General features: G+C 62.1%; 66 protein-coding genes and 1 tRNA gene (2 of these 67 running past the window's edge). 36 read left to right on the top strand and 31 right to left on the bottom strand.

Annotated features, from left to right (window positions below):
- On the bottom strand, positions 1–61 hold the start of the coding sequence (locus M0654_RS11260) for a phage tail tape measure protein (RefSeq protein ID WP_248683174.1). The gene continues 2147 nt to the left of window position 1, outside the view; the window shows 61 of its 2208 coding nt (coding positions 1–61); the start codon lies at positions 59–61; its stop codon lies off the left edge, out of view.
- On the opposite strand from M0654_RS11260, the gene M0654_RS11255 reads away from it, so the two are divergent.
- Positions 45–311, top strand: a complete 267-nt coding sequence (locus M0654_RS11255; RefSeq protein WP_248683173.1) for a hypothetical protein — start codon at positions 45–47, stop codon at positions 309–311. The two genes, M0654_RS11260 and M0654_RS11255, sit on opposite strands and share 17 nt — an antisense overlap.
- A 43-nt stretch (positions 312–354) precedes the next feature.
- Here M0654_RS11255 and M0654_RS11250 read toward each other — a convergent pair whose 3' ends face one another.
- The 10 genes from M0654_RS11250 to M0654_RS11205 form a co-directional block, all read right to left on the bottom strand.
- Entirely contained in the window at positions 355–645 is a 291-nt protein-coding gene (locus M0654_RS11250) for a hypothetical protein (RefSeq protein ID WP_248683172.1), read from the bottom strand.
- On the bottom strand, positions 642–1130 hold the full coding sequence (locus M0654_RS11245) for a phage tail tube protein (protein ID WP_248683171.1): 489 nt from the start codon (positions 1128–1130) through the stop codon (positions 642–644). Before M0654_RS11245 ends, M0654_RS11250 begins: the two co-directional genes overlap by 4 nt.
- Entirely contained in the window at positions 1127–1405 is a 279-nt protein-coding gene (locus M0654_RS11240; protein ID WP_248683170.1) for a hypothetical protein, read from the bottom strand. Before M0654_RS11240 ends, M0654_RS11245 begins: the two co-directional genes overlap by 4 nt.
- 94 nt (positions 1406–1499) lie before the next feature.
- Positions 1500–1748: a hypothetical protein gene (locus M0654_RS11235; RefSeq protein WP_248683169.1), complete on the bottom strand. Its 249-nt coding sequence runs from the start codon at positions 1746–1748 to the stop codon at positions 1500–1502.
- A gap of 2 nt (positions 1749–1750) precedes the next feature.
- Positions 1751–2197 carry an HK97-gp10 family putative phage morphogenesis protein gene (locus tag M0654_RS11230; protein ID WP_248683168.1) on the bottom strand — a complete coding sequence of 149 codons (447 nt, stop codon included), beginning with the start codon at positions 2195–2197 and terminating at the stop codon, positions 1751–1753.
- Positions 2197–2544, bottom strand: coding sequence for a head-tail adaptor protein (locus M0654_RS11225; RefSeq protein WP_248683167.1), 348 nt, complete (start codon positions 2542–2544; stop codon positions 2197–2199). Before M0654_RS11225 ends, M0654_RS11230 begins: the two co-directional genes overlap by 1 nt.
- Positions 2544–3113, bottom strand: a complete 570-nt coding sequence (locus tag M0654_RS11220; RefSeq protein ID WP_248683166.1) for a head-tail connector protein — start codon at positions 3111–3113, stop codon at positions 2544–2546. The genes M0654_RS11225 and M0654_RS11220 overlap by 1 nt, the downstream gene beginning before the upstream one ends.
- Positions 3114–3115: 2 nt before the next feature.
- Positions 3116–3304, bottom strand: a complete 189-nt coding sequence (locus tag M0654_RS11215) for a hypothetical protein (protein WP_248683165.1) — start codon at positions 3302–3304, stop codon at positions 3116–3118.
- A gap of 65 nt (positions 3305–3369) precedes the next feature.
- Positions 3370–4581, bottom strand: coding sequence for a phage major capsid protein (locus M0654_RS11210; protein WP_248683164.1), 1212 nt, complete (start codon positions 4579–4581; stop codon positions 3370–3372).
- Between the two features lie 34 nt (positions 4582–4615).
- The gene (locus M0654_RS11205; protein ID WP_248683163.1) at positions 4616–5794 is read right to left on the bottom strand and encodes an SAM-dependent methyltransferase; all 1179 of its coding nucleotides are present in this window, start codon (positions 5792–5794) and stop codon (positions 4616–4618) included.
- A 47-nt stretch (positions 5795–5841) separates the two neighbouring features.
- On the opposite strand from M0654_RS11205, the gene M0654_RS11200 reads away from it, so the two are divergent.
- From M0654_RS11200 to M0654_RS11185, 4 genes are read left to right on the top strand one after another with little or no spacing between them, the layout of a single operon-like run.
- On the top strand, positions 5842–6447 hold the full coding sequence (locus tag M0654_RS11200; protein WP_248683162.1) for a hypothetical protein: 606 nt from the start codon (positions 5842–5844) through the stop codon (positions 6445–6447).
- Positions 6444–7391 (top strand): hypothetical protein, encoded by a 948-nt coding sequence (locus M0654_RS11195; protein WP_248683161.1) that lies wholly within the window; start codon positions 6444–6446, stop codon positions 7389–7391. Before M0654_RS11200 ends, M0654_RS11195 begins: the two co-directional genes overlap by 4 nt.
- Positions 7388–7813: a hypothetical protein gene (locus M0654_RS11190; protein ID WP_248683160.1), complete on the top strand. Its 426-nt coding sequence runs from the start codon at positions 7388–7390 to the stop codon at positions 7811–7813. The genes M0654_RS11195 and M0654_RS11190 overlap by 4 nt, the downstream gene beginning before the upstream one ends.
- Positions 7810–8670, top strand: coding sequence for a hypothetical protein (locus M0654_RS11185; protein WP_248683159.1), 861 nt, complete (start codon positions 7810–7812; stop codon positions 8668–8670). Before M0654_RS11190 ends, M0654_RS11185 begins: the two co-directional genes overlap by 4 nt.
- Positions 8671–8731: 61 nt before the next feature.
- On the opposite strand, the gene M0654_RS11180 is transcribed toward M0654_RS11185, so the two are convergent.
- The gene (locus M0654_RS11180) at positions 8732–9265 is read right to left on the bottom strand and encodes a hypothetical protein (protein ID WP_248683158.1); all 534 of its coding nucleotides are present in this window, start codon (positions 9263–9265) and stop codon (positions 8732–8734) included.
- Positions 9266–9282: 17 nt separating this feature from the next.
- Here M0654_RS11180 and M0654_RS11175 point away from each other — a divergent pair, with 17 nt between their 5' ends.
- Positions 9283–9909, top strand: coding sequence for a tyrosine-type recombinase/integrase (locus M0654_RS11175; protein ID WP_248683157.1), 627 nt, complete (start codon positions 9283–9285; stop codon positions 9907–9909).
- A gap of 118 nt (positions 9910–10027) precedes the next feature.
- Here M0654_RS11175 and M0654_RS11170 read toward each other — a convergent pair.
- A tRNA-Pro gene (locus M0654_RS11170) sits at positions 10028–10104 on the bottom strand.
- Between the two features lie 234 nt (positions 10105–10338).
- On the opposite strand from M0654_RS11170, the gene M0654_RS11165 reads away from it, so the two are divergent.
- The gene (locus tag M0654_RS11165) at positions 10339–10698 is read left to right on the top strand and encodes a hypothetical protein (RefSeq protein WP_118848923.1); all 360 of its coding nucleotides are present in this window, start codon (positions 10339–10341) and stop codon (positions 10696–10698) included.
- A 64-nt stretch (positions 10699–10762) separates the two neighbouring features.
- On the opposite strand, the gene cysN is transcribed toward M0654_RS11165, so the two are convergent.
- From cysN to M0654_RS11150, 3 genes are read right to left on the bottom strand one after another with little or no spacing between them, the layout of a single operon-like run.
- Positions 10763–12253, bottom strand: a complete 1491-nt coding sequence (gene cysN, locus M0654_RS11160; RefSeq protein ID WP_248683156.1) for a sulfate adenylyltransferase subunit CysN — start codon at positions 12251–12253, stop codon at positions 10763–10765.
- 1 nt (position 12254) lies between these two features.
- Positions 12255–13208, bottom strand: coding sequence for a sulfate adenylyltransferase subunit CysD (cysD, locus tag M0654_RS11155; protein WP_248683155.1), 954 nt, complete (start codon positions 13206–13208; stop codon positions 12255–12257).
- A 35-nt stretch (positions 13209–13243) separates the two neighbouring features.
- On the bottom strand, positions 13244–14014 hold the full coding sequence (locus M0654_RS11150; RefSeq protein WP_248683154.1) for a phosphoadenylyl-sulfate reductase: 771 nt from the start codon (positions 14012–14014) through the stop codon (positions 13244–13246).
- A gap of 373 nt (positions 14015–14387) precedes the next feature.
- Here M0654_RS11150 and M0654_RS11145 point away from each other — a divergent pair, with 373 nt between their 5' ends.
- Positions 14388–14846, top strand: coding sequence for an RrF2 family transcriptional regulator (locus M0654_RS11145; protein WP_248683352.1), 459 nt, complete (start codon positions 14388–14390; stop codon positions 14844–14846).
- 17 nt (positions 14847–14863) lie between these two features.
- On the opposite strand, the gene greA is transcribed toward M0654_RS11145, so the two are convergent.
- Positions 14864–15346 (bottom strand): transcription elongation factor GreA, encoded by a 483-nt coding sequence (gene greA, locus M0654_RS11140; RefSeq protein WP_248683153.1) that lies wholly within the window; start codon positions 15344–15346, stop codon positions 14864–14866.
- Between the two features lie 294 nt (positions 15347–15640).
- Here greA and M0654_RS11135 point away from each other — a divergent pair, with 294 nt between their 5' ends.
- The 6 genes from M0654_RS11135 (at position 15641) to M0654_RS11110 (ending at position 20129) form a co-directional block, all read left to right on the top strand.
- The gene (locus tag M0654_RS11135) at positions 15641–16678 is read left to right on the top strand and encodes a sulfate ABC transporter substrate-binding protein (RefSeq protein ID WP_390920042.1); all 1038 of its coding nucleotides are present in this window, start codon (positions 15641–15643) and stop codon (positions 16676–16678) included.
- Positions 16679–16691: 13 nt separating this feature from the next.
- Positions 16692–17546: a sulfate ABC transporter permease subunit CysT gene (gene cysT, locus M0654_RS11130; RefSeq protein WP_248683152.1), complete on the top strand. Its 855-nt coding sequence runs from the start codon at positions 16692–16694 to the stop codon at positions 17544–17546.
- Positions 17539–18417, top strand: a complete 879-nt coding sequence (gene cysW / locus M0654_RS11125; protein WP_248683151.1) for a sulfate ABC transporter permease subunit CysW — start codon at positions 17539–17541, stop codon at positions 18415–18417. Before cysT ends, cysW begins: the two co-directional genes overlap by 8 nt.
- Positions 18418–18429: 12 nt before the next feature.
- The gene (locus M0654_RS11120) at positions 18430–19491 is read left to right on the top strand and encodes a sulfate/molybdate ABC transporter ATP-binding protein (RefSeq protein ID WP_248683150.1); all 1062 of its coding nucleotides are present in this window, start codon (positions 18430–18432) and stop codon (positions 19489–19491) included.
- Positions 19492–19558: 67 nt separating this feature from the next.
- Entirely contained in the window at positions 19559–19846 is a 288-nt protein-coding gene (locus M0654_RS11115) for a YlcI/YnfO family protein (RefSeq protein ID WP_248683149.1), read from the top strand.
- Positions 19824–20129, top strand: a complete 306-nt coding sequence (locus M0654_RS11110) for a type II toxin-antitoxin system RelE/ParE family toxin (RefSeq protein WP_313791079.1) — start codon at positions 19824–19826, stop codon at positions 20127–20129. Before M0654_RS11115 ends, M0654_RS11110 begins: the two co-directional genes overlap by 23 nt.
- Here the strand turns inward: M0654_RS11110 and betA are convergent, their stop codons facing one another.
- Genes betA through betC form a run of 3 tightly spaced genes read right to left on the bottom strand, consistent with a single transcriptional unit; the run spans position 20130 to position 24785 of the window.
- Entirely contained in the window at positions 20130–21782 is a 1653-nt protein-coding gene (betA, locus tag M0654_RS11105; RefSeq protein WP_248683148.1) for a choline dehydrogenase, read from the bottom strand.
- A gap of 10 nt (positions 21783–21792) precedes the next feature.
- The gene (betB, locus tag M0654_RS11100; RefSeq protein WP_248683147.1) at positions 21793–23256 is read right to left on the bottom strand and encodes a betaine-aldehyde dehydrogenase; all 1464 of its coding nucleotides are present in this window, start codon (positions 23254–23256) and stop codon (positions 21793–21795) included.
- A gap of 11 nt (positions 23257–23267) precedes the next feature.
- Positions 23268–24785: a choline-sulfatase gene (betC, locus tag M0654_RS11095; protein WP_248683146.1), complete on the bottom strand. Its 1518-nt coding sequence runs from the start codon at positions 24783–24785 to the stop codon at positions 23268–23270.
- Between the two features lie 208 nt (positions 24786–24993).
- Here betC and M0654_RS11090 point away from each other — a divergent pair, with 208 nt between their 5' ends.
- The gene (locus M0654_RS11090) at positions 24994–25995 is read left to right on the top strand and encodes an NAD(P)H-quinone oxidoreductase (protein ID WP_248683145.1); all 1002 of its coding nucleotides are present in this window, start codon (positions 24994–24996) and stop codon (positions 25993–25995) included.
- A 525-nt stretch (positions 25996–26520) separates the two neighbouring features.
- Entirely contained in the window at positions 26521–26667 is a 147-nt protein-coding gene (locus M0654_RS11085) for a DUF1127 domain-containing protein (protein ID WP_118848938.1), read from the top strand.
- Between the two features lie 69 nt (positions 26668–26736).
- Here the strand turns inward: M0654_RS11085 and M0654_RS11080 are convergent, their stop codons facing one another.
- Entirely contained in the window at positions 26737–27474 is a 738-nt protein-coding gene (locus M0654_RS11080; protein ID WP_248683144.1) for a DUF3750 domain-containing protein, read from the bottom strand.
- Between the two features lie 90 nt (positions 27475–27564).
- Between M0654_RS11080 and M0654_RS11075 the strand changes: the two genes are divergently transcribed.
- Positions 27565–28572: an asparaginase gene (locus tag M0654_RS11075; protein ID WP_248683143.1), complete on the top strand. Its 1008-nt coding sequence runs from the start codon at positions 27565–27567 to the stop codon at positions 28570–28572.
- Positions 28573–28640: 68 nt separating this feature from the next.
- Positions 28641–29264, top strand: a complete 624-nt coding sequence (locus M0654_RS11070) for a glutathione S-transferase family protein (RefSeq protein ID WP_248683142.1) — start codon at positions 28641–28643, stop codon at positions 29262–29264.
- Positions 29265–29273: 9 nt separating this feature from the next.
- On the opposite strand, the gene M0654_RS11065 is transcribed toward M0654_RS11070, so the two are convergent.
- On the bottom strand, positions 29274–29483 hold the full coding sequence (locus M0654_RS11065) for a hypothetical protein (RefSeq protein WP_248683141.1): 210 nt from the start codon (positions 29481–29483) through the stop codon (positions 29274–29276).
- 100 nt (positions 29484–29583) lie between these two features.
- Between M0654_RS11065 and M0654_RS11060 the strand changes: the two genes are divergently transcribed.
- Positions 29584–30480, top strand: a complete 897-nt coding sequence (locus M0654_RS11060; protein WP_248683140.1) for a LysR substrate-binding domain-containing protein — start codon at positions 29584–29586, stop codon at positions 30478–30480.
- A gap of 10 nt (positions 30481–30490) precedes the next feature.
- On the opposite strand, the gene M0654_RS11055 is transcribed toward M0654_RS11060, so the two are convergent.
- Positions 30491–31138, bottom strand: a complete 648-nt coding sequence (locus M0654_RS11055; protein ID WP_248683139.1) for a glutathione S-transferase family protein — start codon at positions 31136–31138, stop codon at positions 30491–30493.
- A 125-nt stretch (positions 31139–31263) separates the two neighbouring features.
- On the opposite strand from M0654_RS11055, the gene M0654_RS11050 reads away from it, so the two are divergent.
- Entirely contained in the window at positions 31264–31545 is a 282-nt protein-coding gene (locus M0654_RS11050) for a ribbon-helix-helix domain-containing protein (protein ID WP_245450394.1), read from the top strand.
- Positions 31542–31853 carry a type II toxin-antitoxin system RelE/ParE family toxin gene (locus M0654_RS11045; protein WP_248683138.1) on the top strand — a complete coding sequence of 104 codons (312 nt, stop codon included), beginning with the start codon at positions 31542–31544 and terminating at the stop codon, positions 31851–31853. Before M0654_RS11050 ends, M0654_RS11045 begins: the two co-directional genes overlap by 4 nt.
- Here the strand turns inward: M0654_RS11045 and M0654_RS11040 are convergent.
- Positions 31850–33232 carry a TIGR03808 family TAT-translocated repetitive protein gene (locus tag M0654_RS11040; RefSeq protein ID WP_248683137.1) on the bottom strand — a complete coding sequence of 461 codons (1383 nt, stop codon included), beginning with the start codon at positions 33230–33232 and terminating at the stop codon, positions 31850–31852. The two genes, M0654_RS11045 and M0654_RS11040, sit on opposite strands and share 4 nt — an antisense overlap.
- Positions 33233–33468: 236 nt before the next feature.
- Here M0654_RS11040 and M0654_RS11035 point away from each other — a divergent pair, with 236 nt between their 5' ends.
- Entirely contained in the window at positions 33469–34998 is a 1530-nt protein-coding gene (locus tag M0654_RS11035) for a sensor domain-containing protein (protein WP_118848947.1), read from the top strand.
- 6 nt (positions 34999–35004) lie between these two features.
- Here M0654_RS11035 and M0654_RS11030 read toward each other — a convergent pair whose 3' ends face one another.
- The gene (locus M0654_RS11030) at positions 35005–35535 is read right to left on the bottom strand and encodes a MarR family winged helix-turn-helix transcriptional regulator (RefSeq protein WP_248683136.1); all 531 of its coding nucleotides are present in this window, start codon (positions 35533–35535) and stop codon (positions 35005–35007) included.
- A 119-nt stretch (positions 35536–35654) separates the two neighbouring features.
- Between M0654_RS11030 and M0654_RS11025 the strand changes: the two genes are divergently transcribed.
- The 6 genes from M0654_RS11025 (at position 35655) to M0654_RS11000 (ending at position 41972) form a co-directional block, all read left to right on the top strand.
- Complete coding sequence (locus M0654_RS11025; RefSeq protein ID WP_248683135.1) at positions 35655–37166, top strand: MDR family MFS transporter; 1512 nt, start codon at positions 35655–35657, stop codon at positions 37164–37166.
- A 42-nt stretch (positions 37167–37208) separates the two neighbouring features.
- A complete protein-coding gene (locus M0654_RS11020) occupies positions 37209–38219 on the top strand; it encodes a ligase-associated DNA damage response exonuclease (protein ID WP_248683134.1) in 1011 nt (336 codons plus the stop codon).
- On the top strand, positions 38219–39859 hold the full coding sequence (locus M0654_RS11015) for a cisplatin damage response ATP-dependent DNA ligase (protein WP_248683133.1): 1641 nt from the start codon (positions 38219–38221) through the stop codon (positions 39857–39859). The genes M0654_RS11020 and M0654_RS11015 overlap by 1 nt, the downstream gene beginning before the upstream one ends.
- 63 nt (positions 39860–39922) lie before the next feature.
- A complete protein-coding gene (locus tag M0654_RS11010) occupies positions 39923–40129 on the top strand; it encodes a hypothetical protein (protein WP_248683132.1) in 207 nt (68 codons plus the stop codon).
- A gap of 109 nt (positions 40130–40238) precedes the next feature.
- The gene (locus M0654_RS11005; RefSeq protein WP_248683131.1) at positions 40239–41063 is read left to right on the top strand and encodes a L,D-transpeptidase; all 825 of its coding nucleotides are present in this window, start codon (positions 40239–40241) and stop codon (positions 41061–41063) included.
- A 195-nt stretch (positions 41064–41258) separates the two neighbouring features.
- A complete protein-coding gene (locus M0654_RS11000; RefSeq protein WP_118848954.1) occupies positions 41259–41972 on the top strand; it encodes a L,D-transpeptidase family protein in 714 nt (237 codons plus the stop codon).
- 54 nt (positions 41973–42026) lie between these two features.
- Here M0654_RS11000 and M0654_RS10995 read toward each other — a convergent pair whose 3' ends face one another.
- On the bottom strand, positions 42027–42509 hold the full coding sequence (locus tag M0654_RS10995; protein WP_248683350.1) for a MarR family winged helix-turn-helix transcriptional regulator: 483 nt from the start codon (positions 42507–42509) through the stop codon (positions 42027–42029).
- A gap of 154 nt (positions 42510–42663) precedes the next feature.
- Here M0654_RS10995 and M0654_RS10990 point away from each other — a divergent pair, with 154 nt between their 5' ends.
- Positions 42664–43086, top strand: coding sequence for an organic hydroperoxide resistance protein (locus M0654_RS10990; RefSeq protein WP_118848956.1), 423 nt, complete (start codon positions 42664–42666; stop codon positions 43084–43086).
- Between the two features lie 63 nt (positions 43087–43149).
- Here the strand turns inward: M0654_RS10990 and M0654_RS10985 are convergent, their stop codons facing one another.
- On the bottom strand, positions 43150–43608 hold the full coding sequence (locus tag M0654_RS10985) for a MarR family winged helix-turn-helix transcriptional regulator (RefSeq protein ID WP_248683130.1): 459 nt from the start codon (positions 43606–43608) through the stop codon (positions 43150–43152).
- Between the two features lie 51 nt (positions 43609–43659).
- On the opposite strand from M0654_RS10985, the gene M0654_RS10980 reads away from it, so the two are divergent.
- From M0654_RS10980 to M0654_RS10965, 4 genes are all read left to right on the top strand, one after another.
- Positions 43660–44406 (top strand): DUF899 domain-containing protein, encoded by a 747-nt coding sequence (locus tag M0654_RS10980; RefSeq protein ID WP_248683129.1) that lies wholly within the window; start codon positions 43660–43662, stop codon positions 44404–44406.
- A gap of 49 nt (positions 44407–44455) precedes the next feature.
- Positions 44456–44923 (top strand): DUF1579 domain-containing protein, encoded by a 468-nt coding sequence (locus M0654_RS10975; RefSeq protein WP_390920152.1) that lies wholly within the window; start codon positions 44456–44458, stop codon positions 44921–44923.
- Positions 44924–44983: 60 nt separating this feature from the next.
- On the top strand, positions 44984–45793 hold the full coding sequence (locus tag M0654_RS10970; RefSeq protein WP_248683127.1) for a VOC family protein: 810 nt from the start codon (positions 44984–44986) through the stop codon (positions 45791–45793).
- Between the two features lie 101 nt (positions 45794–45894).
- Positions 45895–46197, top strand: a complete 303-nt coding sequence (locus tag M0654_RS10965) for an alkylphosphonate utilization protein (RefSeq protein WP_248683126.1) — start codon at positions 45895–45897, stop codon at positions 46195–46197.
- 41 nt (positions 46198–46238) lie between these two features.
- On the opposite strand, the gene M0654_RS10960 is transcribed toward M0654_RS10965, so the two are convergent.
- Complete coding sequence (locus M0654_RS10960; RefSeq protein WP_118848962.1) at positions 46239–47804, bottom strand: helicase HerA-like C-terminal domain-containing protein; 1566 nt, start codon at positions 47802–47804, stop codon at positions 46239–46241.
- 148 nt (positions 47805–47952) lie between these two features.
- On the opposite strand from M0654_RS10960, the gene M0654_RS10955 reads away from it, so the two are divergent.
- Entirely contained in the window at positions 47953–48912 is a 960-nt protein-coding gene (locus M0654_RS10955) for a YihY/virulence factor BrkB family protein (protein WP_248683125.1), read from the top strand.
- Between the two features lie 131 nt (positions 48913–49043).
- Positions 49044–49433 carry a hypothetical protein gene (locus tag M0654_RS10950; protein WP_118848964.1) on the top strand — a complete coding sequence of 130 codons (390 nt, stop codon included), beginning with the start codon at positions 49044–49046 and terminating at the stop codon, positions 49431–49433.
- Between the two features lie 75 nt (positions 49434–49508).
- Here the strand turns inward: M0654_RS10950 and M0654_RS10945 are convergent, their stop codons facing one another.
- Positions 49509–49676, bottom strand: a complete 168-nt coding sequence (locus tag M0654_RS10945) for a Thivi_2564 family membrane protein (protein ID WP_199925195.1) — start codon at positions 49674–49676, stop codon at positions 49509–49511.
- 318 nt (positions 49677–49994) lie between these two features.
- Here M0654_RS10945 and M0654_RS10940 point away from each other — a divergent pair, with 318 nt between their 5' ends.
- Positions 49995–51011: a magnesium transporter CorA family protein gene (locus M0654_RS10940; protein ID WP_248683124.1), complete on the top strand. Its 1017-nt coding sequence runs from the start codon at positions 49995–49997 to the stop codon at positions 51009–51011.
- Between the two features lie 96 nt (positions 51012–51107).
- Here the strand turns inward: M0654_RS10940 and M0654_RS10935 are convergent, their stop codons facing one another.
- Together M0654_RS10935 and M0654_RS10930 are read right to left on the bottom strand one after the other, a co-directional pair.
- On the bottom strand, positions 51108–51935 hold the full coding sequence (locus tag M0654_RS10935) for an aldo/keto reductase (RefSeq protein WP_248683123.1): 828 nt from the start codon (positions 51933–51935) through the stop codon (positions 51108–51110).
- Positions 51936–52047: 112 nt separating this feature from the next.
- On the bottom strand, positions 52048–52558 hold the 3' end of the coding sequence (locus tag M0654_RS10930; RefSeq protein WP_248683122.1) for an aldo/keto reductase. The gene runs 527 nt beyond the window's last position; the window shows 511 of its 1038 coding nt (coding positions 528–1038); its start codon lies beyond the right edge, outside the window — the gene reads right to left on this strand; the stop codon is at positions 52048–52050.

Genomic DNA, 52558 nt, shown 5'->3' with positions numbered 1-52558 from the left:
GAAACTCAGCTGAATCGATACCGAGGTTGACGCGCAGCGCGCCAATGACTGCAGAAGCCATCTATTTCTTCCTATGTCGAGAAGCCAACCAGCTACGGGTAACCGCCTCGATCTGGTCGGGCGTCATGACCTTGGGCCTGCTGGCTTTGGTCATCATGCTTTCCAGCTTCGGCAGCTTCTTCATGCGCGCCAGCGCCTCGATGTGCCAGGCGAGGGACATTCTCTCGTCCCGCTCCCTGTTCCTTCGCTCTGTTTCGCCGGCGAGGATGACGCTGATTTCGCGAAGCGTGAGCCGCCAGAACAACTCGTAAGGTTGACCGGTTTCTACCCATGAGGAGATCAGCGACGGCCAGTCTAGACTGCCGTCGCCTTCCGAGGGCGCGAGCCGCCTTCCTTCTTCGGGAAGGCCAGTTTGAACGCCTTACCGATGAGCTCGCCGGTGCGCTGGATGCCGATCTCGTCAATCAGGTCGTCGCACTCCCGGATGGTTGTGCCCTCGTGGCGGTGCTGGAGGGCGCCCCAGAAGACAGTACGCATCAGAGTGAGGCTCGCCGCCTTGGGATCACTAAGGGCCGTACCGACCTCGCTGATGTTCTTGCCGGTCTCAGCCTCGATGGCGCACATTGCGCCCGTGCCGATCTTCATCGTCCACGTCTTGTCGAAAGCCTCAAATGAGACTTCACCGCGCTCTTTGTTGGCCATTGCGCAGCAGTGCCCCAGGTTTCAGCGCCGGAAACGGCGACGGTGATGGTTGCGGTCATGCGGTCGTCGACCGGGATCGACTTCTCATAACCGATGATGGAGGCGTCGTAGGTGACGGTAACGCCATTGGGGAAGGTGATCCTATGCTGCACGGTTTGGCCCGAGTCCATGAGCGTGCGCAGCAGGATATCGGTGTCACTGCCGGGAATGTAGTTGATCTCGAACGAAGCCTCGCCGTTGTCGATCAGGCCGGCGATGTATTCGCGCCGGCGACCGGGGCTCTGCATATGGGTCGCATCGATGCGATCGGCGCTCGCTGCACCAGGCGTCACGCTGAACACTTCCGCGATCTCAGCGAACGCGGCCGGGTCTGCGTCAGCATCCCAGATGGCATATTTGGTGCCGTAACCGATACGGGCGTCAGTCATGGGTCTTCTCCGTGTAGGACTGTGATGTCGATGGAAGTGCGGAACAGAGTGCTGACCTCTCCCGCGTCCGCGGCAGGAAGATTTCTTTCGCTTTCGATGAAGACGCCCTGGATCTGCCCGCCCTTGTAGCCGGACACGATCGCCTTCACGGCACGCGCTGCGGCGGTGGCCGCTGTGTAGGTCGCTGCATAGCAGTCGATCTGCACGCGGCTGGAGACGAAGCCGGAAGCGTCCTGCATGTGATAATTCGGCTGTTCGTCAATCCGGTTCAGCACGAGGTAGGGTGGCGCCGCCTTCTGAGGAGCGCGGACCCAATAGCTGCCCGCCGGCGACGGATGCCAGCAGAGCCGTGAGTGCTTCTTCCATAGGTCACTGAACCTCGACGCGAACACTGCCGTGAACGGATTCCGTCCAGAGGTCAGAGCCAGTAGACGGGTCGACCTGGCATCCGCCTTCGACGTCCAGAACCGGGCGGACGATCAATCCCGTCTCTTCATCGGCGGTGATGCACTTGTCGATCTCTTCGCCATCCAGGAACACACGGATTACCCTGCCTTCCGCCCTCGCTTGGGCCCAGGGCATGAAACCAGGATCGTCATTGATCGTCGACACGCGCATCGTTACCTCCCCCTCGCAGCCCTGCGCGCCAAACGCTGGGCGGATTTCTCGATCTCGCCCCAGAGGGAATTGGCGATGTAGTCGAGGGTCTGCTGCTTGGTGGCATCCCAGGCGGGACGCATGAATGGCTGCGGCCCATGCCGCGAGTTGCCGAACTCCTGCTGCGTGCCAGCGGGGTTGTTGGTGCCGACAAACATCTCTTGGAACGCTCGCCCTCCCGCCTCCTTGTGAAGGCTGCGCTGGCGCGGATTAAGCCGGGTCGACACGTCGATGCTCTCGACCAGGTGATGATCTTCAACTGGCGCTCTCGATCGAGCTGCACGCGCTACTGGCTCGCCTGCCTCTTTCAGGACGCGGCGCAGCGTTGCCTTCGCGGTCGACTTCGGCAGTTGACCGAGCGCCCGGTCGAGCTCCTTCAGCCCCTCGATCTTGACTGTCACCTTCGCCATCAGTCAGCATCCTTCAGCGCAGTGATCTCTATGAACCGCCGGCGGCCTTCGTCAGCTTCCTTGACGCCGCGGATCTCCCAGACCTTCCCCTCATGAACGATGCGATCGACAGGGGTAATAGTGCGGGTGACGGACGAGGAGCGAACGGTGAAGCGGGCAACCGTGAATGAACCAACCTGGCCGGCGGCCATGTATTCGATCTTGTGAGTGTCAGAAGCATCGCGACGGCGAGCCCAGAGCGTTGCAACTTCCGCCCACGTCTCGACCGGCTCGTTGAAGTCGTTAGGCACGCTGGTGACGCGCTCGACGGTGATGCGGCGGTCGAGTTCTTGCGCAGTGATTGCCATCAGACCAGCACCGACATGTATCTCGACGTCAGGTCTTTCTCGACCCGATCGAGAACATCAGAATTGGTTTGCGCGGCCGCATCGAAGTGTTTCTGCACGCGCAGAATTATCGCCGTCTGGATGTCTGCAGGCACTTCACCGGCGGGCCAGCCGGCAACATATTCAATGAAGACCGGCGCATCCTCGTAGAGGTCAACGGGAGCAATGAAGCCGCGATCGAAGCGAACGTAAGCCTCGCCGCCGCCAGTGTGCTTCAGCGTATACTTGCCCGCAGCAACCGTGGCGATCTGCCCTTGATCGTTGCGGTACTTCACAGAGGCTATCGAGGTGACAGGACCGACCTTTAGGCCCATCTTCTCCTCAAACCGCCCATAGTCCTGCCGCCAAGTCTGCTCGACGATGGCAATGCCAAGCACGCCGCTCCAGCCCTCGTAGTGCTGGACAGCCGCCTTGATCAGCCGCTCAATCTCAGCATTTGAGTCGGGCCCGTCCACGCGCAGAGCGTTCTTTACGTCCTCAACGGAGATGGGAAGCGAAGCCGGGGCAGTGACACGGACCGGTCGGAACATTTTCATTGGTCCTTGCTGCCTTCGGTCTTGGGCTTGGACTTAGGCTCGTCCTTCTTCGCGGCAGGCTTGGCTTCAGAGACCAGCCCCTTGGCGAGGAGCGGCTTTGCCTGTGCATCGCTCATCTCTACAGGGCTATTGCGACGGAACACGGTGGAGCCGTGCCGGAACGTCTTCAATGCAGTGAGTTTCATGGCGTCTCTCCTTCGATTCATAGAGAGGGCAGCCGAAGCTGCCCTCCTTGATGAGCCGAACTGAATCAGGGTGCCGGAACAGCCGTTCCGAACGCGCCGGTGACGAATGCTTCCGGGCGCTTCACAGCGAGGGCAAGCCGTTCCTCGCAGCGAACCGAGATCATGTTCTTCTCGAAGTCATCGACGTTCTCGGTCGAGATGACGACGTTGGCTTCTTCACGGTCGAAGATCTGGGCGCCGGTCTGGAAGGCGCCGGCCAGGAACTCGCCTTCGAACTGCGGGATTTCTGTTTCGACAACCGGACGGCCCCAGAGGGTCGGACCAGCGATGCGAAGTGGGTTCGCGAGGATGTAGCCGCCGGTCGTGTCCTTCGTCAGCTCGATCTTTGCCCAGTCGGTGAAGTGCACAACGAAGCCGTCGATCGGCAGCCGGGCGAGCTGTGCCTGCAGGATCGCAAGACGCAGATCATCGATCTCGGTTCGTGCATCCGGGGCGAACGCCGGAGCGAACTCGGAAGCCTGCGGCACGATGCCTTCAAGATGGCCGCCCGTACCGGAACCGAACAGGATCTCCTGTTCTTCAACGTACTTCAGGCCATAGCGCATTTCCGCATCGATCATCGACTGGAGCTGGGCGAAGTCGTCCATGATCTGCTTCGACGCCTTGAACATGTGCGCGATCGTGACGACCGGCGTGATCTTGGTGGCGAAATCGATGTCGGAATATGGCTTCGCCGTGCTTTCAGCGACGACGCGTGCGGCGTTGGTGAAGCCCGTCTGCTGCACCCAGAAGATGGCAGGAGACGTAGTGCGACCGCCGGCAATCAGATCACGGATGAACAGGCGCTGCTTCGGCATCACATCGATGCCAGGCAGGCGCTGCGGCTCCACGACACCGGTTGCGATGTCGGTGCTGATCACGTTCTTGACCGGGACGCTGACGCGCCGGCCACCTTGGACGCTCTGCGCGAAATCCTTCATCGCCTGATTTTCGATGGCCTGCTGGCCGATGGACTTCATGCCATCATCACCATTGCCACCGCGGCGCGCGCCCTTCTGCTCGACTTCACCCAGTCTGGCCTGGAGATCTTCGAGCTTGCCTGAAAGCTCCGTCTGGGACGTTGCCAGCTTGTCGACTTCCGCCTTGGTCTGTTCCGACAGCTTGCCGGTGTTCTTGACCTCGGTCAGGCATTCTTCCGCCTTCCGGCTGAACTCGTCGTTCACACGCGAAAGATCGTTCGTAACCTGCTTGAGCAGGTCGCGTACTTCATCAGCCATAACGGCCTCCTGTGATGGTTGTTGGTGCGGGCGCTTACGCCCTCGTGAGGCTCAGGTAGTCCTTCCAGTCCACCCGGTTGATCACCGTCTGCTTGCCGTAGGTGCCGTCTGCTTGCAGCTCCCACACGAACCACGCCGTGTTCATGCGGCTGGAAGCCTCGTTTCCGTCCCAGCCGTCGCGGTGCATCATCGGCAGCCGCCGCTTGAACACGTGGATGCGCGCCGGCGGGCATTCCTCCATGTAGAAGTTGCGATCCTCGTCCTCGAAACCGGCCAGCACGTTGAGGTTCAGGAGCAGCGCCATCTTGCGCGGCTTGTGCACCTTGAGCGCATGCGCGATGAAGGCATTCATGACCTCGCCATAGGGCGGGTTGGAGATGACGTCCGGCTCAGCCTCGTGGCGATCCGTCTGCAGGAAGTCCTGCACCTCCTGGCACACGCCGTCGCTGTCGCAGGTGCCGTAGTCGATGAGATCCGACAGGATGACGCCGAAGCCCTCGCGCTCCAGGTGCTTCGAGATCGCACCGCGCCCGCAGGCAGGCTCAAGGATCCAGAGGCCGAACCGCTCCAGCGCCAGCAGCGCGAACATCGCCTCAGGCGGAGTTTCGTAGAGGTTGTTGCCGCGATCTTGCCTGCTGGCCGAAGACGTGCCGACCGCCGCCCGCAGGTTCGCCCGGCTCGGCTCCAGTCCCGCGGCCAGCCGTGCCGCGATCGCCCGCTCCACGATGCCCGGCGCGCCGCGCTCGGCTTCCGCCAGCTTGCGCGCATCATGGATTTCCTTGCGCGAAAGCCCCGTATCGGCTGCGACCAAACCGTTTCCGTCTGGAACGGTTTTCGGCCTTCCGCCCTTCGCCGTGGAGCCGACAAGCCCCGCCGCCTGGGCAGCATCCCATTCGTTGGCGATCGCCATCTTGGCCCGCGCTTCGATCAGCAGCGCATCGCCCTGCAGCTGCCGCGCCTTGGCAACCAGCGCTTCCGTCGCGCCGAATTTTTCTGCAAACTGCGCTTCCGTCTTGGCTTGCGCATAAGCGCCTGCCGCCACGATCCGGGCGCGGATCACGTCGCCGTCGTCGAGCAGCTTGCGCGCCCGCTCAACCGTGGCGACGAGGCCGGAGGCGTCGATCCGTTCTTCCATCGTACGCTCGACAGCGACTGCCGGAACAGGATCGGGAGATCCTTCCACCTGGCCGCTCTCGTCGAGCCAGGCGAGCATCGCCCGCGCCTTGTCGGTCGGGTAACCACCGTTTCGAAGCTGACGTGGTGCGCTGGCTCAATCGGTCGGTCACAATCATCAAGTCGGATGAGTACGAAGGCGTCGTAGATGTGTGGGAGCGCCGGAAGTACATGGCCGGCATCAATGGCGCGCCATGCACGACCGAGACGAAGATCGCCCCCAGGCTGGCCTTCCAGCGTCCGGACGACGTTCATGTGTTCGGCTACACCGCCGACAAGGAAGACTTGGCACGATTTGCACGGTTGCAGGAGAACTTTCCAGAACTCACGGTCAAGGCTCCGTTGATCGAGGCCGGCGTCAACAAGGCCGCCGCGCTTGGAATGCTTTACCGCGCTGGCATAGAGCCGCCTCGCACGTATGCCATGGGCTTCCCGAACGCGAACTGCCTGCAAACAGGATGCGCAAAGGCGACCTCTCCAGATTACTGGTCGCTGCTGCGGCTGCGCTTCCCTGATCGCTTCGCTGCCATGGCCGAACGGTCCCGCCGCATCGGTGCGCGCCTCGCCCGCATCAAGGACGAGCGCATTTTCATTGACGAAATCCCTGCTGACTGGCCGGTCACGAACCCGATCGCGCCGGCCTGCGACTTCCTCTGCCAGTTGGCAGAAATGGACCTGGAGAAGGTGGCATGAAAATATACGTGGCATCTCACGAGCGATTAGCGGCAACCCATGCCGCCCACGTCCTGTCTATCGCAGGGCACAACATCACGAGCCGCTGGCATGGGAAGGAGTTCCTGAAGACTGAGGAACACACCGTCGAAGAGCGGATCGAGATTGCGTCCGAGGACTTTGAAGACGTTACGGAGGCGGATGCGCTCGTGATTATAGCCGGCCCGGATCGTTACCCCGGCGGCAAGTTCGTAGAAGCCGGGATCGCGCTCGGCCAGGGCAAGCCTGTAGTGGTCATCGGCAGGCGCGAAAACATGCTGATGTGGCTTCCGGAGATCATCGCGGTCGACACACCTGAGATGGCTGCGACGGCCCTTTCCAATCTTGAGCGCCGCTCCCCCGCGCCCCAACCGAAAATGAATGGGGAGCCGGGACAAGGCCCGGCTCGGTCTGGACTATTGGAAAGTTCTGAAGACCTCCAGTCCAAAGAAAGCAATGCTGATGATGTCTGCTACGGCGAGCTTACGCAGTCTGATGACAAGCGTGATTGTCATGGATCTCTCCTGGTCCGCGATGGCGGCTACGATCAAATTGATGGAAATCTGAGCGTTCGCAGCAAACACGGCCCCGGACATGATCGAACGGGCCTACGAGTTAGCGAAGGGTGTCAGCCTGATGACGCGAGCAAGGTCAAAGAAGCGACCGACGAACCGTCTGAAGATCAATATATGGACTCCTGCAACGCTTTCAATGCTCCGCCACAGAACCATGTGCCGGCGCTCGACTGGTCTTACTTCGACGGCCCGAAACGGAACGTCGAATGGAAGCTGGACGATCAGGATCTGATTTACACCGCGCTCAATTACCGCGACGATGATTACGGTGATGCTGACGAGGATGTAGGACAGCAACTGGTCGAGCGCCTTCTTGCCGCGTGGAAACGAGCATCGGAGGCCGGCCGATGATCGACTTCCTCAAGCTCGCAGATCGGGTTGCGGCCGGTGAGATCAAATCACTCAGCATCAAGCAGCCGTACCCGCATCACATCTTCCACGACGGTAAGGACGTCGAAAATCGTGACTGGCCGACCAAAGGTCGAGGCTGGTTCATCGTCCATGCCGGCGTCTCGAAATCGGAGATCGACAAAGACGACGATCATCAGATGGCAATGCCGCGCGGCGGCGTGGTCGGCATGGCCCGCATCGTGGATTGCGTTCGAGAGATGGAGAGCCAGTGGTTCTACGGCAAGTTTGGCTTTGTGCTGCGCGATGCCTTCCCGCTCCCGCTGATCGCCTGCCGAGGACAGCTCGGCTTCTTCAACCTTGAACCCGACGTAAACCAGCAGGTGGCGGCTGCCATCCGCGAACACGCGAGGATCGCAGCATGACAAATTCTGTCACCCATGACGAAGCCGCCATTGAAACCATGCGCGCAAGCGTCATCCGTCAGGCGATCGGCCCCACAATATTGCTCGGCTCTGGCACATACTTTGACTTTGAAGATCCGGAGAGCAGCGAGATCACGATCGAGGATATCGCCTACGGCCTCGCCTTCGAAGGCCGGTGCGCGGGCCAGTGCTTCAGCCGCCTCCTGCAGCGCCGCGTATTCTACTCCGTCGCGCAGCATTGCGTCCTGATGAGCCTGATGGTGCCGGCAGAACTAAGGCTGCAGGCGCTTATGCACGAGGTTGGGGAAGCCGTTTGCGGCGACATGACCGCTCCGTTGAAATCCCTAAACCCGTCGTTCAAAGCGATCGAGAAGCGGTGCGAGGCCGCAATCCTCAAGAGGTTCGGCATCACTATGACGGACCCTGTCACCTTGAAACATCACGATGTGCGGATGCTGGCGACCGAGCGCCGAGACTTGTTGCTCTGGCGCGGTGAGAAGTGGTCGCTAACGGACATCGAGCCTTACGATTTCCACATCACGCCTTGGACGCCTGAGCAGGCAGCAGAAGCGTTTCTTGCTCGCTATGCCGAACTGACCAAAACCCCCGCGCCCCAGCCGAAAATGGTGACTCTCGCTGACTGCCCGATAGGACTTTTCCGCTACGATGGCGAACTGTGCCTCAAGACGGAGTATGGCACCAACGAGGGCCGGATAGACGCTTACATCGTATCGTCTGGCGAGTTCTTCTGGGGCGGCACCAACACGCCCACGGCTCAGCGCCAAGTTATGGTCGAGCCAGTCGCGGAAATCGCGGTGTCGCCCGCGCCCCTATCGAGGGAGGAGCACAAGCTATGAATAACTCTGAATTCGGCGATGACGATCCGATCCCGTTGGGGGAAGCCGCAAAGGTGTTCTTTCACGGCCGCTTGACGAAGTCCTCTCTCCGCACTGAAGCTGCGAAAGGCAATCTGGAGATCATCCGGATTGCCAACAAGGACTTTGTTACCCGCAACGGAATCAGGAGGATGATTGAGAGATGTCGCAAAAACGAAGACCGGCCAGGCTCTGGCTCCGGCCAGACACCGGAACCTGGATCATCAAGGACGGAAACAGGCGCCTCAGCACAGAATGCAGCGAGGCTGAGATTGAAGCAGCTCAGGAACGGCTTGCCGAGTACATCACCAGCCAATACCGGCCCCATCGCAGCAGTCGTGCCGCTGAAGTCACCATAGGTGATATCATCATCGTCTACGCTGAGGAGAAGGCGCCGAAGACAGCGCGTCCGAAAGAAACCTTGGCCACGCTTGAACGCGTCAATGACTTCTTTGGCGAGATGACCTTGACCGAAATCAGGGGCAGGACGTGCCGTGACTATGCCGAGGAGCGTGGAAACGAAGGCGGCGCACGACGGGATCTGGAAGTGTTGCGCGCGGCCATCAACTACTACCACGCCGAAAACAACTCGACATGGTCCCGAAGATCACCCTGCCGGAGAAGGGAGATCCGCGTCAGCGATGGATGACGCGCCAGGAGGTCGCGCGGCTGCTTCGTGCAGCTCGTCGCGAGAAGCAATGCCAGCACCTGGTGCGGCTGATCATGATCGGGCTCTACACAGGCACCCGCCTGTCCGCGGTCCTCAATCTGCAATGGATGCCGAATACCAACGGCGGCCATGTCGACCTCGATCGTGGTGTCATCTATCGCAGGGCTGAAGGGGAGCGTGTTGCTCACAACAAGCGCCGTACGCCCGTCAAGGCTCCTCCTCGGCTGCTGCGCTTTCTGCGCTACTGGAAGGCCCGGGATACCGTGATCGACGAAACAGGCAAGAAAGTCAGCCTGCGTTACGTGGTCACCTATGGCGGCGAGAAGATCGCGAAGCCTCACAAGGCTTTCCGAACCATCCGGAAAGCAGCCGGCTTCGGCGACGACGTGACGCCGCATGTTCTGCGCCATACGCGAGCCACCTGGCTGGCCCAGGCAGGGATCGACGTTCACGAAGCAGCAGCATCCCTTGGCCTTACGGTAGAGGAGTTTGAACGCACCTATTCGCACGCAGATCCGGAGTTCCAGAAGGCTGCAGCGAACGCGTTCTGAGACCCTCCCGGAGACAGTCCGGAGGGAAAACGGTCCGCAATCGGTCCGGTAAGTCGAGAATGGTTTTCGCGGAGAAAATCTTTCGGGAGGAAAAGGCCGAATTTTCAAGGCCTTAATCTGGTCGGAGTGGCAAGATTCGAACTTGCGACCCCCACGTCCCGAACGTGGTGCGCTACCAGACTGCGCTACACTCCGTGACCAGCGGCGCCTCTATAGACCAGCATTTTTGTTTCGACAAGCGCCTCTTTGCAAAAATCGAAAGAAGATTTTGCGGCGGGCTCCAGAGCCCTTCAGCCGTTGCAAAAAAGCGCCGCATGGAGCTTTTTGAGAGGCGAGGGGCACGGCGTGCTCGCAGAAGGCGCGGCAAATCTGATAGTGACTTCGCTCCGAAGGCCAAGCCTGTTCTTTCACATCAAGGGATCTCTTACCATGAGCCGCCGCGCTGCCGCATCCGCCATCATTCTGGCAATCGCTCTTTCCTCCTGCACAACCGCAAAAGGCGTGGCGAGCAACCCGATCGAGACGCGCTGGGTCGGCCGTTCGGCCGGCGAGTTTTTTGCAAAATACAGCCCGCCGCTGAGCGACTATGACGACGGCTCTAACACCGTCTACAACTGGCGCGGTGGCTACAAGCGCATCAAGCAGCAGAACGGCCGCAGCTCGAGCGTCAGCTGCTCGGCCAAGATCACCGTGTCCAGCAGCTATGTGATCCGCGACATCACCATCGTGTCGGATCGCCCCGGAGCCAATGGCCCGAGCTATTGCACCGAGCTCCTGACGGCGTCCTGATAAAGACAAAGCCGCCCGGATGGTTCATGTCCCGGCGGCTTTTGATTTCGTTCTGGCGAACGCGTCAGATGTCGCTTGCAGCGTCGCGGAAGATGTCAGCCGCCTGGCTCGCGGTCATGCGCTTCACCTCAGTCTCGTCACGGCGACGCCTGAAGACCTCGCTCGCCATGATCTGTTCGGCAAGATCGGCCGGCAAGGACATGATTACCCGCTCACCCTCCCGCTGGATGTGGATGCCACCGAGATCTTCGCGCCTGGCGGTGATCATGCCACCTGCCACCGTATTCAGCGTATCCGGATCGATGATGATGAAGGCGCCGGTCAGCCGGTTCTGGTCATAAGGGTCGAAGACAGCCTGTTCCTCGAACGACAGGTGCACCTTGCCGATCGCGTTCATGGCAAGCTTCATGGCATGCGGCTGCCACTTGCCGGTCGAAAGCTCCAGCTGTGACACGGGCTCGATCGTCACGCGCTGGCGGCGCGAGCCGCTTTTCAGCCAATAGCGCTTGCCGGGCTCGATGCCGCTTGGCTGCAGTGAGACGATCTGCGCGTCGAAGCGGTCGCCGGTCATCGGCTGCGCGTCGATGGACACAATCATGTCGCCGCGTGCCACATCCACCTGCCGGTCGAGCACGAGGGTGACGGCATCACCCGCCACAGCCGCATTGCGCACCAGGTCGAAGGTGACGATCTGCTTGACGTTGGCGATCGTGCCGGACGGCAGGATAGCAACGGAATCGCCCGGCTTGATCGAGCCGCCGGCGACCGTTCCCTGGTAACCGCGAAAACCTTCACCCGGCCGCGCCACGCGCTGCACCGGCAGGCGAAAACCGCCCGCCTGGGCCGAGCGCACCGTGGCGAGTTCCAGCGCCTCGATCAGCGTCGGGCCCTCATACCACGGCATGGCACCGCTCGAGGGGTAAACGACATTTTCGCCCTTGAGGGCAGACATCGGGATTGCGGTGATCTGGCGCACGCCGAGCGACAGCGCGAATTCGCGAAACTCGTGCGAAATCCGGTCGAAGATCGCCCGGTCGTAATTGACGAGATCGAACTTGTTCACCGCCAGCACGAATTGGCGGATGCCCATCAGCGACGCGATCGTGGCGTGGCGACGCGTCTGCTCCAGCAGCCCGGCGCGGGCGTCCGCCAGGAGCACGGCGAGATCGGCGGTCGAGGCGCCGGTCGCCATGTTGCGGGTATATTGCTCATGGCCGGGCGTGTCGGCCACGATGAAGGAGCGACGATCGGTGGAGAAGTAGCGGTAAGCGACATCGATGGTGATACCCTGTTCCCGCTCGGCCTGCAGCCCGTCCAGCAGCAGCGCGAAGTCCGGCAGGCCGAGATCGTTCTGCTTGCCGCTGTCGCGCGAAAGCGTCGCCGCCTGGTCCTCCTTCACCGCTTTGGTGTCCCACAGCAGGCGGCCGATCAGCGTCGACTTCCCGTCGTCCACCGATCCGCAGGTGATGAGCCGCAGCGGCCGGCTGTCGCGTGCCTTGGCGGGCTCCACGAAGGGAAGGATGGTGGCGGAGGTCGAAGGTGCGGGAGCGGTCATCTCAGAAATATCCTTCGCGCTTCTTCTTTTCCATCGAGCCGGACTGATCCCGGTCGATGGCGCGGCCCTGCCGTTCCGAAACGGTGGCGATCTCGAGCTCGGCGATCACCTCTTCGAGCGTGGTGGCGGTGGAGGGAATCGCGCCCGTCAGCGGAAAACACCCAAGCGTACGGAAGCGGATCATGCCGCGTTTCACCTCTTCGCCCGGCTGGAACTCAAGCCGGGGATCCTCCGCGAGGATCATCATGCCGTCGCGCTCCACATAAGGGCGTTCGGCGGCGAAATAGAGCGGCACAAGCGGAATGTCTTCGGCCTGGATGTAACGCCAGATATCCACCTCGGTCCAGTTCGACAGCGGGAAGGCGCGCACGCTTTCGCCCTGACGGATCATGCCGTTGTAGATGTTCCAGAGTTCCGGGCGCTGGTTGCGCGGATCCCATTTGTGGTCCGGCGTGCGGAAGGAATAGATGCGCTCCTTGGCGCGCGAGGCTTCTTCATCGCGCCGTGCGCCGCCAAAGGCTGCGTCATAGCCGCCGGCATCGAGCGCCTGGCGCAGGGCCTCGGTCTTCATGATGTCGGTGTAGAAGGCTGAACCGCGGGTAAACGGCGTAATGTTCTCGGCCTTGCCACGCGGGTTGGTGTGCACGACCAGGTCGAGGTCGTATTTCGCGGCGATCTCATCGCGAAACTCGATCATCTCGCGGAACTTCCAGGTCGTGTCGACATGCAGGAGCGGGAAGGGCACCCGACCGGGGTAAAACGCCTTGCGCGCCAAGTGCAGCAGCACGGAGGAATCCTTGCCGATCGAATACAGCATGACCGGCTTGTCGAATTCCGCCGCAACTTCGCGGAAGATGTGGATGGCTTCGTTTTCGAGGGCCTTGAGGTGGGGGTCGAGCGGCGGGCGGGAAACGGGTGGGTTCTTGATGTCCGTTTCCTGAACTGACAGGGGCATTACGGTCTCCGGTATTCTGAAACAAACACAAAAGTCTAGCGGGCGATCTGGCTCGATTGTGGGGTGGCCTGGGGAACAGGCTGAGCAGCGTTTTCCGGCACATGCAGGCCGCATTCGCGCTTTTCGTCGTTTTCCCACCACCATCGGCCGGCGCGTTCAGGTTCGCCGGGCTTGATGGCACGGGTGCATGGCTCGCAGCCGATCGAGGGGTAACCGCGGCCATGCAGGGGATTGACGGGAATGGCTTCCGCCGCAACATGGGCGAGGATCGTCTCGATCTCCCAGTCGGCAAGTGGGTTCACCTTGATGAGGTTCTTGTCCGCGTCATACTCTGCAAACGGTATCGAGGCGCGGTTGCCGGACTGCCCACGGCGCAGGCCCGTCACCCAGATCTCCGCGCCGGCCAGTGCCCGCGCCAGCGGCTTAAGTTTGCGCACGAAGCAGCAGGCGTGCCGTGCCTGGACGCTTTCGTAGAAACCGTTCAGGCCATACTGGGCGGCATAGGCCTCGACGTCCTGCGGCTCCGGCCGGAAACGGCGGATCTCGATGCCGTAGCGTTCTTCCGTCTGCACGATGAGGTCGACTGTCTCCTGAAACAGCCGGCCTGTCTCGAGCGTGGAAACGTCGATGGGCAGTTGGTGCGTGCCGATTGCCGCGGTGATTACCTGGTCCTCGATGCCAAGCGAGGTGGTGAACACCGCCCGCCCGGTGCGCGCGACTAGCGCCAGGCGGCCCGCGAGGTCCAGCCGCGGCAGTTCCACGTCAAGCATTGCTGCCAGCGTGGCAGGATCTTGTTGGATGGGCATGTGGAGTGTCATCGGAAGGCTTTCATCGTCTTTTCCTAAAGTATCCACGTGCTTTTGCGAAAAGACAGGAAAGCCGGTTTGTTTGGCGTCGGATGTGGAGCAAATCTCACTCCAAAGATGCGTTCACACAGAAAACTTGCCGCCTTCATGATTTGTGACTGCATTTGCGGCAGGAAACCGCCGCATTGGTTTGTATTTCTCAGGAATTTGAGCTATGCCCGAAGAACGTCCAGCAAGTCCCGCTCTGCGGGGTCAGCTTGGGCCGGCGGCGGGCTTGGAAAATCCGTGCCGCAGCTTGAAAAACAAGCCGATGATCGGCGTTGCAGGGTGCTCAAACATCTTGCGGCGGCGTATTCTTTTTGATGGTTGCGTGATGATATCCCAAAAGGCAAAATATGCCTTGCGAGCCTTGACGGCTTTGGCGCAGGCTGATCCGGACGAGCCGATGCTGATCTCGGAGATTGCCGTCCAGCAAAGCATTCCGAAGAAGTTCCTGGAGCAGATCCTTTTGGACCTGAAGCGTTCCGGCATGGTCGTCAGCCGCCGCGGCAAGCAGGGTGGTTATCTCCTCCTGAAGCCGGCCGATACCATCACCTTCGGCGAAGTTCTGCGCCTCGTGGACGGGCCGATCGCACCGCTTCCCTGCCTCTCGCAAACGGCCTATCGGCGCTGCGAAGACTGCGATGGCGAACACCTGTGCGAAATCCGCCACGTCTTTGCCCGCGTCGCCGACGCGACCCGCAACGTGCTCTTCAACACCACGATCGCCGACGCCGTGGAAGGCGCAGGCGGCGTCGAGCCAGCACCGATGCGCGAACTGCTGACGGCGTGAGCCTGGCCTAGAGCCAGTCACCCAATCGCTGTCACCTCCAACTCCTGCTCGCCCACGGTCACCAGTTCCCCGATGGCCTTGCCGATCAGTGCCCGTGCGACCGGCGAGACATAGGAGATCGTTCCCTGTTTCGGGTCGGCCTCGTCTTCACCCACAATGCGATAGGTCTGGACGCGGCCGTCCTCGCGGCTGAAGGTCACCGTGCTTCCGAAGGCGACGACGTCGGTTGGGCCGGGATGTGGCATCACCTGCGCAGTGCGCAACCGTTCGGTGAGATAGCGCAGGTCGCGTGTCGGCCCGGCCAGTTGCCGGCGTCGCTCGTTAACGTCTTCGATCGCCGATGCTGCCTCGTAAGCCGCACGTGCTTCCGAAAGTTGCGCCTCGAGCGTCTTCAGCCCGGTCTCCGTCACGAGGTTCGGGTGAGGGGAGATGGGACGGTCCGGCAGCAAGGTTTCTGCTGCGGTTTCCGCGCTCTCTTCCTTCATGAATGCGACGCTCAAGCCAAACTCCTGTTCATCTCGTTTATGCTGATGTACCCTCATATGGTGTCGTCGGGAAGCGAAGGGAACGGCCCAGGAGCTAGTGGGAGGTAACTGGAGGGCCCAGTTCCGGTGGATTGGGTTTCTGTCCGCACCCGTTTCGGGAGTGCTCCTGTTCTTCCCCCTCGACCGGCTCCAACGTGTTCTTTGCTGCCTGAACCCGCCCGCGGGAAACAGTTTTGCCTTCTTTTGGGCGTCCGTTGACTAAGACGACTTCCTCGATAGAGTTTCCGAAGAGCCTCAGGAGGGAACTGCATGTTGAATTTCGCCAAGCGCTTTAGCGCCGCAGCACTCGGTCTCACGCTCTCGCTTTCCATGCCGCTCGGCGCCGTGACTCCGGTGTTTGCCGCCGATCAACTGCTTAACGTGTCCTATGACCCGACACGCGAACTCTACAAGGATGTGAATGCCGCCTTCACCAAATACTGGAAGGCACAAGGGGGAGACGATGTCGTTATCCGCCAGTCGCACAGCGGCTCCGGCGCCCAGGCTCGCTCCGTCATCGATGGCCTCGAAGCCGATGTCGTGACGCTGGCGCTGGAATCCGACATCAATGCGATCGAGAAGGCGGGCAAGATCAAGCCGGGCTGGCGCACCCGCCTGCCGAACAATTCCTCGCCCTATACCTCGACGATCGTTTTCCTTGTCCGCAAGGGCAACCCGAAGGGCATCCAAAACTGGGGCGACCTCGTGAAGGACGACGTGCAGATCGTCACGCCGAACCCGAAGACCTCCGGCGGCGCCCGCTGGAACTATCTTGCCGCCTGGGCCTGGGCCAGTGAGGAGTTCAAGGGCGACCAGGAGAAGATCAAGGCTTACATCGCCGATCTCTACAAACGGGCACCGGTGCTTGATACGGGTGCGCGCGGCTCGACCGTCACCTTCGCCCAGCGCCAGATCGGCGACGTGCTGCTGGCCTGGGAAAACGAGGCCTATCTTGCCGGCGAAGAGTTCGGCAAGGACGCCTTCGATATCGTCGTGCCGCCGATATCCATCCTCGCCGAACCACCGGTTGCCGTGGTTGACTCAACCGTCGATGCCAAGGGCACGCGCAAGCTCGCCGAGGCTTACCTGCAGTTCCTTTATACCGATGAAGGGCAGAACCTCGCCGCCAAGCACTATTACCGGCCGTCGAAGCGCGACGTCGTGAAGCCGGAGCTCTTGAAGGCCCTGCCGGACATCAAGCTGGTGACGATCGATGATCCGATCTTCGGCGGCTGGCGCAAGGCACAGCCGGAGCATTTCGGCGATGGCGGCATCTTCGACCAGATCTACAAGCCAGCTGGAAAGTGAACCGGGCCTGCCGATGACCAACATAGCTACCGCGCCTGCGCGGTGGCGAATGAAACAGCCGAGCATCATCCCCGGGTTTGGGTTGACGCTCGGCTTTTCGCTCGCCTACCTGTCGCTGATCATCCTCATCCCGATCGCCGGACTGTTCTGGCGCAGCGCCGCCCTCGGCTGGGGCGGCTTCTTGTCCATCCTGACGGATGAACGGACGCTGCGTGCGCTTTATGTCTCCTTCGGCACGGCCTTCGTGGCGGCCGCGGTCAATGTCGTGTTCGGCGTGGTCGTGGCCTGGGTGCTGACGCGCTACAATTTCCCCGGGCGGCGGCTGATCGACGCCATGGTGGACCTGCCGTTTGCGCTGCCGACAGCGGTTGCCGGCATTGCGCTTACCGCCATCTATGCGCCGCAAGGCTGGGTCGGTTCGCTGTTCATGCCGTTCCGCATTGCCTTCACGCCGCTTGGCATCGTCATCGCGCTGATCTTCATCGGGCTCCCGTTCGTGGTGCGCACGGTGCAGCCGGTGATGGAAGAGATCGACCACGAAGTGGAGGAGGCCGCGGCCACCCTCGGCGCCAACCGCTTCCAGACAATCACCCAGATCCTGCTTCCGGCACTGACGCCGGCGATCCTGACCGGTTTCGCGCTCGCCTTTGCCCGTGGGGTCGGGGAATACGGTTCGGTCATCTTCATCGCCGGCAACATTCCCTATGTATCGGAGATCGCGCCGCTCCTCATCGTCATCAAGCTCGAGGAGTTCAACTATGCAGGCGCGACGGCGATCGCGACCATCATGTTGCTGATCTCCTTTGCCATGCTCTTCGTGATCAACCTCATCCAGGCCTGGAGCCGCAGGAGATACGGCAATGCCTGACCAGAGCCGTTCGATCGCGCCCCGCGCCCCCCGTTTCCGCAATCCCGCCGACGAAGGCCTGGGCGCCAAACTGCTCCTGACCTTCCTGGCGCTCGCCTTCCTCTTGTTCTTCCTGCTGATGCCGCTGGTGACGGTGTTCGTGGAAGCCTTTCGGGGCGGTTGGGACACCTATGTTGAAGCGCTGGTGGAGCCTGATGCGGCGGCCGCCATCCGCCTGACCCTCCTGGTTGCGGCGATCGCCCTGCCCTTGAACCTCGCCTTCGGCCTTGCCGCCTCCTGGGCAATTGCCAAGTTTGATTTCCGAGGCAAGGCCTTCCTCATTACCTTGATCGACCTGCCGTTCTCCATCTCGCCGGTCATCTCGGGGCTCGTTTATGTGCTGCTTTTCGGCAGCGGCAGCCTGCTCGGACCGTGGCTGAAAAGCTTGGGCGTCGAGGTGCTGTTTGCGGTGCCGGGCATCGTGCTCGCCACCGTCTTCGTGACCTTTCCCTTCGTGGCCCGCGAGCTGATCCCGCTCATGGAGGACCAGGGCACGGGAGACGAGGAGGCGGCACTTTCGCTGGGCGCCTCCGGCTGGCAGACCTTCTGGTATGTGACGCTGCCCAACATCAAGTGGGGCCTGCTTTACGGCGTGCTTCTCTGCAACGCGCGCGCCATGGGCGAATTCGGTGCGGTGTCGGTGGTGTCCGGCCGGATCCGCGGCATCACCACCACCATGCCGCTGCATGTCGAGATCCTGTATAATGAGTACAACATGGTTGCAGCCTTTGCCGTCGCCTCGCTGCTTGCGGGTCTTGCGCTCGTGACGCTCGCTCTCAAGACAATCCTGGAACTTCGCTTCGGTGCCGGCAATTCCGGCGGCAGACACTAAGGGTAATATTGAATGGAAGTGACCATCCAAAACATCCGCAAGGAGTTCGAGCGCTTTCCGGCTCTCAACGACGTGTCGCTGAAGATCGCGTCCGGGGAACTCATTGCGCTGCTAGGACCCTCCGGCTCCGGCAAGACCACGCTGCTGCGTCTGATTGCGGGCCTGGATTTCCCGACTGCCGGCAGCATCTTCTTTGGTGACCAGGATGCCTCGCATCATTCCGTGCAGGAGCGCAATGTCGGCTTCGTATTCCAGCATTATGCGCTTTTCCGGCATATGACGGTGGCGCAGAACATCGGCTTCGGGCTCAAGGTGCGCCCTGCCGCAAACCGGCCGCCGAAGGCGGAGATCCGCCGCCGGGTATCGGAACTCCTGGAAATGGTGCAGCTTGGCGGGCTGGAGAAGCGCTACCCGAACCAGTTGTCAGGTGGCCAGCGCCAGCGTGTGGCACTTGCCCGCGCCATGGCAATCGAGCCGCGCATCCTGCTGCTCGACGAGCCGTTTGGCGCGCTCGATGCCAAGGTCCGCAAGGAGCTGCGTCGCTGGCTGCGCGAATTCCATAACTGCACCGGGCACACGACCGTCTTCGTCACCCATGACCAGGAGGAAGCGCTGGAGCTTGCCGACCGCGTCGTGGTGATGAGCCAGGGCAAGATCGAGCAGGTCGGCTCGGCGGATGATGTTTATGACCGGCCGGGTTCGCCCTTCGTCTTCTCCTTCATCGGCGAATCCTCCCAGCTTCCGGTGGAGGTGCGGGATGGCACGGTGCTGTTCCAGGGCCAGCCGATCGGCAGTGCGCAAGGCGCTGCGGGCGCCGGACAGCTGTTCTTCCGCCCGCAGGATGTGGAACTGGTGGAATCGCAGGACGCATTGTCCGGCAAGATCACCGCGCTTCGAAGACTGGCCGGCACGCGCATCGCAGAAATCGACATCGCCAATGACGGGCATGCACCATACCACGTGGAGGTGGAAGTGCCGCTTCATGCACCGGTGGAACTCGGCAGCACCCTGCGCTTCCGCCCCACACGCTGGAAGATTTTCCCAATCGATGACGCCGTAAGAAGTGTCCGATGAGGACATCTTGCCAATCAGGCCAATCACGCGCATCATGCATCGCAAATGCAACGCATGAGGTGATGCCATGAAGACCGCCACCATTCCTTCGCTCCGCGTCGATCCGGAACTGCGCGCTGCCGCCGAAAGCGTATTGAAGGAAGGCGAGACGCTGTCAGCCTTTGTCGAAAGTTCGCTGCGTCAGCAAGTGCATGTCCGGAAGTCACAAGCCGAGTTCATCGCGAGGGGGTTGGCATCACGTGAGGAGGCTAAGCGCACCGGAGAGTACTACAGCGCTGAACTCGTCCTTGGCGAACTGAAGGCCATGCTCGATGCTAAACTAGCTGAAGAGGATGGCGATGAGCCGCGCGATTAGACTAACCAAGCGCGCGCGAGAAGATATCCACCGACTATACGGCTTTCTGTTGCGACAGGACAGATCTGCGGCGCAACGGGCGTACCTATCGCTCGAGAAAGGAATTGCCGCCATATCCGAGTTTCCGTTCAGCTACCGCAAGGTCGACGCCGAGAACGCCTTCCTGCGGGAAATGCTGATCCCGTTTGGAAACTCTGGTTACGTTGTTCTCTTCGAGATCGAGGAGAACCAGAACATCACTATTCTCGCCGTCCGGCATCAGCGCGAAGACGATTATCATTGATCAGCGATCGCTCACCGCGGCGCGTGGGTTGATCCACGGCTCCTGGTTGGAGCGGGGCAGGGGCTGGCGCCCGAGGATGTGGTCCGCGGCCTTTTCCCCGGTCATGATCGATGGGCCGTTGAGGTTGCCATAGGTCACATGCGGAAAGATCGAGCTGTCCGCCACACGCAGGCCCTCGACCCCGATCACCCGGCATTCCGGATCGACAACCGCAAGCGGATCGTCCGCGCGGCCCATTCGGCAGGTGCCGCAAGGGTGGTAGGCGCTTTCCAGGTGCTCGCGCAGGAAGGCATCGATCTGATCGTCCGTCTGCACGTGCTCGCCCGGCTGGATCTCCGGCCCGCGATAGTCATCAAATGCCTTCTGGCTGAAGATCTCGCGGGTCAGGCGCACGCAGTGCCGGAATTTGATCCAGTCTTCCTCGTGGCTCATGTAATTGAACCGGATCACGGGTTCGGCGGCAGGATCAGGAGAGCGCAGCGTCACCGTTCCGCGCGACTTCGACAGGTTGTAGCCCACATGCACCTGGAAGCCGTGGCTTTTCGCCGCCGCACGGCCGTCATAGGAGATCGCCACCGGCAGGAAGTGATACTGGATGTCCGGCTGTTTCAGCCCCGGCTGCGAGCGCAGGAAGGCGCAGGCCTCGAACTGGTTGGATGCGCCCAATCCGCTCTTCGTCATCAGCCATTGGGCGCCGGCCACCCCCTGCCAGAACCAGGGCAGCCAGGAATAAAGCGAAACCGGCTTGGTGGAGACCTGCTGGAAATAGAATTCCATATGGTCTTGCAGGTTGGCGCCAACGCCCGGCCGGTCCGCCTTCACCTCGATGCCCATCTCCTTGAGATGCGCCGCTGGCCCGATGCCGGACAGCATCAGCAGTTTCGGCGAGTTGAACGAGGACGCAGCAACGATCACCTCGCGATTGGCCGTCACCGTTTCCGTCACGCCGCGACGGGAGATCTCGACGCCCGTGGCGCGGCCGTTTTCGATGACGATCTTCCGGGCATAACCGTGCACCAGTTCCACGTTCGGCCGCTTCAAGGCGGGCCGCAGATAGGCGTTTGCCGCAGACCAGCGCCGGCCCTGGTGGATCGTCTGCTCCATCAGGCCGAAGCCTTCCTGCTTTGATCCGTTGTAATCCTCTGTAGTCTCGAAACCGGCTTGGGCGCCGGCCTGGATGAAGGCGTGGAACAGCGGGTTCTTCACCGGCCCGCGCTGCACATGCAGCGGCCCGTCGGTGCCGCGCCAGCCGTCCTCGCCGCCGTGGCTATGCTCCATCCGCTTGAAGTATGGCAGCACATCGGCATAGGCCCAGCGGGACGCGCCAAGCTCCTCCCAGCGATTGTAGTCCTCAGCATGGCCACGCACGTAAACGAGGCCGTTGATGGAGGAGGAGCCACCCAGCACCTTGCCGCGCGGAGCAGTGATGCGGCGGTTGTTGAGGTTCGGCTCGGGCTCCGAGAGGTAACCCCAGTTGTAGCGCTTCATGCTCATCGGCCAGGCAAGCGCCGCCGGCATCTGGATGAACGGCCCGAAATCCGAGCCGCCCGCCTCGATGACAATCACCGAATGTTTGCCGTCTTCCGACAGGCGATAGGCCATGGCAGAGCCGGCCGAGCCGGAACCGACGATAACGAAATCCGCACTTCTCATTCCGTACCCCTCAATACGGTGCCTCGACCTTGCCCATGCCGACATAGACCGTCTTCAGTTCGGAATAGTGCTCAAGCGCCGCCAGTGAATTCTCCCGCCCGAAGCCCGATTGCTTGGAACCACCGAAGGGGATTTCGACCGGGCAGAGGTTGTAGGTGTTGATCCAGAGCGTGCCGGCCTGCAACTGGTCGACCACCCGGTGCCCGCGAGAAAGGTCTGCGGTGAACACGCCAGCGGACAAGCCGAACTCGGTTGCATTGGCGCGGGCGATCACCTCGTCCTCGTCCTCGAAATCAAGCACGCACATCACCGGCCCGAAGATCTCCTCGCGCGCGATGGTCATCTCGTCGGCCACGTCGGCGAACACCGTCGGCTGGATGTAATACCCTTCGCCCGTCACATGGTTCGGCAAGCCGCCGCCGGTAATCAGCCGCGCGCCCTCGGCCTTGCCCTTGTCGATGTAGGATAGGACCTTCTGGCGCTGGTCGAACGACACCATGGGGCCGAGTCGCGTTGCCTCGTCCAATGGATCGCCGATGATGATCTTTTCCGTGCGCTCCTTCAGCCGCGACAGGAAGATGTCCTTGACCCTCTTCTGCACGAAGACCCGCGTGCCGTTGGAGCAGACCTGGCCGGTCGAATAGAAGTTGCCGAGCATCGCCCCGCCGATTGCGCTGTCGATATCGGCATCGTCGAAGATGATCAGCGGCGACTTGCCGCCGAGTTCCATCGTCACGTGCTTCAGGTTTCCAGCGGCTGCCGCGGCGACCTTGCGGCCGGTCGGCACCGAACCGGTGAGCGAGACCTTGGAGACGTCGGGATGGTTGACGAGAAGCGGCCCGGTGGCGCGGTCGCCCTGGATCACATTGAAGAGACCCTTCGGCAGGCCCGCCTCAAGGAGGATCTCGGCGATCTTCAACGCCCCGAGTGGCGTGTTTTCGGATGGCTTGAACACCATGGCATTGCCGGCTGCGAGCGCCGGCGCGGCTTTCCAGCAGGCGATCTGCTGCGGATAGTTCCAGGCGCCGATGCCGACGCAGACGCCAAGCGGCACGCGCTTGGTATAGGCAAAGTCGCCGCCAAGCGGGATATAGCTGCCGTTCAAGCCGGCGGCGATCGCACCGCCGAAGAACTCAAAGCTGTCGGCGCCGGAGGTCGGATCAGCGACGATCGTCTCCTGGATCGGCTTGCCCGTATCGAGCGTCTCGAGTTCGGAAAGCTCGCGGTTGCGCTCGCGCATGATGTCGGCGGCGCGCTTGAGGATGCGACCGCGCGCGGTGGGGCTCATCGCCGCCCATTCCAGCTGGGCGCGCTTGGCAGCCGCAATGGCCTGTTCCACGATCGCCGGCGTTGCCGCATGCAGGCGCGCAATCACCTCGCCGGTCGCCGGATAAAGGCTCTCTATCGCCGCACCCTCGGTGTCCTCGACATATTCCCCGTCGATGAAGTGGCTGGCCTTTGGTTGGGCTCTCATTCTGATCTTCCTCATTCGCCTCTGGGATAACGCTTGGAATCCTCGAGGATGTCGAGGTTCATGTGGTTGCGCATATAACGTTCGGATGCCTTTTGTAGCGGCTGGTGGTCCCACGGGTAATAGGCGCCGTTGCGCAGCGCCTCGTAAACCACCCAGCGTCGTGCCTGGCTTTCACGCACCGCGGAATCGAAGGCGGCCATGTCCCACTTGGCTTTCCGCTTCGCCCGGAAACCTTCCAGCACGTCGGCAAAGGCGGGATCTGTCACCAGGTTGTTCAACTCCAGCGGATCGCGCTCCAGGTCAAATAGCTGTTCCGGATCAAGCTCGCAGTGGATGTATTTCCACTTGCCCTCGCGGATACCGACAAGCGGCGCATAGGATGCTTCCGCCGCATATTCCATCAGCACCGGCTCGGTGCGTTCAATCCCGTTCATCATCCCCTTGAGGCTCATCCCGTCCGTCCAGGACGCGATCTCGCCGATGTCGATGCCGGCAAGCTCGCAAAGCGTCGGTGTCACGTCGAGATTGGACGTTGGCGTCTCATGGAGACCGGCGGGAACGCCGGGCCCGGCAACCATCAGCGGAACGCGCGCCGAGCCTTCAAAGAAGTTCATCTTGAACCACAATCCGCGCTCGCCCAGCATGTCGCCGTGGTCGGAGCAGAAGAGGACATAGGTGTTGTCCAGCATCCGTGTGCGGGTCAGCGTGTCGATGAGCTCGCCGATCTTGTCATCGAGATAGGAGATATTGGCGAAATAGGCCTGCCGGGAACGGCGGATGTTCTCATCCGTGATGTTGAAGCTTGCATAATCGCAGGAGGCCAGGATGCGCTCGGAATGCGGGTCCTGCTTGTCCAGCATGCCGACCTGCGGCATCAGGTGTTCGCAGTCGTTGTAGAGGTCCCAGTATTTGCGCCGTGCGACATAAGGGTCGTGCGGATGCGTGAAGGACACGGTGAGACACCACGGCCGGCGTGCCTGGTCGTCGTTCTCCCGCGACAGCTGGTAGAGCTTCTGGTTGGCGAGGAAGGCGACCTCGTCGTCATATTCCATCTGGTTGGTGATCTCGGCAACACCGGCACCCGTCACCGAACCCATGTTGTGGTACCACCAGTCGATCCGCTCACCGGGCTTGCGATAATCCGGCGTCCAGCCGAAATCGGCCGGGTAGATGTCGGTCGTCAGCCGCTCTTCGAACCCGTGCAACTGTTCCGGCCCGACGAAATGCATCTTGCCCGACAGCGCCGTGTAGTACCCGGCGCGGCGCAGGTGGTGCGCGTAGGTCGGAATGGAGGAGACGTACTCCGCGGCATTGTCATAAACGCCCGTGCGGCTCGGCAGTTGCCCGGCCATGAAGGAGGCGCGGGCAGGGGCGCATAGCGGCGAGGAGGTGTAGTTGTTGCGAAACCGCGACGAACGGGCGGCCAGCGCCTTCAGGTGCGGCACATGCAGCCAGTCCGCCGGACCATCCGGGAAAAGCGTCCCGTTCAGCTGGTCGACCATGATGATGAGGATGTTCGGGCGCGACATGGGATTCGGTTCTTTCTGGGATATCGTTCCCACTCGTATTTTCCCCGGCGCGTGCAATCAAGGAATGAATGCGAACGGTGCTGTTCCAAAAGCGCAGGTAGCCTTCACCCAACCCACGGCCCGCGCAAATCAACGCAGCGGCGCAACGTCGCCTTTTTTCTCGAGCCCGGCCGTCCTAGATCTGGGGCGGACATGAAGGGAGAATTCCATGCCGCTGCCACAGGAAATGCGTTACGTCGACCTGCCATCCTTCGGCGCACCCGAGGTGATGACGCTCGCCAGGGGGCCGTTGCCGGCGCCCAAGCCCGGCGAAATCCTGGTGAGGGTGGAGGCGGCAGGCGTCAACCGGCCGGATGTGGCGCAGCGGCAGGGCGATTATCCGCCGCCGAAGGATGCAAGCCCGGTGCTTGGCCTTGAAATCGCCGGCGAAGTGGTGGCGCTCGGCGAGGGTGTTTCCGACTTCAAGGTCGGCGACAAGGTTTGCGCCCTCGCGAACGGCGGCGGTTATGCCGAATATTGCGTGGTGCCGACCGGGCAGGCGCTGCCCTGGCCGAAGGGTTATGATGCCGTGAAGGCCGCGGCCGTCCCGGAAACCTTCTTCACCGTCTGGGCGAACCTCTTCCAGATGGCAGGCCTGACCGAAGGCGAAAGCGTGCTGATCCACGGCGGCTCCAGCGGCATCGGCACCACCGCGATCCAGCTTGCCAAGGCCTTTGGCGCGACCGTTTACACCACGGCGGGGTCGACGGAGAAATGCGCCGCTTGCGAAAAGCTCGGCGCCACGAAGGCGATCAACTACAAGACGGAGGATTTCGTCGAGGTCGTGAAGGCCGAGACCGGCGGCAAGGGTGTTGATGTCGTGCTCGACATGATCGGCGCGGCCTATTTCGAGAAGAACCTCTCCGTGCTCGCCAAGGATGGCTGCCTGTCGATCATCGCCTTCCTGGGCGGTGCAAAGGCCGAGACGGTGAACCTCACGCCGATCATGGTGAAGCGGCTGACGGTGACGGGATCCACCATGCGTCCGCGCACGGCCGAGGAAAAGCGGGCCATCCGCGATGAACTCGTCGCCCAGGTCTGGCCGCTCCTGGAGGAGGGCAAGGTGGCGCCGGTCATCCACTCGGTCATGAAGATCGATGATGTCGTGGAGGCCCACCGCCTGATGGAAACGAGCAGCCATATCGGCAAGATCGTCATGACGGTGACCTGAGGGGTCTTGAGGCTTTGGGGAGGAGATTCGGGAAGCCTGCGCATGCTAACGCCGGCCCGGCCAGTCGCAACTCAATTAGTTTCGAAGGTGGTAATATAACGTGCCTTGCATACACGCGGGCCCACACCTATCTTGGGATCATGTTCAACGTAACGAAAGGAAGGTGATCCAATGTCTAGTGAGATTTCGGTCTGCGCAGCGGGCAATGGAAAGGTGTTGGTCTTGACGGGGCAGCCCTCGGCCTGAACCTCATCTTCCTTCGGACCGTTGAGAAACGGCCCGGGTTCGTAAACCGGACCAAACTCATGGAAGGGTCGCCTCGGCGGCCCTTTTCCGTTTCTGCATCCATCGTGCCCAAAACCTCCCACACTGATCCAGGTCAACCGAACCTATGCATGCTGAGCATGGGTGCGCTGATGAGCGAGCGCTACGGGAAAACCGCATCCTGGAGTATAAGAAGCCATCGAAGCAACGGGGCGCCAAGAACAGGCAGCCGGCTTCGAAAGCCCAGGAAAGGTGACAAAGATGAACGTGGCACGCAAGCTCAGCAATTGGCGCAAGTATCGTCAGACTGTTGCGGAACTCGGTCGTCTGACGCCGCGCGAACTGCAGGATGTCGGCATCGATCCGACGAACATCCGCGGTTTTGCCCGGACCGTTAACGGCCTCTGATCAATAAACAGGCATACCTCTTGTCAAACGCCCGCCCTGACGCGGGCGTTTTGCATTTCTGCGGTAGGTTCAAACGCCGATCCGTCCCAGTGCCGGGATCTTGATGCCCGGACGCGCCAGGTCCAGCCCGGCGACCAGTCCGAGGAAATGCACCTCGATGCCGCTACGCTGGCCAAGCGAAACACCGAGCAGACCGCGGAGCGTGATGTGGAGGTCGCGCCAGTCGTCGTCGACATGGATGAACTGGCCGTTTGGCAGATAATCACGCCCCACCGCATGCGGCGGCAACACGGCGCCGATCTCCGGCACGGTGCGCAGCACGAAGGCTACGAAGGTGTTGGAGTTCGGCCCTGGCCAGATCGTGTATCCACCGGGCTCGGCATAAGGGTAGGCGGCAATCGCTCCCTCGATCTTCGGGATCAGCAGTTCGGCCTTGGAACCCGTGACGGCGGCAACCAGTTGCGGCGGGTTTGAATACCAGTAGGCATCCGGTTCGCGGTGGTTGCGGCGGATCGGCGAGCCCCAGCCCACCTTGTCATAGCGGGTGTAGGTTGCCGCTCCCTTTTCCTTGGTGACGATCCAGGCATGGCTTGCCACCGCTCCCTTCAATCCTCCCGTCATCGCCGAAAAGATGTAGACGGCGGCGTCCTCGCTTTCGCTCGCCTTGGGCAGCAGACCGGCGGATGTCCAGCGGGCATCGCTCCAGCGGCTCGGATGGTCCTGCACGGCCCAAAGACCCGCCGAAGCGAAGGTCGGCAGGAGGTAGACGATGAAGATGACGATCAGCAGCCGTTTTACGAATTTCATAAGCATTCCCGTGCAAGTCATGGACAAACCGGCTATTAACGGCGCCACCCCTTCATCTCATCATAGAATCCAGCGAAATCAGGACTGACCATGCAAAATCCCGTTACCGTGGAAGTGACCAGAGGCAAGCTCGTCGAAAGCCGTCATCGCGGCATGGGCATCGTCGTGGATGGTGATGGCAAGGTGGTCTTTTCGTTCGGCGATGCGGACGCCGGCGTCTTCCCGCGTTCGGCCTGCAAGGCCATGCAGGCGCTGCCGCTCGTCGAAAGCGGTGCTGCGGACGCCTATGGTTTCGGCAATGCCGAACTCGCCTTCTCCTGCGCCTCCCATTCCGGCGAGGACCGGCATGTGGCGATGGCCGCTTCCATGCTGGCCAAGGCCGGCAAGGATGTCTCCGCGCTGGAATGCGGCGCGCATTGGTCCAGCGACCAGGCGACCGTGATCCACCAAGCCCGCACGATCGACAAGCCGAGCGCGCTCCACAACAACTGCTCGGGCAAACATTCCGGTTTTGTCTGCACCTGCGTCCACAGCGGCACCGATGTCGCCGGTTATGTGGGCTACGATCACCCGCTGCAGCGCGAGATCCGCGACGTCATGCAGAGCCTGACCGGTGCGACGCTTGGCGAAGACAACTGCGGCATCGATGGCTGCTCCATCCCGACCTATGCCGTGCCGCTGAGGGGCCTGGCGCATGGCTTTGCCAAGATGCTGACGGGGCAGGGGCTTTCCCATACGCGCGCGACGGCTTCGCGACGCCTGATGGAGGCCTGCATGGCCGAGCCCTTTTATGTCGCCGGCACCAACCGCGCCTGCACCAAGCTGATGGAACTTGCACCCGGCAAGATCTTCGCCAAGACCGGTGCCGAAGGCGTCTTCGTGGCCGCCCTGCCGGACCACGATCTTGCCATGGCCGTCAAATGCGAAGACGGCACCACGCGTGCTGCCGAAGCGATGATCTTTGCGCTGATTGCCCGCTACTTCGAAAAGGGCAGTGAAACGCAGGAAAAGCTGATGTCGATGGCGAACCGCCAGATGCATAACTGGAACGGCTACCATGTCGGCGATGTGCGTGTGACAGACGTGCTCTTCGCATGAGCCTCTGAACGAGGCTGCTTAAGGCCCGGGCGCGTGCTATGACAGGGGGCAAGAGAAGGAGGATCTCGATGAACACCTTGTACTTTTCCCCTGGAAGCTGCGCGCTCGCGAGCCACATCGCACTTGCCGAGTCCGGTCTGCCCTATGAGATCCGCAAGGTGGATTTCGGCGCGAACGAACAGCGTTCGGAAGCCTACCTGAAGATCAATCCGAAGGGTCGCGTCCCGGCGCTCGTCACCGAACATGGCGTCGTCACCGAGACGGTGGCCATCCTCGCCTACATCGCCCAACTGGCCCCCGCTGCGAAGCTTGCACCGCTCGATGATCCCTTCCAGTTCGCCAGGATGCAGGCCTTCAACGCCTATATGTCCTCGACGGTCCACGTCGCGCATGCGCACGGGCGCCGCGGTTACCGCTGGGCCGACCAGGAATCCTCCATCCAGGACATGAAGAACAAGCTGCCGCAGTCCATGCGCGACTGCTTCCGGCTGATCGAGGACGGCATGCTGGAAGGCCCTTATGTGCTCGGCGAACAATATTCCGTTGCCGATGCCTACCTCTTCGTCGTTTCAGGCTGGCTGAAGAGCGATGGCGTGGATATCGCTGAGTTCCCGCGCGTCCAGGCCCACTATCAAAAGATGCGCGAGCGGCCTGCCGTGCAGAAGGCGATCGCCGACGAAAAGGCGGCCTGAGGAGAGCCTTCAGGCGCAGCGCGACAGGTGCTGCATCGGGTGCGGAGCCTCTTGCTCCGCTTCCAGATCCGGCCGGCGCGGCCAGGGCAGGTCGGCCAGCTGCCGCATGTCCATGGAGCGGATCTCCGGGTGGTCGCCGGGATCGGGCACGACTGGGATCACCGCTTGCGGTGCATTGAGCAGACTGCTGATGTTGAAGAAAAACTTGAAGACGTTCATCACGTCACCTCGCAAATACCGTTTATTTGCAGGCTGAAGATGCGCGCCGGCACGCGCTGAAGCAATCGACTTTCTCAGCCGCCTGTTATAGATTTTCTATATGAACAACCTGAACACGATCCACCTGAACGGCCTTCGGGCGATCGAGGCCGTGGCCCGTCTCGGTTCTCTCCAGGCCGCTGCCGCCGAGCTTGGCGTGTCGGTTGGCGCGGTCAGCCAGCAGGTCATCAAGGCGGAGATGCAGCTCGGCCATCCGGTCTTCCAGCGCCTTCCTAAGGGCATGGTCCCGGTGGATGCGGCGCGGCCGATGCTGGCGCGGCTGGGTGATGGTTTCCGGCAATTATCGGAAGCGGTGGCGCTGGGCAAACAGCGTGATGAAAAGCTGCTGACAATCTCGGTCGCCCCGGTGTTTGCGGCGCGTTTCCTCGTCCACAGGCTCGACCGTTTTTCGGCGCGTCACCCGGAAATCCGACTGCGGATCGACGCAACGACAGCGATGGCGGATTTTGTGGCGGATGGCGTTGATCTCGGCATCCGCGTCGGGTCCGGCAGATGGCCGGGCGTCGAGGCGGAACTGCTGCTGCAGCAGTTTATCTTTCCCGTCTGCAGCCCTGCACTGGCGAACCGCCTGCAGCGGCCTGAAGACATCCTGGATCTGCCCGTCATCATCGATGGCAGGGGCATGTTCAGCTGGGATGTCTGGCTGCGGGCTGCCGGTGTCGAGCCGCGGCCGCTCGATGTACGGCACGTCTTCAACGAGGCGTCGCTCTGCCTTGACGCCACGATCGCAGGCGAGGGGGGGATGCTCGCCTGGCAAACGCTTGCCGCCTATCCGCTGAAGGAAGGCAAGCTGGTGGAGCCCTTCGATATACGCGCCGCAACCGGTTTCGGTCACTATGTCGTAACGCCGTTGGGCATGCGCCAGCCGCCGAAGGTCAAGGCGTTCCACCAGTGGCTCAGGCAAGAGCTGGCGGAGCTTCAACCATCCGGCGGCTGACGAACTCGGATCAGGCCGGTTCTGCGTTCCGCTTCGCCCACATCTCCTGGTAGGCGGGACGGTTCGTGCACCGCTCGTACCAGGCGTTGAGCTCCGGGCGGTTGGCGAACAGCGCCGCATGCCCGCGGGCATAACGCACGATTTCCGCGACATTGATGTCGGCTGCCGTAAACCGGTCGCCGACGAGGTAATCCGTCTTGGCGAAGTGTTCTTCCAGCCGGTCGAAAGGCCGTTCCAGGTTGCGCGCAGCATCCGCGACCTGCGCCTTGCCTTCCGCCGTGTCGGCCTTGGCGGACTGGATATCGAGCGCCGAGGACTCGATGCTGGTGGCGGCAAACAAGGACCACTGGATCATCAGGGCCTCCTCGTTGACGTCCTTCGGTCCCAGATCGCCGCCATACTTGCGGGCGAGGTAGAGCGAGATCGCCAGCGATTCATGCAGCACGAAGCCATCGTCGTCGATCGACGGGATCGAGCCCATCGGGTTGACCTTGAGGAACTCCGGCGAGCGCGTGTTGACCGGCGCACCGGGCGCGTTGGGGTCGGGCAGGCGATAGGCCTGGATCACCGGCACATGCTCGAACGGCAGCCCGATTTCCCCGGCAAGCCAAAGCGGTCTCGTCGCGCGCGACCGGTAAACGCCATAGATTTTCAGCATCAGTGTCTCCTCAGATTCGCACGCAAGCTAATGGGGAAGAAGGCAGAACGGAAGATCAATGGCCGTTGGACGATCATGAAAGTTTTCGATAGGATAAACAGGCCTCGCAATGTTTGGAGACTATGGTGGCAGCCACGACATCGCTGAAGATAACCTTGCCGCTCGAGATGGCCGAACTGGTCAGGGCCAAGGTAGCGTCTGGCCGCTACGCCTCCGAGAGTGACGTCATTGCCGACAGCCTCCGCGCCCTTGCTGAAGACGATGCAGCCTTTGATCGTTGGCTGGTGGAAGACGTGGGGCCGACGGTTGACGCAATAGACGCCGGACGGGAGAAAACATACTCTCTCGAAGAAACGCGCGAACGTCTGCAGTCCCGCATTTCCGGCATGGTCGCAGGCAAGGGATGAAATACGAGGTTCGTTTCTCGCAAAGGGCGGAAGACGACCTCGCAGAAGTTCTCAGCTATATCGTTGAACGCGCAGGAGAGCAGGTGGCCCGGCGGTACGTCGACACGCTCGTCGACTACTGCATGTCCTTTGAAAACTTTCCTCACCGAGGCAGCCGCTCCGATGTCAGGCCGGGCTTGAGGCTCGTCGGGTTCCGGCGACGCGCGACGATCGCCTTCATCGTCCGAAACAACCGCGTTGTGATCGTCCGGATCTTCCATCGCGGGCGAAAGGTTGACTTAAAGGATCTGCCGTCACAGGCGGACTAACCCACCCGGTTGTTCTCGATCACCAGATGCGCAAAACTCTCGCCCGGGCTCGCGATGAGGTCGCGCGTGGCCGGTGCCTTCCAGCGATAACCGATGATGGCGCCGCGTTCGACCGACTGGAACAGGTTGTTGGCGATCAGCGCGTTGCCGGCACCCTCGACGACGGTGACTGCACAGCCGGTGCCGGCCTGGCGCACGACATTACCCGTGACCGACACGTTCCTGAGGTATGGCCCGAAACCCAGTGCCAAGCCCCAGAGCGGCGCGTTTTCCACCACATTGCCGCTCACCACAGTATCGGCCTCGACGCTGATGCCGACGCCGAAGATCGCTTCGTCCAGCACATAAGGTCCGACGAGCCTCAGGTTGCGGACGATGTTGTTCACCACGGTGGCGAGCCGCCCGCCTTCGTTGAAGTTGACGACCGAGATGCCGTTCGCCGCGCCGTCGACGATGTTACCGGAGACGATCGCGCCTTCGAAGGCGAACTCTGCATAGATCGCGGTCTCGCCCGACCCGAGGCACTGGTTGTTGACAATCTGCGCGTTGGAGGCGCTGTTTGCCCGGATCGCCGAAAAAGCGGAGTCGCTGATGTGGTTTCCCGACACGATCACGTTGTCGGCGCGAAAGAGGTTGATCGCATTGCCATACTGCCCGGTCCCGCCAAGGCTGGCGCCGGTGCGGGTGATCCGGTTGCCGGAAACGATCGTGCCGTCGCTGCCCTTGGCCGAGCGGTGGATCAGGATGCCGCCATTGCCGCAATCCTCCAGCACATTGCCGGTAACGGAAAGTCCGGAACTGTCGACGGCGAGGATGCCGTAGTCACCGGCACCCGAGATGCGGCTGCGTTCAATGCGCCCGCCACAGCGCTCCAGGTTGAACGCATTTCTGCGCCCGCCATGGATCTCGCAGTTGTCGAGGATGAGGTCGCCGACCCCGCGCAGGTGCAGAAGCGCTGGGCTGTCTTCGCCGGCTGTTCCGTCAATGACGAGGTTGGAAAGCTCGACCCGGCCTGCGCCATCGGCCCGCAACACGGCGCCGCCGCCTGCCTGTACCAGCCGCGAGGCACCCGCAATGCCGGTGATCCGCGCGCCATCCGGCAGTTGAAGGTCTGAAACAGGGTAATCTCCCGGCGGCAGGAAGACCGGCAGGTTCTGCCGCGCCGCCTGCGAGATGAGTTCAGCAAGCTTGCGCCCCTGCCGTGCGCCGCCGCCGGGTGTCACGCCGTGCTGGCTCGCATCGATCGCCCCGCGCAACTCGCCGCCGATCACTGGAGCGGCTTTTGCCGCGGAGGCGCGCCGGACGAACGGCGGAGCGCCCGCGGCCACGGTGGCTCCGGCCAACACCTGCAAAACCGAGCGTCTCGAGATCGTCCTCATCTTGCGCGTGCGTCCTCCATGAATCCCCTGGGCGTCCACGGGCATTCTCGACGCGAAAGCTTTTTAATCTCCAAATGCCACCCCGGAAGCGCTCAAAGTAGGCCCAAACGCCCGGATCTCCGGGACCAAGTGCGGCAATTTCTCGAAGTTCTTAAAAAAGGAGAAGGAATTTTACTCCATCATGCGGACCTGAAAGCGGAAACACCGTGGCTTCCGGGACGAGAAGAGTGGATGGGATGGTCAAGCCCGTATCGCATGACAAGTCACTGACATTCGCAGTAGATCCTCTGGATAGCTCCTGGGCGCGCCTCGTCGATACGGCCACGGACAACAGCATGGATCCGCAGGCTGCCGCGGACGCTCTTCATATCCGCACGCGTGTTCTTCTCGATCAGCTTCCGGATTTCATCTACGTCAAGGACAGGCGCAGCCGCTTCGTATTCGCCAACAAGGCAGCCAGCCGGCTGGTGAGCTTCGCCAGCGGCAACGTGATTGGCCTGACGGATTTCGACCTGCTCGAGCTTGGCTGCGCCAAGGAAACCTTCCTTGCCGAACAGGACCTGATGTCGAGTGGGACAGCCTACGAGAACCGTGAAGAGCGTATCACGCTCGCGGACGAGCGTACGCTGTGGCTGACCACCTCCAAGACGCCGCTGCGCAACGATGCGGGCGAGATTATTGGTCTTGTCGGTATTTCGCGTGACATCACCGAACGCAAGCGCCAGGACGCCCGCCGCCATGGCCATGCACGACTGCTCGAGATGATCGCGCGCGGCCAGCCGCTGCAGACGGTGCTTGATGCGCTCGTCTCGACCGTCGAGGACGAGCTCGATGAGATTACCGCGTCCTTCCTGCTGCTCGACGAGCAGAACCAGAGGCTGCGCCATGGCGCAACGACCCGCTTGCCACCGGCCTATGTCAAGGCGATCGACGGGCTTGAGGTCGGACCGAAAGTTGGTTCCTGCGGCACGGCCGCCTGGCGGCGCGCCCCTGTTTTCGTCCGTGATGTGCTGGAAGATCCGCTCTGGTCGGATTTTCGCGAACTCGCCGTGCTGTTCGGTTTCCGCTCCTGCTGGTCCACTCCGATCATGAGCCCGGATGGTCGCGTGCTCGGCACCTTCGGCCTTTATTCGAATACGCCGCGCGAGCCGACCGCCCTTGAGCTGGAATTGACCGCCATGGCGACCGACCTTGCCGGCATCGCCATCGAGCGGGCGCGTGCCGAAGAGCGCATCCAGCATATGGCCCACCACGACCCGCTGACGGGCCTTCCCAACCGCGCCCTGTTCTGGACCCAGTTCGCCCGCGCCCTGCATGAAGGCCGCCGCGAAGGCCGCAAGATCACGGTTGCCTATATCGACGTCGACAATTTCAAGCAGATCAACGATGGGCTCGGCCATGCCGCCGGCGACGAGGTGCTGAAGGCGCTTGCCCACCGCATGTCGAGCTGCATCCGCGCCAGTGATCTGCTCGCGCGCCTGGGCGGCGATGAATTTGCCATCGTCTTCAGCAACATCACCCATGACGAGGCCGGCGTCATCCGTCGCCTGCAGGAACTGCGGCTTGCGGTGGCTCGACCGATCGAGGTGGAGGGCGACAGCATCCAGGCAACCTGCAGCATGGGCGTTGCCTTCTTCCCGCAGGATGGTGATACGCCGGAAACGCTTCTCGCACGCGCAGACCGAGCGATGTACGAGGCAAAACATGAAGGCAAGGACAGGCTTCGCGTGTCCGAGCCCGGCGCGCCGCCCATCGTTCCGGCCTGATCGTGGTCAGACCTTGGGCTCGGCCCGCTGTTCCTGCGCCTTTTCCGCCTGCAGGTAGATCGACTCGAAATCGCAGATGAACTTCTCGAAAAGCGTCGAGAAGGCTTCGAGCTCGTCTTCGTCCCAGTCTTCCAGCACGCCGGTGAGCAGCGCGCGCTTCACCGCCCGGATTTCCGCCAGCAGCGTATCGCCAAACTCGGTGCGCACCACCAGCGACCGCCGGCCATCTTCCTGAGAGGCTTCCCGCCTGAGGATGCCGCGGCCAACGAGATCGGCCACGAGACGGCTGCCGCGCGACGGGTCGATGCGCAGCACCTCCGCAATTGCACCGACGGTGATTTCGCCCTCGATACGGCGCATGGCGTCAAGCACGTCGAGATGCGAGATGTCGAGCCCCGGCGCGATATTGGCAAGCGCGGTGCGGCCGATGATCCGCCGCCCGATGAGCAGTCGCATGCGCGCCAAGAGATCGCCGATACGCGCGGTGCGGTCGGGATGGCTCTCTTTCCTGGCTCGGATGGCAGATGACACGGTCATGGCGGCAACGCTACAGTATGCGGCGCGGGATTTCCATCATGTTGTGCGGCAATCATGCGAGTGCGGTTGACATTTATGTGCGTCGCGCACATAAATTGCGCTCACAACGGATTACTCCCATGGATATGACCCAATCGGCGCCGGCGCCGCTCGTCACCGACCCGCGTCAGCGCTTGGTGGTGTTCCTGTTCCTGCTCACCTCGCTCTTCATGGCCACGCTCGATAACCAGATCGTGTCGACGGCACTGCCCACGATTGTTGGCGAGTTCAGCGAGCTTGAGCGCTTCGGCTGGATCGGCTCCGCTTACCTCCTCGCCATGAGCGCGGTGATGCCGATCTACGGCAAGCTGGGCGACCTGTTCGGCCGCAAATACATCATCCTCGTCGCGATCACGCTGTTTGCCTTTGGCTCGGTGCTTTGCGGTTTTGCATGGTCGATGAACTCGCTGATCGCCGCCCGCGTCATCCAGGGTTTTGGCGGCGGCGGCATCATGGTGTCGATCTTCTCCATCAATGCCGACCTGTTCGAGCCGCGCGAGCGGGCGAAATATCAGAGCTATACGAGCCTGGTCATCATGGCGTCGAGCAGCCTTGGGCCCATCCTCGGCGGCACGATGAGCGATCTTTTCGGCTGGCGGTCGATCTTCCTCATCAACGTGCCGATCGGCATCATCGCTGTCACGGGGCTCATCCTGATGCTTCCCTACCGGCGTCCGACCCGCAAGCCGAAGATCGATTATCTCGGGGCGCTGTTCCTTGCCGGCACGACCTGCTCGGTTGTGCTCTGGGCCGATAGCGGCCAGATCTTCGGCTCGCTGATCGGGCGCGAGGCGCTGATGATCATCGCGCTCGGCGCCGTCAGCGCCTGCATCTGGCTTTTCGTGGAATCGCGCGCGCCCGAACCGATCGTGCCGCTGACGCTCTTCCGCGACTCCACCTTCACGCTTTTCCTCGTCGTTTCGCTGATGACCGGTGGCGTGGCGATCGGCATGGTGAACTACATCGCGCTCTACCTGCAGATGACGAGCGGGCTGACACCCATCGCAGCCGGACTGTTCTTCATGTGCAGCACCGTCGGGATCGTGATCGGCTCGATGTCGGCCGGCCGGCTGATTTCCCGTACAGGCCGCTACAAGCCGTTCTCCGTGCTGGGCCTCACCATCAATGTTATCTCGCTGGCGCTGATGTCGCAGCTGCATCCCGGTTCGCCGCTCCTCCTCGTCGGCATCCTCATGGCCTTCCAGGGATTGGCAATTGGTTTCGGGCAGCAGGCGCCGATCATCGGCGTGCAGAACAGCGCCCCGCGTGGCGATGTCGGTGCTGCGACGGGTGCCGTGACGCTGACCCGCATGGGCGGAGCGGCGATCGCCATCTCGATCTATGGCGCGATCATCGGGTCGAATGTCGCGCATGTCGATCTCGGCTTGCCCGGCGGCATCAACCTGTCGGAGCTGACGCCAAAGGTGCTGAGCGAACTGCCCGACGAGACGCGCCAACTGATCGGCCAGGTTTACCAAGGTGCCTTCGAGACGCTCTTCCTCACGGCTGCAACGATCGCCAGCCTGGGACTCATTGCGGCGCTGTTCCTCAAGAATGTCCGGCTGCCCGTCGCCACCGACCGGCGCGCCTGACGCATCTTTGAAACTCCCGCTCATGCCCTATCTTTGAAGGACATGAGACCCGAGGCCCTGCTTCATCCAACCCCCGCCGGGCTGTTCTGCCCCATCGGCCGCTTTTATGTCGATCCTGTCCGTCCGGTCGAACGGGCGTTGATCACACATGGCCATTCCGACCATGCGCGCTCCGGCCACGGGCATGTGCTCGCCACCCGCCAGACGCTCGACATCATGCGCATCCGCTACGGCGAGGATTTCTGCAACTCGGAGCAGGCGGCAGAGTTCGGGGAAAAGATAGACGTCAACGGCGTGCGCGTCAGTTTCCATCCGGCGGGCCATGTGCTGGGTTCAGCGCAGATCGCCATCGAGCGCGACGGCCTGCGTATCGTCGTTTCGGGCGATTACAAGCGCGGCGTCGATCCCACCTGCGCGCCCTTCGTGCCGGTCGCCTGTGATATCTTCATCACCGAGGCGACTTTCGGCCTGCCGGTCTTCCACCATCCGGATCCGAAGGAGGAGGTGGGAAAACTCTTTACCTCCATCGAGCAGTTTCCGGAGCGTAGCCACCTGGTGGGCGCCTATGCGCTGGGCAAGGCGCAACGTGTCATCCGGCTGATCCGCGATTGCGGGTACGACAAGCCGATCTTCATCCACGGCGCGCTCGCGAAGCTCTGCGATTACTACGTCAGCCAGGGCATCGACCTTGGCGAAATCCGCCCGGCCACCGTCGAGAAGAGCAATCCGGAAGCGTTCAAGGGTGCGGTCATCGTTGGTCCTCCGTCGGCCTTCCAGGAGCGCTGGGCGCGCCGCTTCAACGAACCGATGATCTGTTTTGCCTCCGGCTGGATGATGGTGCGCCAGCGCGCCAAGCAGGGCGGTGTGGAACTGCCTCTGGTGATCTCCGATCACTGCGATTGGCCCGAGCTGCTCGACACGATCAACGAAATCAAGCCCGCCGAGGTCTGGGTGACCCACGGCCGCGAGGAAGCGCTTGTACGCTGGTGCGAGCTGCAGGGCATCCCGGCGCGGCCACTGCATCTGGTCGGTTACGAAGACGAGGGGGATTGATGAAAGCCTTCGCGACACTTCTCGACCGCCTCGTGCTCACGCCGTCCCGGAACGGCAAGCTGAAGCTGCTCGCCGATTATTTCCGCGATACGCCCGATCCCGATCGTGGTTACGGCCTTGCAGCCCTTGCGGGCGCACTGGATCTCAAGAGCGTCAAGCCCGCCATGCTGCGCGAACTCGTGCTCGAACGCCTTGATCCGGTGCTCTTCCAGTATTCCTACGACTATGTCGGTGACCTCGCCGAAACGATCGCACTCGTCTGGGATGGTGGCCGCAAGGAGCGAGTGGATGACGGCCACCAGCCGCGGCTGAGCGAGGTGGTGACGCGCATGAACTCCCTTGGGCGCCTCGAAGTCCGCGGCGCAGTGCGCGACCTCCTAGACCAGCTTGATCCGTCGAGCCGCTTTGCTTTCCTCAAACTCGCCACCGGGTCGCTGCGCATCGGCGTTTCCGCCCGGCTTGCCAAGCAGGCGCTGTCGGACATGAGCGGCCCGGGTGACAACAAGCGCGACGTCACCGAAATCGAGACCCTGTGGCACGGCCTTGCACCGCCATACGAGGCGCTGTTCGCCTGGCTCGAGGGCAAGGGCGAAAAGCCGGTGCTGGCCACGCCAGCGATCTTCCATTCCGTCATGCTCGCCAATCCGGTGGAGGAGGGGGATCTCGCCAAGCTCGATCCGCAGGACTACGCCGCCGAATGGAAGTGGGACGGCATCCGGGTGCAGATGTCGAGCTTTGGCGGCACCCGCAAACTCTATTCCCGCTCCGGCGACGACATCACCAATGCCTTCCCTGACATCGTCGAGGCGATCAACTTCGAAGGCGTCATCGATGGCGAATTGCTGGTCGGCGGCACGACGCGCTCCAACAGCCCGACGCGCACATTCTCCGACCTGCAGCAGCGGTTGAACCGCAAGACGGTCAACAACAAGATGCTGGATGAATATCCGGCCTTCGTGCGCAGCTACGACCTCCTGTTCGAGCGGGACGAGGATGTCCGGGCGGAAGGTTTCCTGGAACGCCGCAAGCGCCTTGCCGAGCTGATCGAGCGCGCCCCGCACGACCGTTTCGACCTGTCGCAGCTCGTGCCCTTCTCCACCTGGGAGGAGCTGGACCAGCTGCGCCTCGCGCCACCCGATCCGGTGATCGAAGGGGTGATGATCAAGCGCAAGGACAGTGTCTACCAGGCCGGGCGCCTCAAGGGCCCGTGGTTCAAGTGGAAGCGCGATCCCTATAATATCGATGCGGTGATGCTCTATGCCCAGCGCGGCCACGGCAAGCGTTCCAGCTATTATTCCGATTTCACCTTCGGTGTCTGGGCCGATATGCCGAACGGGCAGGAACTCGTTCCGGTGGGCAAGGCCTATTTCGGCTTCACCGATGCCGAACTCGAAGTGCTGGACAAGTTCGTGCGCGACAATACGGTGGAACGCTTCGGCCCGGTGCGGGCGGTGCGCGCCGAACCCGATTTCGGTTTCGTGCTGGAAGTCGCCTTCGAGGGCATCAACCGTTCCACCCGCCACAAGTCCGGTGTCGCCATGCGTTTTCCCCGCATCGCCCGGTTGCGCACCGACAAGCTCCCGCGCGATGCAGACCGGCTGGCCACCCTGACGGCAATGGTCGAAGCACGCGAGTCTTGACCTCGTGCTGCACTGCCACATCTCACGTCGCAGTACGGTATGGGTGCAGGTAAGGGTTTGGAAATGACCAGCTCCGATTTCATGACCAAAGGCATTATCGCACTACTCGGCTGCTTCGCCGCCGCCTACATCGGCCAGGAGATCCTCGGCGCCTCGATGCTGGGCTATCTCATCGGCACCGCGATCCTCGCCGGCACGACAGGACCGTTCCTGTTTGCGGTGCTGAGGTGGTGCAAGGAAAAGCACGCGCTGCGCACGAAAAAGCTCTAGCGGTCACACCGCAGAACCTCTGCCCCGGTTGGCTGGCGACTGACGTCAGCCTCGCGCCAGCCGCACCTGCCACTATCCGCGCCGATATCATCTGCCGGAAGTGGGTTCCATGCCAAGCTCTTCTCGTTCGTTCCGCCGCATCCTGTCGCTTTCGGTGCTCGGCCTTGCAAGTGCCACGCTCGCCGGCTGCCAGGTGCCTTTCGTGACCGACACCAGCCGCATGAACGCCGATGTCTTTGCGCGCGAAACGGCGCCGGTCTTCTACAATCCCGCCTATGCCGAACCGGTGCAGCCGCAGGCGCTGCCGGTGAAGGAGCCGATCCCGCAGCGGCGCGAGCTTTACCAGACCCAGTTCCACCAGACTTACGGCCTGCCGGTCTCGAACCCCGTGCACCGCGCCATGTATGGCGTGATCCGCGATGGTGGCTTCACGTTGCCGGCCATTCCTTATTCGCGTGTCGACCCGCGCTTCCTTCGCCAGGAGGTCGCGTACCGCACCAGCGAGCCGGTCGGCACGATCGTCGTCGATACCAAGGCACATTACCTCTATTTCGTGCAGCCCGGCGGCAAGGCGTTGCGGTATGGCGTTGGCCTCGGCAAGGCCGGTTTTGCCTGGCAGGGCCGCGGTGTCATCCAGCGCAAGGCGAAGTGGCCGCGCTGGACCCCGCCGCAGGACATGGTTGCCCGCCAGCCGGAACTGCGCCAGTTCGCCGCCGCCGAAGGTGGTGCGCTTCCCGGCCTCAACAATCCGCTCGGTGCCCGGGCGCTCTACATTTACCGCGACGGCCAGGACACGCTCTACCGCGTCCACGGCACGCCGGATTGGCAGTCTGTCGGCAAGGCAACCTCGTCCGGTTGCGTGCGCATGTTCAACCAGGACATCATCGACCTCTTCGACCGGGTTCCGTCCGGCACGCCGATCGTCGTCATGTAAGAACCGGGCAGGGGTAGCGGCGCCCCGCCAGCTTATCCCCATCGTGTGAACGCGCGTGTCCCTGACGTGAATGGTTGGTTAACAACCGGCGCCCTATCTTGAAGTCACGGCGGTTCGTGGAACCTTTTGCCTCGCTCGCCGTTGACGTGCGATTTTGCTGTCTCTGCGTTTTCATACCGAACGGTTCTGCCTCACATGGTTCTGCATTCACCCTTTTCCCGCCGGAGCTTCCTTTCGCTGCTCGGTGTCGGTGCAACCGCGACGCTTGCGTCCTGTGCCTCGTCGGCGCCCGCGCCGCGACGCATCGTGTCGACCGTCGCTTTCCAGCCTGACCCGTTGCCGGGCCCTGGTCCGGATTCGGAACTCGACCGGATGTACGGCACCGTTGTTGATGGTGGCTTCGTCATTCCGGCCATTCCCTACCAGCAGATCAACCCGCGCTACTATCGGCAGCGCGTGGTTGACCCGACAGGCGAGCGTCCCGGCACGGTTGTCGTCGATACGCCCTCGCGCTTTCTTTACCTTGTGGAGCCGGGCGGCACCGCCATGCGCTACGGCGTGGGTATCGGCCGCGAAGGCTTCTCCTGGTCCGGTGATGGCGTCATCCAGTGGCGTCAGAAATGGCCGAAGTGGACGCCGCCGAACGAGATGATTGCGCGCCAGCCGGAGCTTGCCCGTTATTCGGCCGACAATGGCGGCATGCCGCCGGGCCTGAAGAACCCGCTCGGCGCCCGTGCGCTCTATATCTTCCAGAATGGCCAGGACACGCTCTACCGCCTGCATGGATCGCCGGAATGGCAGTCGATCGGCAAGGCCGTGTCGTCGGGCTGTGTGCGCCTGATGAACCAGGACATCATCGACCTCTATGAGCGCGTGCCGAGCAAGGCGCGTATCGTGGTCTGGCAATAAACCTAAATTAAGCGGCCCCGGCCAGTCTGGCTGGGGCTTCCTCCATTTGGCTCTCTATCGTTCTTCGCTGTTCAGCCGCTGTTTCAGGCCGATCAGCCCGTCGCGCAATGCCGCGGCTTCCTCCATGCTGCAGCCCAGCGCTTGACCGATTGCCGCGTACACCGCCAGCGCCTGGCGCTCCAGGTCCTGTCCCTTCTGCGTCAGCGTGATCGTCACCTGGCGTTCGTCGCGCGGGTCGCGGTTGCGCATCACGAGCCCGGATTGCTCGAGCCGCTTGAGGAGCGGCGACAGCGTCCCGGAATCAAGCCCCAGCCGCTCGCCGATGGCCTTCACTGTCTGCCCGTCGTCTTCCCACAGCGCCAGCATGACAAGGTATTGCGGGTAGGTGAGGCCAAGCGGCTCCAGCAGCGGCTTGTAGGTGCGGTTGAAGGCATGCGCCGCCCCATAGATCGCAAAGCACAGCTGCGCATCGAGTTGGATCGACGCCGACCTTCCAGCCTTCGTCTTTTTCTGCGCTTGCGGGCCTGACTTCACCATTTCGTGCTCTAGCTTTGACATGACGTGCATTTTACAGGCTTGACCACGGAATGCAATGTGCATAACTTGATTGTGCGCAATTCAATTGCGGTCGAGTTAAATGCCGGCCGCCAGGTTCAACAAGCCATTACGGTTCAACCAAAGGAGTTCCACCATGCCTATCCTTTACACGACCAAAGCATCTGCAACGGGTGGCCGCGCCGGCCACGGCGTTTCCGAAGATGGCGTTCTTGATGTGACGCTGACCGTTCCGAAGGAACTCGGCGGCGATGGCGCCCGCGGCACCAATCCCGAACAGCTCTTCGCGACCGGTTATTCGGCGTGCTTCCTCGGCGCACTGAAGAACGTCGCCGGCAAGGAAAAGGTGAAGATCCCCGATGACGCCAAGGTCACCGCGACCGTCGGCATCGGCCCGCGCGAAGACGGCGGCGGCTTCGGCATCGAAGTATCGCTTTCGGTCAGCGCACCAGGCATCGAACGGGCACAGCTCGAAGATCTCGTCGCCAAGGCACACATCGTCTGCCCTTACAGCCACGCCATGCGCACCTCCACCGAGGTCCAGGTGACCGTCGAATAATCTCGACACTTCTGCCAAACAACAAGGCCGGCTCCCTCAAGGGACCGGCTTTTCTTTTGGGCGTTACCGGATCGCGCCGAGCAGCGACCTCAGCTGGTCCGGCCCGTCGTCGCCCAAGCCCGCATCCACTTCCGCATGAACCCGCTTCCAGATCGGCACCGCGACCGACAGCAGCGCCATCCCGTCATCCGTCAGTTTCAGCAGGCGGCCGCGCCGATCCTGCGGATCGACCGTCGAAGCTACCAGCCCCCGGCGCTCCAGCACCTTGAGTGCCGCTGTCAGTGTCGTGCGGTCCATGGCAAGCAGCTGCACCACCGAACTCATCGTCGCCGGCTGCGGGCGATTGAGCGACATCATCAGTGAAAATTGCCCGTTGTTCAGCCCGATCGGCTTCAGCGCATTGTCGAAACGGCGGGCAAGCGCGCGGGCGGCGCGCTGCACATGAAGGCACAGGCACGTGTCACGAACATGGATGGTGGTGGCAAAGGAGACTGATTCGATTTCGGCGGTGTTTGACAGCATGGGAATATTATGTTGATATCAACGTAAATGTCAAGGAATGGGAGGCTTGCCATGGATATCGCATCATCAGGATCTCACCCGGTCATCAGCCGCGAAGAGTGGCTGAAACAGCGCCGCACGCTGCTGGCGCTGGAAAAGGAGGAAACCCGCCTGCGCGACAAGGTGCGCGCCGCGCGCCAGGCGCTGCCCTGGGTGAAGGTGGACAAGGAATACCTCTTCGACACGCCGACAGGCAGGCGCCCGCTCGCCGATCTCTTTGATGGCCGCAGCCAGCTGATGATCTACCATTTCATGTTCGGCCCCGACTGGGATGCAGGCTGCCCGGGCTGCTCCTTCATGTCCGATCACATGGACGGCGCCCTGCCGCATCTCAACAACCACGATGTCACCTATGTCGCCGTGTCCCGCGCGCCGCTCGACAAGATCGAGGCCTACAAGAAGCGCATGGGCTGGCGTTTCCCGTGGGTGTCGTCCTACGGCTCCGACTTCAATTTCGACTTTCACGTCTCTTTCACGCCCGAGGAACTGGCAGGGGAGACGATCCGCTACAATTTCACGGACATCCCGCGCGAGATGGGCCACGACGAACTGCCCGGGCTCTCGGCCTTCTACAAGAACGCCGCCGGCGAGGTCTTCCACACCTATTCAAGCTACGCCCGAGGCGGAGAGGAGCTTTGCGCCACGCTGATGATTCTCGATCGCGCCCCGCTCGGCCGCAACGAGACCTCGACGCTGAGCTTCGTCAAGCGCCATGATGAATATGAGGAGAAGCCGCAAGGGTCATCCTGCTGCCATTGAGCGGGGTGAGCGTGGAGAAACAGCAAGAGGAGGAGAATTCATGAGCACCATGGAAATGGCAAAGCCGCAGGCGCAGCACGACTTTCTTCAGAAGATGGTCGGCACCTGGGAGGTGAATGCCGCCGACATGGGTAATGGCGAGGTCTGGACCGAGACCTGCCGCTCGCTGAACGGCATCTGGTTCGTGGCGGAAGGCAATGGAAACATGCCGGGCGGCGAACGCGCCACCACCGTGCTGACGCTGGGCTACGACCCGGCCAACGGCCGTTATGTCGGCACCTGGTTCGGCACGATGATGCACCATCTATGGGTCTATGACGGTGAGCTGTCGGAGGATGGCAACACGCTGAGCCTCTACACCACCGGCCCCGATTTTGCCCAGCAGGGCAAGCTTTGCGATTACCGCGAGCAGATCACCTTTACCGATCACGACCACCGCACCTTTACCTCCAGCGCCAAGCAGCCGGACGGGTCCTGGAAGCAGTTCATGCAGGCCAATTACACCCGCAAGCAGTGATGTCAGTCCATTGAGCCGGGCCGCGCCACGTCGCGCAGCTGCCCGCAAGAGGAGAAGAGCATGTTGCAGACAGCTTCCCAGTCGCGCTCGACCACGCATGGCAAGTTCATCTGGTGCGAGTTGATGACACCCGACACGACCGCATCCGGTGCGTTTTATTCCTCCGTCGTCGGCTGGAAGGTGAAGGAAATCGGCATGCCCGACCTGCCGGCCTATTTCCTGTTCGAGATGGGGGAGGGCGACAACTGCCCCGGCATCGGCGGAATGATGAATTTTCCGCCCGAGCTAGAGGGCAAGCTTCCACCCAACTGGACCGGTTATGTCGCGGTCGATGATGTCGACGAAACCTGCAAGGAGGTGACAAGCCTCGGCGGCCATGTGCAGCGTGCGCCGGAGGATATTCCCGGCATCGGTCGCTTCGCCGTGATTGCCGATCCGCATGGTGCCGTCCTTTGCATCATGAAGCCGGTGCCGATGGAAACCCCGCCGACCGAACTCGGGCCGCAGGATCCCGGCAATGTCGGCTGGCACGAGCTTTACGCCGGCAATGGCGAGGAAGCGCTCGAGTTCTACAACAAGATCTTCGGCTGGACGCTCGACCACGCGATGGATATGGGCCCGATGGGCAAGTACAACATCTTCGCCTACAACGGCCAGGCGATCGGCGGCATGATGACCAGGCCGCAGGACATGCCGCCCTGCTGGGTCTACTACTTCAACGTCCCGTTGATCGACACGGCGATCGAGCGGGTCAAGGCGGGCGGTGGCCAGATCCTCAACGGTCCCATGGAAGTACCGGGCGGCGCCTGGATCATCCAGGCAACCGATCCGCAGGGCGCCTTCTTCTGCCTCGTCGGGGCAAGGGGGTAGCGGTGGGGGTGAGCGCCAGCCTTCTCGATCGTTGCCGCAGCGTCTTCGCCTGCTATAAGCCGCGTCGAACCCATATGCGGCTTGGAGCGAGAGGACGACCGATGTCTGCCGACAACGATGACTATGTTTATGACGAAGTGACGGGCGAGTGGCGTCCGGCCTCCGAGATGGCGGCCGAGGCCGCCAAGGCGAACGAAGTGCGCGACGCTTCCGGCAATGTGCTGAAGGACGGCGATTCCGTCACGCTCATCAAGGACCTGAAGGTCAAGGGGGCCGGCCAGACCCTGAAGCAGGGCACTGTCATCAAGTCGATCCGCCTGACGGATAATCCCGAAGAGATCGATTGCCGCCACGAGACGATCAAGGGGCTCGTGCTGCGCACGGAATTCGTGCGCAAGCGGTAAGGGGAAAGCGCCGCCCGCGCACCGGCACGGGCGGCTTTTTCTTATCGCTTCAAGCTGCCGAGAATGCCGCGCACGATCGCGCGTCCAACCTGCGTTGCCACGGTGCGCGTCACGCTTTTCATCGCAGCTTCGATAATCGTCTCGCGCTGGTAACCGGCCTTGCGGGGCTGGCGACGGTCCTTGGCATCGTCGTCGCGGCCGAAGCCCGGCAGCGTCCATCCCGTCGTGTCGCCGGATCCTGCCGGCGGAGACGGATCAAGCTCATCCTGCGCCTTGCGCGCGGCAGCTGCGTCCGCGGCCTCCTTGGCGCGCGCCGCCAGAATCTCGAATGCGCTTTCCCGATCAAGATCCTCGTCATAGAGGCCGAGCACCGGGCTCTTGTCCATTACCGCCTGGCGCTCCTGTTCATTGAGAGGTCCGATGCGGCCGGATGGCGGACGGATCAGCGTGCGCTCCACCATTGACGGCACGCCCTTGTCGCCAAGGGTGGAAACCAGCGCTTCGCCTGTACCGAGTTGAGTAATGGCGGTTGCGCAATCGAAAGCCGGGTTGGGGCGGAAGGTTTCTGCCGCCGTCCGCACCGCCTTTTGTTCGCGTGGCGTATAAGCACGCAGCGCATGCTGCACCCGGTTTCCGAGCTGCGCCAGCACCGTTTCCGGCACGTCGAGCGGGTTCTGCGTTACGAAATAAACGCCGACGCCTTTGGAACGGATCAGCCGCACCACCTGCTCGACACGCTCGATCAGCACCTTTGGTGCGTCGTTGAACAGCAGATGCGCCTCGTCGAAGAAGAAGACGAGCTTCGGCTTTTCCGGATCGCCCACTTCCGGCAGTTCCTCGAAGAGTTCCGAGAGAAGCCACAGCAGGAAGGTCGCGTAGAGCCGCGGATTCATCATCAGCTTGTCGGCGGCAAGGATCGAGATCTGCCCGTAACCGTTGTTCGGGTTGGTGCGCATGATGTCCGAGATCTTCAGCGCTGGCTCGCCGAAGAACTGCTTGGCACCCTGCGTCTCGAGCACCAGCAGGCTGCGCTGGATCGAGGCGACGGAGGCCTTGGAGATCAGCCCGAATTCCTTGGAAAGCTCGCTCGCATTCTCAGCCATGTAGTTCAGGAGCGAGCTGAAATCCTTGAGGTCGAGCAGCGGCAGGTTTGCGCGGTCGGCCAGCTTGAAGGCAATGTTGATGACCCCTTCCTGCGGCTCCGAAGCATCCATCAGGCGCGACAGGAGGAGCGGGCCCATCTCCGCGATGGTCGTGCGCACGCGGTGACCCTTCTCGCCGAAGATATCCCAGAAGATCACCGGGAACTGCTCGAAGTCATAGTCCTCGAAGCCGATCTGTTCGGCGCGCTTGAGCAGGAAGTCCTTCGATTCTCCCTTCGCCGCGATGCCGGAAAGGTCTCCCTTGATGTCGGCTGCAAACACCGGCACTCCAGCCTTGGAGAAGCCTTCCGCCAGCACCTGGAGCGTCACCGTCTTGCCGGTACCGGTCGCACCCGTCACCAGGCCGTGGCGGTTGCCGAACTTGAGGTCCAGGTGCTCGGCCTTGTTCAGCGTGTCGTCTGGATTGCGACTGCCGCCGATGAAGAGCTTACCGGTATCATTCATGCAACTATGCGCTCCCTCGCCGCGTTAACTCGCATCCTTATAGGATGAGCAAAAGCGCCGGGCAACGGCAGGGTTGCCGACAGGTCGCAGGAGAGAAGGACCGGAAAACGTGGCGCTGGGGCAGGCTTTATCACCAAACGAAAAAACCATGGACGTGAGCAGGGGGCGCCAGGCGGCCACGCCGTCGGATATTCCCGCACGCGGATTGATGGATGTCTTCTGGCGTGTCTATGCCGGGATCACCGAGGACCGGATCATGCTGATCGCAGCCGGGGTCACCTATTACCTGCTGCTTGCGCTGTTTCCCGCCGCAAGTGCGCTGGTGTCCATCTATGGCTTCGTGTCGGATCCCGCGGCAATTGCCGACCGCATCGCCTTCCTCAGTGCCATCATGCCGGCCGACGCGCTCAACATCTTCCTCGACCAGGTGCGCGCACTGACATCCGAGCAGAACACGACGCTGTCGATCGCCCTTGTCGGCGGCTTGGCGCTTGCCATCTGGAGCGCCAACAACGGCATGAAGGCGCTGTTCGAAGCGATGAATGTCGCTTACGCCGAAACCGAAAAGCGCAACATCATCCGGCTGAACCTCATCTCGCTGCTGTTCACGCTCGGCGCGCTGCTGCTCGCCATCGTGGTGATCTTCGCCATGGGCGTCGTGCCGGCCATCCTCAAATATCTGTGGCTCGACCAGTGGACGGAAAACATCATCCGCTTCGTGCGCTGGCCGGTGATGATGCTGTTTGTCGGCGGCGGCATCATGATGATCTACCGCTTCGGCCCAAGCCGCGAACCGGCTCGGATGCGCTGGCTTACCTGGGGTGCCGCCTTCGCCACCGTCGCCTGGCTCGCAGCCTCGATGGCCGTCACCTGGTATCTCTCCAACATCGCCGACTACAACGCCACCTACGGCACGCTCGGCGCGCTGATCGGCTTCATGGTCTGGACCTGGATCTCGGTGATCATCGTCATCGTCGGCGCCGAGATCAACGCCGAACTCGAGCACCAGACGGCCCGCGACACAACGACCGGCCCGCCGCAGCCGCTCGGTGACCGCGGCGCCTATATGGCGGATACGGTCGGTGAGGATTCGGAGAGCAAGGCCTGAAGCCTTGCTCTCCGCTCCGCCACGGTTGAAAACCCTTTGCGGCGTAGCGCCGCATCGCACGAAAACCCTTGCGCTGCCATTCGCCTTCGGTATTACGTTAACGTGAACGTCAAAACGTGAGGAGAGAACTGATGAACGAGCTGGTATCGCGGGTTGCTGACAATGTCGGCATCGCCCCGGATGTCGCCGAAAAGGCGATCGGCATGATGCTTGGCTTCCTGCAGCGCGAGGCAGACGACGCGGCCGTGGCCAAGATGATCGAAGCGATCCCTGGCGCGCCGGAACTGGTTGCCAAGTACAACGGCGCAGGTTCGGGCGGTGGCGGCCTGCTGGGCGGCCTGATGGCAAGCCTCGGCGGCGGCGTCATGGCGCTCGGCCAGCAGTTGATGAGCCAGGGCCTTGGCATGGGCGAGATTACCGGCCTTGCCAAGCAGACCATGGCGGTTGCACGCGAGCACGCCGGCGACGAGGTTGTCGACAAGGTTGTCTCGTCGGTTCCGGGCCTTAGCCAGTTCGTCTGATCCTCGCATCGGATCCAGAAGAAACCAAAAGCCGCTGGCGGAACCGCCGGCGGCTTCTTTTTAGGAAGGCGGGGTCTAGAACACCGCCAGGTATTTCAGCAGCGAAATAATGCCGATGATGATGACGATGACGCGTGCGATCTGGCGCATGCGCGCATCGATCGGCAGCATGTTGATGAGATAAAGCACCAGAACGATCACCAGGAAGGTGATCAGGATGCTGATGATGAGTGATAGACCCATGAGCCCCAATCCTTGTCCGGCACATGATTGTACCGTCAGAGGGTAACTATGGGCGGATCAGTGAAAGAAAAGGGTCGTTGCAGATTAGGGTAAACGGCCTTGCTGACGCTTCAGATCGGCGTTGACTTTTCCCGCGTTGCGACCCATGTCTCCCCCTGAAATGGTGGCCCGGCCGGGTCCCGTTCTTTCCAAGGAAACAGAGAGATGAACCCCGACAGTCGAAGTTCGACGTCATCATACCCATTCGCTCGCCTGGGGCTCTGATCCTGTTTAAAAGGAGATGCGCTCCGGAGGCCAATGGCCCGAGAAGGAGCCGTCATGCTGCGTGTCCATGCCTATCACCTTGACCGTCTGGTTCCGGTTGTCGTCAGTTTGAGCGAGTCACCCGATGCGGGGGTGCCGGCGGAGCAGGCATCGCCCATCATCTGGTACGACCTCATTACGCCGACGCCGGAGGAAGAGCGCTTCGTCGGCGAACGCCTGGGCATCACGGTGCCAACCATCGACGAGATGGAGGACATCGAGCTTTCCGCCCGGCTTTACCAGGAAGACGGCGCGGAATTCATGACCATGACGGTTCTGACGCGCCCGGATGCCGGCACACCACGCAAGGTGCCGGTCACCTTCATCGTCAAGGGCCAGGTGCTTGTCACCGTGCGTCACGCCGAACCGCGTCCCTTCGATGCTTACCTGGCCCGCGCCCGCAAGCCGAACGGCACCGGCCTGCATTCCGGTTACGGCGAACTCATCATGACCGGCCTCATCGAGGCTGTCATCGACCGCATGGCCGACACGCTGGAACGGCTCGGGACCGAGATCGACGGCATCTCCCAGGAAGTATTTTCCGCCAAGCGGACGAAGGCCAACAAGAAGACCCGCGACCTGCAGGAACTCATCCGCGAGGTCGGCACCAAGGGCGAGTTCATCACCGTGGTGCGCGAAAGCCTTGTCAGCGTCAGCCGCGTCGTCGCCTATTATTCAGCGCTCGACGGCGTCGACCGCAAGCTGTCCAAGGAACTCCGCCAGCGCCTGAAGCTCCTGCAGCGGGATGCCACCTCGCTCGGCGACCACTCCGCCTTCCTGTCGGGCAAGATCAACTTCCTGCTCGACGCGACGCTCGGGCTGATCAACCTGGAGCAGAACCAGATCATCAAGATCTTTTCCGTGGCGTCGGTCGTCTTCCTGCCGCCGACGCTGGTCGCATCCGTCTACGGCATGAACTTCGCCTATCAGCCGGAACTCCAGTGGCATTACGGCTACCACGCCGCGCTCTGCCTGATGATCGTCTCGATGATCATGCCGTATCTTTATTTCAAGCGGCGGGGGTGGCTGTAGAGGTCGCCTCGGTCGCCCACGCCGCCGCAAGCTCCTCCGCAAAAGAAAATGCGCCGGAGGTCGTCCGGCGCATGCTTTCATCCAACAGACGAAAGATCAATCATCCCACTGCGGGGCCAGGTGGCCCGGGTTGACGATGCGGCCATCGGGCTTCGCGAGCGCATGCACCGCCTGCATTTCCTCCGCCGAAAGCTCGAAGTCGAAGACGTCGTAGTTTTCCGGCAGGCGCGAAATGGTCGCAGTTTTTGAAAGCGCAATCACCTCCGGCTGCTGGATCGCCCAGCGCAGCACCACCTGTGCAGCCGTCTTGCCATGCTTGGCGCCGATGTCCTTCAGCACCTCGTCCTTTGGCACCTTGCCGTCCGCCATCAGGTAATAGGCGGTGAGCGAGCTGCCATGCCGGCGCACGGCCTCGAGCACCTTCGTCTGATCGAGATAGGGGTGGTATTCAACCTGGTTCGTGGCGATCGGTGCATCCGAAAGCTTCACCGCCTCATCCAGCAGCGCGACGGAGAAGTTCGACACGCCGATATGCTTCACCTTGCCGGCCTTCACCAGTTCGTTGAGCGCGCCCATGCGGTCGGCAAGCGGCATCTCGCTCTGCGGCCAGTGCAACAGCAGCAGGTCGACATAATCGGTCTTCAGCTTCTGCAGGCTTTCATCCACCGAGGCGATGAAGGCGTCGTGGCCGACGCGGTCGCCCCACACCTTGGTGGTGAGGAAGATCTCCTCGCGCGCGATGCCGGAAGTCGCCAGCACCTCGCCGACAGCCGCCTCGTTCTTGTAGATCTGCGCGGTGTCGACATGGCGGAAGCCGAGCTTCAGGGCTTCCGGCAGCACGCGCGCCACGTCGTCGTCGGGCATGCGGAAAGTGCCGAAACCGAGAGCCGGGATATTGGCGCCATTGGCGTTGACATTGAACATTTGAAACTCCTGTGGGTCCCGGGCCTGCAATTGTTGATCTTGATGCCGGGGTAGGTGGGGCCGTTATTAGATGGACCGAATGCGTGGCGGATCAACCACCACGTTTTTGGGGTCAGCCGGCAATCGGCGGGTTGAGGCGGGCGAAGCCTTCCTGCCGGCGATAGGGGAAATGCGGATAGGGTGCGGTCACCGCACTCGCCTGGTCGAGCCGTGCTATCTGTTCGGCAGTGAGCGACCACCCGACGCTGCCGATATTCTGGCGAAGCTGCTCTTCGTTACGGGCGCCGATGATGACGGAGGATACGGTCGGTCGGCCGACGAGCCAGTTGATCGCCACCTGCGGCACGGTCTTTTCCGTCTCGGCCGCCACCTCTTCCAGCACGTCGATGACGCGATAAAGCAGTTCGGTATCGACCGGTGGGCCGAAGTCCGCCGTCTCGTGCAGCCGGCTGCCGGCCGGGATTGGCTTGCTCCGGCTGATCTTGCCGGTGAGGCGTCCCCAGCCGAGCGGGCTCCAGACGAGCGCGCCAAGCCCCTGGTCTTGGCCGAGCGGCATCAGGTCCCATTCGTAGTCGCGCCCGACCAGCGAGTAATACACCTGGTTGACGACATAGCGGGTCCAG

Origin of the sequence: Neorhizobium turbinariae (assembly GCF_023223505.1) — a bacterium.
In the GTDB taxonomy this organism is placed as follows: Bacteria; Pseudomonadota; Alphaproteobacteria; order Rhizobiales; family Rhizobiaceae; genus Neorhizobium; species Neorhizobium turbinariae.
The sequence above is the reverse complement of the archived record's forward strand: the minus strand, read 5'-3'. Positions and strand labels throughout refer to the sequence as shown.

What these genes read in the sequence shown, in the direction of transcription:
- M0654_RS11255 (WP_248683173.1), top strand. Translation starts at nt 45, where the DNA reads ATGACTGCAGAAGCCATCTATTTCTTCCTATGTCGAGAAGCCAACCAG.
- M0654_RS11250 (WP_248683172.1), bottom strand. Translation starts at nt 645, where the DNA reads ATGAAGATCGGCACGGGCGCAATGTGCGCCATCGAGGCTGAGACCGGC.
- M0654_RS11245 (WP_248683171.1), bottom strand. Translation starts at nt 1,130, where the DNA reads ATGACTGACGCCCGTATCGGTTACGGCACCAAATATGCCATCTGGGAT.
- M0654_RS11235 (WP_248683169.1), bottom strand. Translation starts at nt 1,748, where the DNA reads ATGCGCGTGTCGACGATCAATGACGATCCTGGTTTCATGCCCTGGGCC.
- M0654_RS11230 (WP_248683168.1), bottom strand. Translation starts at nt 2,197, where the DNA reads ATGGCGAAGGTGACAGTCAAGATCGAGGGGCTGAAGGAGCTCGACCGG.
- M0654_RS11225 (WP_248683167.1), bottom strand. Translation starts at nt 2,544, where the DNA reads ATGGCAATCACTGCGCAAGAACTCGACCGCCGCATCACCGTCGAGCGC.
- M0654_RS11220 (WP_248683166.1), bottom strand. Translation starts at nt 3,113, where the DNA reads ATGTTCCGACCGGTCCGTGTCACTGCCCCGGCTTCGCTTCCCATCTCC.
- M0654_RS11215 (WP_248683165.1), bottom strand. Translation starts at nt 3,304, where the DNA reads ATGAAACTCACTGCATTGAAGACGTTCCGGCACGGCTCCACCGTGTTC.
- M0654_RS11210 (WP_248683164.1), bottom strand. Translation starts at nt 4,581, where the DNA reads ATGGCTGATGAAGTACGCGACCTGCTCAAGCAGGTTACGAACGATCTT.
- M0654_RS11205 (WP_248683163.1), bottom strand. Translation starts at nt 5,794, where the DNA reads ATGCTCGCCTGGCTCGACGAGAGCGGCCAGGTGGAAGGATCTCCCGAT.
- M0654_RS11195 (WP_248683161.1), top strand. Translation starts at nt 6,444, where the DNA reads ATGAAAATATACGTGGCATCTCACGAGCGATTAGCGGCAACCCATGCC.
- M0654_RS11190 (WP_248683160.1), top strand. Translation starts at nt 7,388, where the DNA reads ATGATCGACTTCCTCAAGCTCGCAGATCGGGTTGCGGCCGGTGAGATC.
- M0654_RS11185 (WP_248683159.1), top strand. Translation starts at nt 7,810, where the DNA reads ATGACAAATTCTGTCACCCATGACGAAGCCGCCATTGAAACCATGCGC.
- M0654_RS11175 (WP_248683157.1), top strand. Translation starts at nt 9,283, where the DNA reads ATGGTCCCGAAGATCACCCTGCCGGAGAAGGGAGATCCGCGTCAGCGA.
- M0654_RS11165 (WP_118848923.1), top strand. Translation starts at nt 10,339, where the DNA reads ATGAGCCGCCGCGCTGCCGCATCCGCCATCATTCTGGCAATCGCTCTT.
- cysN (WP_248683156.1), bottom strand. Translation starts at nt 12,253, where the DNA reads ATGACCGCTCCCGCACCTTCGACCTCCGCCACCATCCTTCCCTTCGTG.
- cysD (WP_248683155.1), bottom strand. Translation starts at nt 13,208, where the DNA reads ATGCCCCTGTCAGTTCAGGAAACGGACATCAAGAACCCACCCGTTTCC.
- M0654_RS11150 (WP_248683154.1), bottom strand. Translation starts at nt 14,014, where the DNA reads ATGCCCATCCAACAAGATCCTGCCACGCTGGCAGCAATGCTTGACGTG.
- M0654_RS11145 (WP_248683352.1), top strand. Translation starts at nt 14,388, where the DNA reads ATGATATCCCAAAAGGCAAAATATGCCTTGCGAGCCTTGACGGCTTTG.
- M0654_RS11135 (WP_390920042.1), top strand. Translation starts at nt 15,641, where the DNA reads ATGTTGAATTTCGCCAAGCGCTTTAGCGCCGCAGCACTCGGTCTCACG.
- cysT (WP_248683152.1), top strand. Translation starts at nt 16,692, where the DNA reads ATGACCAACATAGCTACCGCGCCTGCGCGGTGGCGAATGAAACAGCCG.
- cysW (WP_248683151.1), top strand. Translation starts at nt 17,539, where the DNA reads ATGCCTGACCAGAGCCGTTCGATCGCGCCCCGCGCCCCCCGTTTCCGC.
- M0654_RS11120 (WP_248683150.1), top strand. Translation starts at nt 18,430, where the DNA reads ATGGAAGTGACCATCCAAAACATCCGCAAGGAGTTCGAGCGCTTTCCG.
- M0654_RS11115 (WP_248683149.1), top strand. Translation starts at nt 19,559, where the DNA reads ATGAAGACCGCCACCATTCCTTCGCTCCGCGTCGATCCGGAACTGCGC.
- M0654_RS11110 (WP_313791079.1), top strand. Translation starts at nt 19,824, where the DNA reads ATGGCGATGAGCCGCGCGATTAGACTAACCAAGCGCGCGCGAGAAGAT.
- betA (WP_248683148.1), bottom strand. Translation starts at nt 21,782, where the DNA reads ATGAGAAGTGCGGATTTCGTTATCGTCGGTTCCGGCTCGGCCGGCTCT.
- betB (WP_248683147.1), bottom strand. Translation starts at nt 23,256, where the DNA reads ATGAGAGCCCAACCAAAGGCCAGCCACTTCATCGACGGGGAATATGTC.
- betC (WP_248683146.1), bottom strand. Translation starts at nt 24,785, where the DNA reads ATGTCGCGCCCGAACATCCTCATCATCATGGTCGACCAGCTGAACGGG.
- M0654_RS11090 (WP_248683145.1), top strand. Translation starts at nt 24,994, where the DNA reads ATGCCGCTGCCACAGGAAATGCGTTACGTCGACCTGCCATCCTTCGGC.
- M0654_RS11085 (WP_118848938.1), top strand. Translation starts at nt 26,521, where the DNA reads ATGAACGTGGCACGCAAGCTCAGCAATTGGCGCAAGTATCGTCAGACT.
- M0654_RS11080 (WP_248683144.1), bottom strand. Translation starts at nt 27,474, where the DNA reads ATGAAATTCGTAAAACGGCTGCTGATCGTCATCTTCATCGTCTACCTC.
- M0654_RS11075 (WP_248683143.1), top strand. Translation starts at nt 27,565, where the DNA reads ATGCAAAATCCCGTTACCGTGGAAGTGACCAGAGGCAAGCTCGTCGAA.
- M0654_RS11070 (WP_248683142.1), top strand. Translation starts at nt 28,641, where the DNA reads ATGAACACCTTGTACTTTTCCCCTGGAAGCTGCGCGCTCGCGAGCCAC.
- M0654_RS11065 (WP_248683141.1), bottom strand. Translation starts at nt 29,483, where the DNA reads ATGAACGTCTTCAAGTTTTTCTTCAACATCAGCAGTCTGCTCAATGCA.
- M0654_RS11060 (WP_248683140.1), top strand. Translation starts at nt 29,584, where the DNA reads ATGAACAACCTGAACACGATCCACCTGAACGGCCTTCGGGCGATCGAG.
- M0654_RS11055 (WP_248683139.1), bottom strand. Translation starts at nt 31,138, where the DNA reads ATGCTGAAAATCTATGGCGTTTACCGGTCGCGCGCGACGAGACCGCTT.
- M0654_RS11045 (WP_248683138.1), top strand. Translation starts at nt 31,542, where the DNA reads ATGAAATACGAGGTTCGTTTCTCGCAAAGGGCGGAAGACGACCTCGCA.
- M0654_RS11040 (WP_248683137.1), bottom strand. Translation starts at nt 33,232, where the DNA reads ATGAGGACGATCTCGAGACGCTCGGTTTTGCAGGTGTTGGCCGGAGCC.
- M0654_RS11035 (WP_118848947.1), top strand. Translation starts at nt 33,469, where the DNA reads ATGGTCAAGCCCGTATCGCATGACAAGTCACTGACATTCGCAGTAGAT.
- M0654_RS11030 (WP_248683136.1), bottom strand. Translation starts at nt 35,535, where the DNA reads ATGACCGTGTCATCTGCCATCCGAGCCAGGAAAGAGAGCCATCCCGAC.
- M0654_RS11025 (WP_248683135.1), top strand. Translation starts at nt 35,655, where the DNA reads ATGGATATGACCCAATCGGCGCCGGCGCCGCTCGTCACCGACCCGCGT.
- M0654_RS11020 (WP_248683134.1), top strand. Translation starts at nt 37,209, where the DNA reads ATGAGACCCGAGGCCCTGCTTCATCCAACCCCCGCCGGGCTGTTCTGC.
- M0654_RS11015 (WP_248683133.1), top strand. Translation starts at nt 38,219, where the DNA reads ATGAAAGCCTTCGCGACACTTCTCGACCGCCTCGTGCTCACGCCGTCC.
- M0654_RS11010 (WP_248683132.1), top strand. Translation starts at nt 39,923, where the DNA reads ATGACCAGCTCCGATTTCATGACCAAAGGCATTATCGCACTACTCGGC.
- M0654_RS11005 (WP_248683131.1), top strand. Translation starts at nt 40,239, where the DNA reads ATGCCAAGCTCTTCTCGTTCGTTCCGCCGCATCCTGTCGCTTTCGGTG.
- M0654_RS11000 (WP_118848954.1), top strand. Translation starts at nt 41,259, where the DNA reads ATGGTTCTGCATTCACCCTTTTCCCGCCGGAGCTTCCTTTCGCTGCTC.
- M0654_RS10995 (WP_248683350.1), bottom strand. Translation starts at nt 42,509, where the DNA reads ATGGTGAAGTCAGGCCCGCAAGCGCAGAAAAAGACGAAGGCTGGAAGG.
- M0654_RS10990 (WP_118848956.1), top strand. Translation starts at nt 42,664, where the DNA reads ATGCCTATCCTTTACACGACCAAAGCATCTGCAACGGGTGGCCGCGCC.
- M0654_RS10985 (WP_248683130.1), bottom strand. Translation starts at nt 43,608, where the DNA reads ATGCTGTCAAACACCGCCGAAATCGAATCAGTCTCCTTTGCCACCACC.
- M0654_RS10980 (WP_248683129.1), top strand. Translation starts at nt 43,660, where the DNA reads ATGGATATCGCATCATCAGGATCTCACCCGGTCATCAGCCGCGAAGAG.
- M0654_RS10975 (WP_390920152.1), top strand. Translation starts at nt 44,456, where the DNA reads ATGGAAATGGCAAAGCCGCAGGCGCAGCACGACTTTCTTCAGAAGATG.
- M0654_RS10970 (WP_248683127.1), top strand. Translation starts at nt 44,984, where the DNA reads ATGTTGCAGACAGCTTCCCAGTCGCGCTCGACCACGCATGGCAAGTTC.
- M0654_RS10965 (WP_248683126.1), top strand. Translation starts at nt 45,895, where the DNA reads ATGTCTGCCGACAACGATGACTATGTTTATGACGAAGTGACGGGCGAG.
- M0654_RS10960 (WP_118848962.1), bottom strand. Translation starts at nt 47,804, where the DNA reads ATGAATGATACCGGTAAGCTCTTCATCGGCGGCAGTCGCAATCCAGAC.
- M0654_RS10955 (WP_248683125.1), top strand. Translation starts at nt 47,953, where the DNA reads ATGGACGTGAGCAGGGGGCGCCAGGCGGCCACGCCGTCGGATATTCCC.
- M0654_RS10950 (WP_118848964.1), top strand. Translation starts at nt 49,044, where the DNA reads ATGAACGAGCTGGTATCGCGGGTTGCTGACAATGTCGGCATCGCCCCG.
- M0654_RS10945 (WP_199925195.1), bottom strand. Translation starts at nt 49,676, where the DNA reads ATGGGTCTATCACTCATCATCAGCATCCTGATCACCTTCCTGGTGATC.
- M0654_RS10940 (WP_248683124.1), top strand. Translation starts at nt 49,995, where the DNA reads ATGCTGCGTGTCCATGCCTATCACCTTGACCGTCTGGTTCCGGTTGTC.
- M0654_RS10935 (WP_248683123.1), bottom strand. Translation starts at nt 51,935, where the DNA reads ATGTTCAATGTCAACGCCAATGGCGCCAATATCCCGGCTCTCGGTTTC.